The organism is Blautia sp. 210820-DFI.6.14 (genome assembly GCF_020558815.1).
Classification (GTDB): Bacteria; Bacillota; Clostridia; order Lachnospirales; family Lachnospiraceae; genus Blautia_A; species Blautia_A obeum.
Genome location: NZ_JAJCKS010000030.1, coordinates 1 through 41,089, shown reverse-complemented (window position 1 = coordinate 41,089; position 41,089 = coordinate 1). Strand labels below are relative to the sequence as shown.

At 42.1% G+C, this 41,089-nt stretch carries 42 protein-coding genes; 4 read left to right on the top strand and 38 right to left on the bottom strand.

The window, feature by feature from the left end; translation table 11 throughout:
* On the top strand, positions 1-1,022 hold a 1,022-nt coding region (locus tag LI112_RS15615; RefSeq protein WP_227191016.1), incomplete at its 5' end, for a site-specific integrase.
* A 492-nt stretch (positions 1,023-1,514) separates the two neighbouring features.
* Here the strand turns inward: LI112_RS15615 and LI112_RS15610 are convergent.
* From LI112_RS15610 to LI112_RS15580, 7 genes are all read right to left on the bottom strand, one after another.
* Complete coding sequence (locus tag LI112_RS15610; RefSeq protein ID WP_055056179.1) at positions 1,515-1,916, bottom strand: zinc ribbon domain-containing protein; 402 nt, start codon at positions 1,914-1,916, stop codon at positions 1,515-1,517.
* An 11-nt stretch (positions 1,917-1,927) separates the two neighbouring features.
* Positions 1,928-2,356 (bottom strand): hypothetical protein, encoded by a 429-nt coding sequence (locus tag LI112_RS15605; protein WP_005424182.1) that lies wholly within the window; start codon positions 2,354-2,356, stop codon positions 1,928-1,930.
* A gap of 2 nt (positions 2,357-2,358) precedes the next feature.
* Positions 2,359-3,306 (bottom strand): ParM/StbA family protein, encoded by a 948-nt coding sequence (locus LI112_RS15600; RefSeq protein WP_005424183.1) that lies wholly within the window; start codon positions 3,304-3,306, stop codon positions 2,359-2,361.
* A 118-nt stretch (positions 3,307-3,424) separates the two neighbouring features.
* On the bottom strand, positions 3,425-3,988 hold the full coding sequence (locus LI112_RS15595; protein ID WP_005424184.1) for a hypothetical protein: 564 nt from the start codon (positions 3,986-3,988) through the stop codon (positions 3,425-3,427).
* Positions 3,961-4,140, bottom strand: a complete 180-nt coding sequence (locus tag LI112_RS15590; protein ID WP_226844680.1) for a hypothetical protein — start codon at positions 4,138-4,140, stop codon at positions 3,961-3,963. Before LI112_RS15590 ends, LI112_RS15595 begins: the two co-directional genes overlap by 28 nt.
* 375 nt (positions 4,141-4,515) lie before the next feature.
* Positions 4,516-4,878 carry a hypothetical protein gene (locus tag LI112_RS15585; protein ID WP_227191014.1) on the bottom strand — a complete coding sequence of 121 codons (363 nt, stop codon included), beginning with the start codon at positions 4,876-4,878 and terminating at the stop codon, positions 4,516-4,518.
* An 87-nt stretch (positions 4,879-4,965) separates the two neighbouring features.
* Positions 4,966-5,916 carry a DUF1848 domain-containing protein gene (locus LI112_RS15580; protein WP_227191013.1) on the bottom strand — a complete coding sequence of 317 codons (951 nt, stop codon included), beginning with the start codon at positions 5,914-5,916 and terminating at the stop codon, positions 4,966-4,968.
* Between the two features lie 577 nt (positions 5,917-6,493).
* On the opposite strand from LI112_RS15580, the gene LI112_RS15575 reads away from it, so the two are divergent.
* The gene (locus tag LI112_RS15575) at positions 6,494-7,045 is read left to right on the top strand and encodes a hypothetical protein (protein WP_138343985.1); all 552 of its coding nucleotides are present in this window, start codon (positions 6,494-6,496) and stop codon (positions 7,043-7,045) included.
* 94 nt (positions 7,046-7,139) lie between these two features.
* Here LI112_RS15575 and LI112_RS15570 read toward each other — a convergent pair whose 3' ends face one another.
* The 29 genes from LI112_RS15570 to LI112_RS15430 all read right to left on the bottom strand — a co-directional run bounded on the left by LI112_RS15570 (position 7,140) and on the right by LI112_RS15430 (position 36,475).
* On the bottom strand, positions 7,140-8,090 hold the full coding sequence (locus LI112_RS15570) for a tRNA-dihydrouridine synthase (RefSeq protein ID WP_227191012.1): 951 nt from the start codon (positions 8,088-8,090) through the stop codon (positions 7,140-7,142).
* 3 nt (positions 8,091-8,093) lie between these two features.
* On the bottom strand, positions 8,094-8,540 hold the full coding sequence (locus LI112_RS15565; RefSeq protein ID WP_022388731.1) for a DUF6465 family protein: 447 nt from the start codon (positions 8,538-8,540) through the stop codon (positions 8,094-8,096).
* Positions 8,541-8,680: 140 nt separating this feature from the next.
* A complete protein-coding gene (gene miaB, locus LI112_RS15560) occupies positions 8,681-10,111 on the bottom strand; it encodes a tRNA (N6-isopentenyl adenosine(37)-C2)-methylthiotransferase MiaB (RefSeq protein WP_055056171.1) in 1,431 nt (476 codons plus the stop codon).
* Between the two features lie 133 nt (positions 10,112-10,244).
* Positions 10,245-11,150, bottom strand: a complete 906-nt coding sequence (locus tag LI112_RS15555) for a M14 family zinc carboxypeptidase (RefSeq protein ID WP_227191011.1) — start codon at positions 11,148-11,150, stop codon at positions 10,245-10,247.
* Positions 11,151-11,248: 98 nt separating this feature from the next.
* Entirely contained in the window at positions 11,249-12,253 is a 1,005-nt protein-coding gene (locus tag LI112_RS15550) for a hypothetical protein (RefSeq protein WP_227191010.1), read from the bottom strand.
* A 172-nt stretch (positions 12,254-12,425) separates the two neighbouring features.
* Positions 12,426-14,690: a hypothetical protein gene (locus tag LI112_RS15545; RefSeq protein WP_227191008.1), complete on the bottom strand. Its 2,265-nt coding sequence runs from the start codon at positions 14,688-14,690 to the stop codon at positions 12,426-12,428.
* Between the two features lie 364 nt (positions 14,691-15,054).
* Positions 15,055-16,296, bottom strand: a complete 1,242-nt coding sequence (locus tag LI112_RS15540) for a glutamate-5-semialdehyde dehydrogenase (RefSeq protein WP_055065715.1) — start codon at positions 16,294-16,296, stop codon at positions 15,055-15,057.
* A 68-nt stretch (positions 16,297-16,364) separates the two neighbouring features.
* The gene (locus LI112_RS15535; RefSeq protein ID WP_022388736.1) at positions 16,365-16,913 is read right to left on the bottom strand and encodes a 5-formyltetrahydrofolate cyclo-ligase; all 549 of its coding nucleotides are present in this window, start codon (positions 16,911-16,913) and stop codon (positions 16,365-16,367) included.
* On the bottom strand, positions 16,891-17,112 hold the full coding sequence (locus tag LI112_RS15530) for a DUF896 domain-containing protein (RefSeq protein ID WP_227191017.1): 222 nt from the start codon (positions 17,110-17,112) through the stop codon (positions 16,891-16,893). Before LI112_RS15530 ends, LI112_RS15535 begins: the two co-directional genes overlap by 23 nt.
* 15 nt (positions 17,113-17,127) lie before the next feature.
* Positions 17,128-17,982, bottom strand: a complete 855-nt coding sequence (gene proB / locus LI112_RS15525; RefSeq protein WP_227191006.1) for a glutamate 5-kinase — start codon at positions 17,980-17,982, stop codon at positions 17,128-17,130.
* 69 nt (positions 17,983-18,051) lie between these two features.
* On the bottom strand, positions 18,052-19,065 hold the full coding sequence (locus LI112_RS15520) for a DUF3048 domain-containing protein (RefSeq protein WP_227191005.1): 1,014 nt from the start codon (positions 19,063-19,065) through the stop codon (positions 18,052-18,054).
* A gap of 27 nt (positions 19,066-19,092) precedes the next feature.
* Positions 19,093-19,587 carry an rRNA maturation RNase YbeY gene (ybeY, locus tag LI112_RS15515; RefSeq protein WP_055056165.1) on the bottom strand — a complete coding sequence of 165 codons (495 nt, stop codon included), beginning with the start codon at positions 19,585-19,587 and terminating at the stop codon, positions 19,093-19,095.
* Positions 19,571-20,599: a PhoH family protein gene (locus LI112_RS15510; RefSeq protein ID WP_117592267.1), complete on the bottom strand. Its 1,029-nt coding sequence runs from the start codon at positions 20,597-20,599 to the stop codon at positions 19,571-19,573. The genes ybeY and LI112_RS15510 overlap by 17 nt, the downstream gene beginning before the upstream one ends.
* Complete coding sequence (locus LI112_RS15505; protein ID WP_117592264.1) at positions 20,592-21,818, bottom strand: sporulation protein YqfD; 1,227 nt, start codon at positions 21,816-21,818, stop codon at positions 20,592-20,594. Before LI112_RS15505 ends, LI112_RS15510 begins: the two co-directional genes overlap by 8 nt.
* A gap of 9 nt (positions 21,819-21,827) precedes the next feature.
* Positions 21,828-22,103 carry a YabP/YqfC family sporulation protein gene (locus LI112_RS15500; RefSeq protein WP_022388743.1) on the bottom strand — a complete coding sequence of 92 codons (276 nt, stop codon included), beginning with the start codon at positions 22,101-22,103 and terminating at the stop codon, positions 21,828-21,830.
* A gap of 66 nt (positions 22,104-22,169) precedes the next feature.
* The gene (locus tag LI112_RS15495) at positions 22,170-22,718 is read right to left on the bottom strand and encodes a DUF2284 domain-containing protein (protein WP_055056162.1); all 549 of its coding nucleotides are present in this window, start codon (positions 22,716-22,718) and stop codon (positions 22,170-22,172) included.
* A 19-nt stretch (positions 22,719-22,737) separates the two neighbouring features.
* Positions 22,738-23,064, bottom strand: coding sequence for a cupin domain-containing protein (locus LI112_RS15490; RefSeq protein ID WP_055056161.1), 327 nt, complete (start codon positions 23,062-23,064; stop codon positions 22,738-22,740).
* 67 nt (positions 23,065-23,131) lie between these two features.
* On the bottom strand, positions 23,132-23,611 hold the full coding sequence (gene rlmH / locus LI112_RS15485) for a 23S rRNA (pseudouridine(1915)-N(3))-methyltransferase RlmH (protein ID WP_005423370.1): 480 nt from the start codon (positions 23,609-23,611) through the stop codon (positions 23,132-23,134).
* On the bottom strand, positions 23,612-26,470 hold the full coding sequence (locus LI112_RS15480) for a DNA translocase FtsK (protein WP_227191003.1): 2,859 nt from the start codon (positions 26,468-26,470) through the stop codon (positions 23,612-23,614).
* A 79-nt stretch (positions 26,471-26,549) separates the two neighbouring features.
* Positions 26,550-27,425, bottom strand: a complete 876-nt coding sequence (locus LI112_RS15475; protein WP_117997567.1) for an undecaprenyl-diphosphate phosphatase — start codon at positions 27,423-27,425, stop codon at positions 26,550-26,552.
* Between the two features lie 201 nt (positions 27,426-27,626).
* A complete protein-coding gene (gene gltA / locus LI112_RS15470) occupies positions 27,627-29,021 on the bottom strand; it encodes an NADPH-dependent glutamate synthase (RefSeq protein WP_227191001.1) in 1,395 nt (464 codons plus the stop codon).
* Positions 29,021-29,908: a sulfide/dihydroorotate dehydrogenase-like FAD/NAD-binding protein gene (locus LI112_RS15465; protein ID WP_227191000.1), complete on the bottom strand. Its 888-nt coding sequence runs from the start codon at positions 29,906-29,908 to the stop codon at positions 29,021-29,023. The genes gltA and LI112_RS15465 overlap by 1 nt, the downstream gene beginning before the upstream one ends.
* Positions 29,909-30,025: 117 nt before the next feature.
* Positions 30,026-30,742, bottom strand: coding sequence for a ClpP family protease (locus tag LI112_RS15460; RefSeq protein ID WP_227190999.1), 717 nt, complete (start codon positions 30,740-30,742; stop codon positions 30,026-30,028).
* A 72-nt stretch (positions 30,743-30,814) separates the two neighbouring features.
* Positions 30,815-31,558, bottom strand: a complete 744-nt coding sequence (locus LI112_RS15455; protein WP_005423396.1) for a YebC/PmpR family DNA-binding transcriptional regulator — start codon at positions 31,556-31,558, stop codon at positions 30,815-30,817.
* Positions 31,528-32,475 carry a hemolysin family protein gene (locus LI112_RS15450; protein WP_005423398.1) on the bottom strand — a complete coding sequence of 316 codons (948 nt, stop codon included), beginning with the start codon at positions 32,473-32,475 and terminating at the stop codon, positions 31,528-31,530. Before LI112_RS15450 ends, LI112_RS15455 begins: the two co-directional genes overlap by 31 nt.
* Before the next feature lie 91 nt (positions 32,476-32,566).
* On the bottom strand, positions 32,567-32,959 hold the full coding sequence (locus LI112_RS15445; RefSeq protein ID WP_005423406.1) for a type II toxin-antitoxin system PemK/MazF family toxin: 393 nt from the start codon (positions 32,957-32,959) through the stop codon (positions 32,567-32,569).
* Between the two features lie 34 nt (positions 32,960-32,993).
* Positions 32,994-34,160: an alanine racemase gene (alr, locus tag LI112_RS15440; protein WP_055065680.1), complete on the bottom strand. Its 1,167-nt coding sequence runs from the start codon at positions 34,158-34,160 to the stop codon at positions 32,994-32,996.
* Positions 34,161-34,205: 45 nt separating this feature from the next.
* The gene (locus tag LI112_RS15435; RefSeq protein ID WP_151190345.1) at positions 34,206-35,708 is read right to left on the bottom strand and encodes an NAD(P)H-hydrate dehydratase; all 1,503 of its coding nucleotides are present in this window, start codon (positions 35,706-35,708) and stop codon (positions 34,206-34,208) included.
* A gap of 113 nt (positions 35,709-35,821) precedes the next feature.
* The gene (locus LI112_RS15430; protein ID WP_144369345.1) at positions 35,822-36,475 is read right to left on the bottom strand and encodes a redox-sensing transcriptional repressor Rex; all 654 of its coding nucleotides are present in this window, start codon (positions 36,473-36,475) and stop codon (positions 35,822-35,824) included.
* 156 nt (positions 36,476-36,631) lie between these two features.
* On the opposite strand from LI112_RS15430, the gene abc-f reads away from it, so the two are divergent.
* Complete coding sequence (gene abc-f / locus LI112_RS15425) at positions 36,632-38,548, top strand: ribosomal protection-like ABC-F family protein (RefSeq protein ID WP_227190998.1); 1,917 nt, start codon at positions 36,632-36,634, stop codon at positions 38,546-38,548.
* Between the two features lie 72 nt (positions 38,549-38,620).
* Here the strand turns inward: abc-f and LI112_RS15420 are convergent, their stop codons facing one another.
* Both LI112_RS15420 and LI112_RS15415 read right to left on the bottom strand, forming a co-directional pair.
* Positions 38,621-39,829: an NADP-dependent isocitrate dehydrogenase gene (locus tag LI112_RS15420; protein WP_144369347.1), complete on the bottom strand. Its 1,209-nt coding sequence runs from the start codon at positions 39,827-39,829 to the stop codon at positions 38,621-38,623.
* Positions 39,830-39,990: 161 nt separating this feature from the next.
* The gene (locus tag LI112_RS15415) at positions 39,991-40,827 is read right to left on the bottom strand and encodes a S8 family peptidase (protein WP_118367745.1); all 837 of its coding nucleotides are present in this window, start codon (positions 40,825-40,827) and stop codon (positions 39,991-39,993) included.
* A gap of 66 nt (positions 40,828-40,893) precedes the next feature.
* Between LI112_RS15415 and LI112_RS15410 the strand changes: the two genes are divergently transcribed.
* A complete protein-coding gene (locus LI112_RS15410; RefSeq protein WP_227191018.1) occupies positions 40,894-41,055 on the top strand; it encodes a hypothetical protein in 162 nt (53 codons plus the stop codon).
* Positions 41,056-41,089: the final 34 nt, after the last annotated feature.

Sequence of the window (41,089 nt, the reverse complement as noted above, 5' to 3'; positions counted from 1 at the left end):
CCTCACTTCGTGAACTGGAACAGCAGATAAGACGGGATATTGAGGACGGTATCGACAGCACAGGCAAGAAAATGACGCTTTGCCAACTCTACGCTAAACAGAACACACAGAGGGCAAACGTGAAGAAAAGCACACAGAAACAACGGGAACAGCTCATGCGGTTATTGAAAGAGGACAAGTTAGGTGCTAGGAGCATTGATACGATAAAACCCTCTGACGCTAAGGAATGGGCATTACGCATGAAAGACAAAGGCTTTTCCTATAACACCATTAACAACCATAAACGCTCGTTAAAAGCGTCATTCTATATCGCCATACAAGACGATTGTGTAAGGAAAAACCCTTTTGATTTCAAGTTAAGTGAAGTCCTAGAAAATGATACCAAAGAGAAAGTCGCATTGACAGAGGAACAGGAACAAGCCCTACTCTCATTCATCAAGACGGACAATGTGTATCACAAGTATTATGATGATGTGCTGATACTGTTAAAGACAGGACTTCGTATCTCGGAACTGTGCGGACTGACAATCATGGACGTTGATTTTATCCATGAGGTTGTGGTTATCGACCACCAGTTACTAAAGAGCAAGGAACAGGGTTATTATATTGAAACGCCTAAGACAAAGAGCGGAATAAGGCAAGTGCCATTAAGCAGAGAAACAATACAGGCATTTCAACGGGTTATGAAGAAACACCCAAAGGCAGAACCATTTGTGATAGACGGACGGAGCAATTTCCTATTTGTCAATCATAAAGGCAAGCCCAAAGTTGCGATTGATTACAACGCCTTATTTGTCCGTATGATAAAGAAATACAACAAGCACCACAAGGACAATCCCTTGCCACATATCACACCGCATACGCTACGCCATACATTCTGCACAAGGCTGGCAAGCAAGAACATGAACCCGAAAGATTTACAGTATATCATGGGGCATTCAAATATCAGTATCACAATGAACTGGTACGCTCATGCGTCCATAGATACCGCAAAATCAGAGGTTCAGCGTCTAATTGCATAGAAGTATTTACCACGATTTTAACCACGTTTGATAGCGAAAATATAAGAAGATAGACCTAGATATGTGAGGTTTACCACAAAAGCAAAATGCCCGTAGAGCCGATAAAATAAGGCTTTGCGGACATTTAAGAAGATATAAAAAGATAGTCAAAAAGACATATATAATTTTTGTACAAATTTTATATTTTATATCTAATTTTTGATTATCCGCATAGATACTATACTTTCACGTATTTTGAAGTATAGAAAAACTATAGAAAATCATTCATTATACCACGATTTGCATTGTAGAACAAATGTTTTTTTATTTTGCAATTCATCTCCCACCTGTAGAGGAAGGAGAATTCTTGCTATATATTCTGTTAAAGTCAGCTTTATGAATTATACTATTTTTCGCAATCTATTTCTTACTTTTCACTGTATTTTCACAATCACATATGAATTTTTATGCATCTGAATATATTTACAAGCTATTCTCTTATTTTCTCTGTTTTTATTCCTGTAAAAAATCATTTATATCACCATCAAAAGAATCTATCTCATCTGCGGCAATATTATCTGTTTTTTCAAATGCGCGATCAATTTGTTCCGAACTCATTTCTTTTTCCTGCTCCTGTTCAATGTATCCCGTCAGCTGTTCTTCTGACAGTCCCTGCTGAAAAAGATAACCGCATTCCGGACATATCCTGACTTTTTTTGATATCTCAGAATCACACGCAGGGCATTTTTTTCTGCCCTTTTCCTGAATTGCCAGATATACAATATCCAACATAAGGAAAACACTTCCTGCAAACCCTATCCAAATATCTGTTTTAAATCCTGCAGCCCGACATGCATAACCAATCAGCTGCACTCCACATATACCGCTTAAAATTTGCACTTGTTTACTACGCACCCACATACCTCCTATTCCAGATCTTCAAACATCTTGTAATTATTTTTTATCAGAAGAACTTCTGCTTCGTCTGCTTTACAATCACCTTCCAGATTTACAAAATGATCTTCCTGCAAACTCTTTTCCAACAGCTGCTGCTCTGAATGATCTTTCTGTATATATGTCCCGTTATCATTTCCAGCATCACTTGCTTTTGCTACAACTGCTGTTTTTTTATCATTTTCTGGCTTTGCTTCTGGTAACAGCTGTTCAGCATCTATTTCCGGAAACACATACGAAAGCAAACTTTTGCCGGACATTTTCCAATATGCCAAAAATGCCCGTACAATGTATTTTGCTTTATTATGCCCACAGGAATTTAAATACTTTACAACCAGCCTGTGCATTTCATCTGTTTCATCAAACCGAAGATTAAAACGATATTCGTCTTTCTTTCCCATTTTTAATCCTCCCGTTCTTTAGCTTCTATCTGAAACTGCAATTTGTATCCTTTAGCATTTGCCTTAGGATCATTAATAATAAAATACTCCCCTTTGAAGCGTTCCCAGACTACCTTGATAATTTCAGACACCAGAATGGCTCCTCCACCCATGAATACAGTCTGTGTTGTTCGAAAGTCAATGCCAAGCTCACGGAACGTTCCGAGCAATTCCGTTACATATCCAATCGTTACCTCCCGGACTCGTTCTTTAAGTTCCTGCATATATCCTGTGTTTTTTCCAAGAATGATGTTATCAATATCTTCTTCATCAAGTGCAATGCTGTATTTTTGGCGTATAGCAGCCCGAATTCTGCCATACAGACATATCACGCCACTTTCCAGAGAATCAACGTGTTCCTTCTCCAATCTTCCGTATCGGAGGATCATATAATCCACCGTAAACCCACCAATATCAATAACAAGAACTTTCGGAAGTTCGGTCAAATGACGTCTTGCTGCCAGCACACAATATGCAGCATAGGCCTGCACATACACTTTCACCTCATGAATCAAAATCTGATAAGAGGTACCGCCATACTTAAAGCCAACCACTTTGCCATCTCTTTGGAAATACTGCTGAAACTTTTTTCGGTACTTTCCGTAATGTGCCGGTGGTAATCCTACCAGAAGTTCTATCTCGATCAGCTCATTAGGTGCTAAAACCGCCTCTTTTTTCATCGTATCCAATTCTTTTGCAATGGCAATCAATGTAAGAATGTAATAGCGATCATCTTCTGTCTTGTCTTCCATGTAAGATATCCTTCGGTTTGTTGTCCTGTAATATTTTCCACCAAATTCAATCACTTCATCGTTTTCTCCAGGAATCGTATCCAATACATCTATTCCTGAATTAAATTCATAATGTTCTGTTTTAATCATCTTATTACCGGTGTCAACTGATATAACCATATCTGTTCTCCTTTCAAAATTCCGAATTTTTATGCGTCTTTTTGTACGTCTTTTCAGCTTCAATATAATTTTTTCGGAATTTCTGTGTCAACAGAATCGCAGAAAAATTTTTTGTACCTCATATTTCCTGAAACTCTTCGCTAAACTGCTTCATCATTTTTTCACATTCACCTTCACAGCCCCAAAGTATACTTCCAACTGCCTCGAATGCCTGATCTCTCCACCGGAAATAAGTAGTTCTGTGAACCCGTGTAAGCTGAGGACAATGTGGTTCCAGTTTATCAAGGATTTCCTCTACATTTTCTGCTTTGTAAGCCGACATATAACTGTAATAGAGCACCCAATAATATCTCTCGCCCTGCGGATGATATTTTCTCATCAGATCAACGGACTCATCCATCAGTTTTAGAAATTTATTGGAATGATTAATCGACTCCACCCGTTCCTTTTCACTTGCAAGATCCGTATCTACATCCATGCCCGCCTGATATAAACTGTCCAAAAATTTATCTACATCGGTTCCATACTCTAACTGAAAATGTCTTTTGACCTGATTAATCTTAATCTGCATTTTCCAATTTACCGAACGATAAATTTTAAACAATTTCTCCACGTCATGATATGCCGTATTTTCTTTTCCCTTAAATTCCTCTGTTATAATGCCTGATCTTCCTTTTGGCATTTCTTTCCACCTTTCTTTCCATATTTTTCATTATAGAACCTCTCCAGTTCAGCATCTGCCTCACTCGCCTTGACCAGACAGCAATATAACCCCGTAATAACACATGCCAATACTACCAAAATCACTAAAACTATTTTCCAGATAATAAGCATCCTCCTCATCAATTATTTTCCCCTCTGTATAGAAAGAATAAAAAAAAGTACCATTTTCTGTAAAAAATAAAATTTTTTTGCAACTTTTTTAAGATTTTTTTGGAATCACACAAAAAACTGCTGTTATCTATGATTTTCACCTATAGATAGCAGCAGTTTTAAACAATTTGATTCTTTTCCCAATAGTCTCAATGCCAACAATCATATGAATTTTTCTAAACTTTATGCTCTGGAGCCTGACTAATACTTTTGACAGTTTTCCAAGACGTAAGAAGTAAGTGATATGCTTTAAAGTACAATCCGACGCCGTTATCTTTAAAACACACAATATACAATTCTCCATTACATCTGAGAATTTCTACCTCATGAACAAATCTATTTGATTCCACAAGATAGGCCGTATCTCCCGCTTTCATCTTCTCTCGCTCCTACACTTAGTATTTCATTCATTCTTTCTAAAATCAGAAGACCTTTATGATCCACAAACGTTTTATCAGAGGCATTTTCAGGAATTTCTTCCTTTACAAGCATTGTAAGCAATGCCGTACAGAGCTCATAATCAGCTTCCGGAACACGTTTCAATTCTTCCACCAAATCAATCGGTTCTGTGATCAGATAGTCCGTATAATTGCTTTTCCAATCTCCTGTTACAGCTAATAATTCCTCAAACTGGTCCTCATACAGATTTTTCTGATTCAGCAATAATTGAATTTTCTTTAGTTTTTCAGTTTTTCTCAATTCACTACACCGCCCCATTTTATCGAATGTATGTTCTTTTTTAATCTTATCACATTCTCTTTCAATAAGCCAGCCCTAATTTATTTTTCATATAAGAAACTCATTCAGACTAATCTGTCCATTTATCCAACTTTTCTGCACTGCTTTATGAACCTTGTCATTTGGCATATCATCACCTATCAAAAATGCTGATTTCGGATTATGATTTATACGATTAAGGCGCACACTTTTTTCATCATAATTTGCATAACAATACTTGCACATATGCGGACAACTATTATAAGCACCAATATCATTTCCCAAATAACATGCACACTCTTTTCTAAGGGATTGTTTTTTCGGCATGTCAAGTGACATATGAATGGCATTTTCATAAATCTGCTGTGTCATACAGCCATTACAGTCTGCTCCAAATGCAGCAAGTTCCGTTCCCTCCCCACAAGGCCGCAAAATCATTTTGTGCTCTGTGGCAATACGTGTCATACGTTCCCCAAGATATTTTCTCTGCTCTTTGGATACCATTTTCACTTCTGGAAAATTCCTTTTTACTTTCTGGTATAAATCAAGAAAACTTATCACGCAATTTTTTGTATACCCTTGTAAAGCCGCAGATATGCCCTCAAACTGTTCCAAATGATACTTGACAATATATTTGTCATCGATAAAAATCGGATCGTATCTCCAGCCAATATGCTCTTCTCCTACAATTTCTGATATCTGCAGAAATGCTTCAATGATTTTTCTTTTACTTACAATTGTTTTAAATAATCCTGGTTCGATGTCTGCTTCATATGGAGTGATTGTGATATACCAGTATGTCCTGTAAGATTTCAGCAAATCCATATACTTCAACATAGGGACTGGATTTTTTGAACAGAATACAATCAAATCAACGACTTCAGGATCAAGGCTATATTCTGTAACCTGTAAAGGATCATAGGGATTTCTCACTCGAACATACCCTTCACGGATTCTATTTGTAAACCATTCGGAATAAAATGCAGGTATATCGGTTCTCATACTTGCATGTATAATCATCCTGCGCTCTCCTCTCGCGGAAGATAAATATTACAATATTATTACAAAAAATCTTTTATGAAGCAGACATTATTTCCGTCTGAAGCATAAAAGATTTTTTTAATGGTTGTATTAAATTTAACTTCATATTACTTAAAAAATAGATAATTGCAAATTCGTTTTCCAATGCCATGCAAATTTAAAAAAAAATGTTTAGGTTGTTTTCCGACGATAATTTTGACCACAGTCTTGTTTCTACTCAGGCATATTTCTTACCACTGAGTACCACTTATCGTTAAATGCTCATAAGTTCAAAATTCTTATAAAGCCTGTATTTATGCGGTTTTTCAACAATACCGAAATTTCACTAATGCATCATCGGTGACATTGCCATCGTTTTATAATTCTCCTCTACTGTTCACTCTATTATCAGTCATAGTCAATTAATTATAATAGCATGTTTAAAGTTTTGATGCAAGACGACGTATTCCGAGATTTTGAGAAAATTCCTCCTCTGGTAGAATTTTCTTTACAAAAAAGTCGAAACTCATGCTATACTTATAAAAAATGATCACAACACATAAAAGAGGTAATTTCTATGAAATACAGAGACGAAATTCATATCGCACTCATGGCACTTGTCTTTTCCTGTGCCATGTTTGCAGTCTATGCAGTTGTCCCAAAAAATGCTGCTGTTGCTGCCAGGGCAAAGGCTACCGTTAAAGAGGCGCCAGAGACAGCTGCAGAAGCAGAGGCTCTTCGTTCCAGCCAGGATGAAGATGCCGGATTTAACATCTATACAGAAGACAACAACTATGACGATAGTTCCGATTCTTCCGACAGCTCCGATTCTTCTGACAGCTCGGATTCCTCCGATCAGGCTACTTATGATCCTGGAACTGATTATTCCGGTGACACCGGCAACGGTGACGTTGCAGATGAAGGCTCTTCCGATCAGGGCGGTTATGATTCTTCAGATCAGATCGATTATCCATCTGATGACGGATCTGAAGACACCTCAACTGATAACAGTTATGATGATTCCTCGCAGGATAGTGGGGATTCTTCTACCGATACCAGCGGCAGCGATACTTCTGACACCACAGACAGTGCCCCTTTTGATATTGCCACCGGAGACAGCAATTATTAAAAAGTAAAAAGAAAGGCAATGAGTACATGAACAAAATACTCAAAGCCTTTCTTTTTTATAGAATTTCTGTTTTTTATAATCAAAGTGATTCCATTTACTTACTCTGTGTTCCTGTAAATCTGCAATTTGCAAACAGTTCATTTACTGCACTCTCATATACCACACATCTCTCGCTTTTTTTAATCTTTTTGGCATATTTCTTACTGTCCGCAAACATTGGTGCCAGATAAAACCAGATTTCTTTCATTTTGAAAAGAACATTTCTATCCCCGGACACTTCCTCACGGTATGTATGATACAGAAGATCGTGAAATCTACGGATATCCGACTGATCTGCTGCCTTTCCGCCCCTGATTTCACGGGCAAGTGAAGGATCTGCGAGAATACCTCTTCCCATCATAAAGCATTCTACATTCGGAAATTGAGCATGGATTCTTTTAAAATCATCTGCCGAAAAAATATCTCCATTATAACATACAGAGTTCTTACTGATGGCAAGTGCTTCACCAAATGCCTCCAGATTCGGAGTATTTTTGTAAAAATCCTTCTGTACTCTCGGATGAATGATCAATTCTTCCATGGGAAAACGATTGTAAATTTCCATCAGCCGTGGAAATTCCTCTGCATCCTCCATCCCCAGACGAGTCTTCACCGATATCTTCATGTCTGTTTTGCTAAAAATCCTGTCCAGAAACTGTTCCAGTTCATCCGGTCTGGTCAAAAATCCTGCTCCGCAACCCTTTGTCACTACTGTTTTGGATGGACACCCAAGATTCAGATTCACTTCCTGATATCCATACTCTTTCAGTTGATTCGCTGTACGGAGAAAATCATCTGCATTTCGGCTCAGTATCTGAGGAACTGCATACATCCCGGAATTATTTTCCGGAGAAATGTCTTTCTTTTCTCTCCCACTGAAATTCAGGTTTTGTTTTGCTCTGATAAATGGAATAAAATATTTATCAAATCCATCAAAACACTGATACAGTGCTTTTCGATAAATATAACTGGTGATTCCTTCCAGCGGTGCAAGGTATAATTTCATGGATTATAAGTTACCAAGATCTACTTTATATTCGTCAGAACCTTCCTGATTTACTGTATAATATGCAGCTCTTCTTTCTGCATTGATATAAATACAGATATCACCTGTCAGTCCTTTTTCTGCAACATCTTTCTTAACTGCTTTCTCTACATCTTTCAGAGATACATTCGTTTCGAAAATTTCAAGAGATACTTCTTTTACTCTTGCACCAGCAGCTTTACGTACTGCTTTTGTTGCCGTCTTGGTTGCAGTTTTTACAGTTTTCTCTGCCTTCTGAACTGCTTCCGGAGCTTTGTTAACTACTTCTTTCACAACTTCTGCTGTTTTTTCAGCCGGTGCAGACTCCTCTACCTTTTTTGCTGCTGCTTTTACAGTTTCTTTTACTTTTGCTGCTGTCTCTGTGATTGCTTCTGTTGATTTAGCTGTTGTTTTTACACTCTTTTTTCTCATAATATTTTCCTCCTGTAAACAATTACAACTACTGTTTGTTGTGCCGCTTCTTCGTAACAGTACCACAAAACATTACAACCTGTCAAATTTATCCGTTTTTACGGTTTCTCCGTTACCATATCCACAATCCGTCATGTCGATTATTCTTCCACCAGAGACCCCATATAATAGAATCCATGACATTCATCCAGGCTTACCTTTACATATTTTCCAAGAAGATCTGCTGTTCCCGGGAAATGTACAAGAAGATTATATTCCGTTCTTCCTGTAAATATTCCTTTTTCCCTGCTCTCTTCTTCTACCAGAACTTCCTGCACAGAACCTTCAAATCTGGAAGAACGAATACGTCCCTCCCGCTGTACCAGCGCAAGCAGGCGGTTAAAACGTTCCTTTGCAACATCCTGCGGTATCTGTTCCATTTCGGCAGCAGGTGTTCCGCTTCTTCTGGAATATAAAAATGTAAATGCCGTGTCATAGCCACATTTAGATACAACATCCAGAGTTTCTTCAAAATCCTCTTCTGTCTCTCCCGGGAACCCGACAATGATATCTGTTGTCAGAGAAATATCCGGAATCGCTGTACGGATCTTATCGACCAGATTCAGATATTTTTCTTTATCATAGCGTCTATTCATAGCTTTAAGGATACGGCTGCTTCCTGACTGCAATGGCAAATGCAGATGATGACAGATTTTTTTACTCTTTGCCATTGTTTCGATCAGTTCATCCGAAAGATCTTTCGGGTGTGAAGTCATAAAGCGAATACGCTTCAGACCTTCCACATCTTCCAGCATTTCCAGCAGCTGAGCAAATGTTACCGGATGTTCCAGTGTCTTTCCATAAGAGTTTACATTCTGTCCCAGAAGCATAACCTCAGATACTCCATCTGCAACCAGACGTTTTACTTCTTTTACGATTGCCTCCGGCTCACGGCTTCGCTCACGTCCACGCACATATGGGACAATGCAGTAACTGCAGAAATTGTTGCATCCAAACATAATATTGACGCCTGATTTAAATGTATAATTTCTTTCTGTCGGAAGATCTTCCACGATCTGATCGGTTCCTTCCCAGATATCTACGATCTGCTGCTCAGACTGGAGCATCTCATAAAAAAGTTCCGCATATTTAAAAATATTATGTGTTCCAAATACCAGATTGACAAATGGATAGGATTTCTTAATCTTATCTACTACATGCTGTTCCTGCATCATACATCCAAAAAGAATGATCTTCATATCCGGATTGTGATCCTTCAGACTGTGCAGGTGTCCCAGTCTTCCGTATACCTTCAGGTTCGCGTTTTCACGAACAGTGCAAGTATTATAGATCACAACATCTGCTTCTTCATTGTCCTGTCTGTGATACCCGATCTCATCCATAATACCGGCCACTGCCTCTGACTGTTTTTCATTCATCTGACATCCAAATGTTGTCAGGCAGTATGTCAATGGACGTCCAAGAGTATTGGATTTCTGCGCCGTCAGTGCCTGCGCAAGTTCTATGAATGAACGCTGACGCAGCGTTTCTTCTGCACTCGTATTCTGTCCTTTAGAGGATTCGTTTGTCATTTTGTATAACTCCTTTGTTTTATAAACATATTAATCACTACCAATTTCTTTTTTAAGCACTATTCTTTAATATACAGGAATTTTTTGTCCAACGCAAGCGTTATAATGCCGTCCGGGATACATTCTTGAAAAATCAGAGTGAAAAAAGATATTCCAGCGGTAGTGTATGTAATTCCTCATATTCTGCCGGATCAGGAACCATCTCATTTTCTCCGCTTCTGCGTGGTATCTCAATTCTGAACGCTGGCTGCCTGCATATTTCTGCATAAAACTGTTCCGGAGAACCATACCCTCGTTTTCCTGTTGGTTCTACATCGTCCAGATGATATTTTGCTTTATCTGCATTCAGTCCTGCCTGTTTTTGCAAATGTCTTGCAAGACGATAGCTTTTTTGATTTGCAGCAAATGACTGCGATTGTCTGAAATAAACAATTTGTCTCTCAGAGTAGCCAAAGGACAAAAGTCCTCTTCCTGTATTTTCCTGAAAAACTTTTATAAGTGCTTTTGTTTCATTTTCACTCGCCGGCTGACTGTGAATTTGTTTTCTTCTGTAGTACTGTGTCGGGAAATTTTTTCGCAGATTTACCCCTCTGCTGTTACAGATAAATTCTTTACATGGAATCTCCTGCATTCTCAGCATCTGTCGATAAATCGGATTCCGGATCGCATAGAAATCTTTCTCATAAATTTCATATCCATCCGGATTCAAAAGTGGAATAAAACAGATTTTCCAGTCTTCCAGTAATACCCGAAGATCGTACAGATTCTCCAGTTTCCATCGGCATTCCCATGCTTTGACATATTCTTTCAGCATATGCATAAGATATATCGGCATACATCGATCCCGTCCACTTAAACCTGCAATACAGAAAACAGTCTCCGCACCTTTTCCAATCTGCACCATTGGAATCATCCTGTCATCATGGCTTTTGCCAATTACCCGAAACTGCGCGATTTCTGTATACCGCCCTGCTATTTCCCACATTTCATAATAAATATTCTCATATGTACAGAATGTCTTGTCCGTATTGATCATCATCTTTCCCTCTGCATGTATAAATAAAAATCATTTTACGGGTTCCTGTACTATTATATGAAAAGAGACAGGCCAAAATGACCTGTCTCTCAAAATATGTACTATTTATTTTCCAATAGTCTTATATATTTTTCTCTTTCTTCATTTGGGATCTTTAATACCTCCATTGCCTTATCTGCAGCTAAATGCATTGTTTCCATCAGATTCCGAAGAGAATCCAAAAGTGCCTGTTGTATTCCTTGTTGTATCCCTATCTGTCTTCCCTGCTGAATGCCTTTTTGTAGCCCTACACGAATAGCTTTTTCTTCTATTCCCTGACTCAAATTACACATATCCGTTACCTCCTCATCAAATTCTTCTGTCATTTTAATTAGAAATTCATCCTCCAAAATGTGTTTTTTATCATCTGCTGTTCTTTCAGACGAAAGCAATACTTCTAATAATTTTAAAATTCCTGAAGAAGAATGTTCTGCGTCTCCAATACAGATAATTACAGCAGTCATTAAATCATATGACGACTTTTTCTCCTGTATATCACCTACCAGATTTTCTTCTGTAATGGAATATCGATTAATTGTATTTTTTCGATATCCCGGTGGATTTATACATATAAAAACGCTGTAAACTTTTTTCACTTCTTCATAATGAGAATTTGTAAATTCAGTATTATACTGTGCAGATACCATCCTACAACAATAGTACACGCTTCTCGTCACTAGCGGATAACCCGGATAAAAATCATTCTGTGCTTCTACATCAATAATCAGTGTAATCATTTCACCCGATTTCGGCACAATCGCTCGAAAACGAATATCATAGGTTACTGTTCCTTCATTGATGCTTATATCCTCTGTATTTTCTCCTTTTATCATGGGAATTACTGACATCTCATCACGATGCAAAGCTGTCTTTGAAATTTCCGGATTTCCTTCTATGTAATTACCCGCAATTTCTTCAACACTGTAATTCCTGTACTCTGACAGACAGTTTTTCATAATCCATGCAAGAATTTCCTTATTTGCAAGTAATTTCTTGCATACATGATCATAAGCTGCCTTTTCTCCTGCGGTAGAAAGCATTTTTGTCAAATTACTTTCTTTTTTCATCCACCACAGCCTTTCATTTAGCGCTATATGTTCTGACTATAGTATAGCACATTTCGAGCTAAAATGGTGTAAAAAACAATAAATAATCTATAAAATTTTACTGCTGATTATGAAAAGAGACAGGCCAAAATGACCTGTCTCTCAAATCTTTTTGTATTTAACCAGAGTTAAATTACTGTTCTTCTTTTTTACGTTTGCGAACAACGATATATCCGCCTGCCAGTAAGGAGAGTGCTGCCAGTGCAGACATTGTTCCGATCGGTGATTCATCGGCTGTAGATACCGCAGATTTGGATTTGGAACCTGCATCTTTCTCAGATGCTGCAGCAGTTGCTGTCAGTTCTGCATCCGCATCATCACCGGAGCCGCCATTTCCACCATTATCGCCACCATTATCCGGAATTGGTGTTCCAGAAAGTTCTGCAATATATGCATTCCACTCTTTATCACTGATTGAAGCCGCTGTGAAAGTAAGTGCCTTTCCGTTACTTCCCGTAATATATTTAATATCCTGTGGTGTAGCATCTTCCCATTCTTTTCCATTATAAACCTGTTTTTTCAGGAAAATATAAATATTATAGCTTGCACCGTCTTTAATACCTTTACCAGAACCAATTCTCCAGGTTGTATTCTGCTGTTCTGTCGTTGGATTCTTCTTTGTACTCCAGTATACCGGATACCATCTCTCATCTCCCTGAACAGGACTGGTATTATCCATACCTGCACCAGTTACAGTGAATTCATAGAATTTACCTGGGAAGAACTTAAGTTCTCCATCAAGACCAGTAACAGTACTTTCACTGACCTTATATGTTTTTGCCGGTCTCGTAGTAGTGGTTGCAGCAGCTGCCGGACGTTTCTTCTTAAAACTGCTACCGTTTAATTTTACAACACTCATTTTTGCTTTTGCTCCGGAATCCGGTTTTGCACAAATTACCAGCCAGGAATCTTTTTCCGGAACTTTTACCGCTGTCACATCAAAGCTTCCACTTGTGGACATTACATTGGTAGCATCGTTTGCGACATACATGTTCTGGATTGTTTTAGTATCTGTTCCTGCATCTACAAAGAAATAATACCATTTACAAGGTCCATCTGTTGTCATCTGCAATGTTACTGTCGTATGGTCTTTCCATTTTAAAGTACCGCTCTTATATTTCAGTGTCAGCGGTGCCGGAGTTGGTGTCGGTGTAGCAGTTGCTTCTGCTGCCTTTTTCTGTAATGTAGCAGAAAGGCCATTCTCTGCTAATGCCAGTGTATAATCTGTAGTATCATATTTAATCTGACCAACTGCTGTATTAAAATCTGCTGCTGCAAAATTCTCCACACTCTTAACAGCAACCTGCTTGTCTGCCGCCTTCTCCTGTGTAAAGGAGATATCAGAATTTGTCATCGCACCTGAAACAACCAGTGCAGAAGTTCCTGCCAGATAGATATTAGCCGGCTGATTTTCTTTTACAACTACAGTTCCCTGTACTTTAATATCTGAATCACTGTATACAGCACCTTTTGCTCCGTTATTTCCTGTAATTGTGCCGCCTTTTAATACAATATTTCCGCCAACATTTGTGATTGCACCACCGTTCGCTGCTGAGTTATTTTCTTTCAGTGTTACGCCGGCATCCATTCCAAATGCAGCACCTGTACCAACAGAAACGATGGATCCCCCTACAGAAGCACTTTCCTCATCACTGATCTTACCGGAAACCGTAAAGGATGCTCCCTCAGCGCCTTCTTTCACATCAAACTGAAGTTCTGCATTCTCTCCGGTTACTTCAAACATATCATCCGTAAACGCATTGCTTGTTCTTGTGATCGTTACTGCATTCGTCGCTCTGATGCACACTTTCTTATTTGCCTTCACAGTTACCGTATTCTCAAGTTCAATCTGTCCAGATACTTCGATTACTGTAGCATCTCTATTTGTTTCAGCGTTATACTCCGGAGCTGCATTGATTGCATGCTGGATCGTATCGAAATATCTTACTTTATCTTCAGCACCTTCTTCTGCAGCCTTCATTGTGATAGATATTGCTGTCGGCTTTGTTGACTCACCTTCTGCTAAAGTTGTTTCTTCTCCGGCTTCCGGTGCTTCTGTTGTCTCTGCCGCAGGTGTTTCCTGTACAGCCGGTGTCTCTTCTGTAGTCTGCTGTGTCTGCTCTGACGGTGCTGCTTCCTGAGCCGGTGCCTCTGTAGCCGCTGCAGCTTCCTGCGCCGGTGCCTGTTCTGCCGGTGCCTCTGTAGCTGCTGTAGTATCTGCCGGTGTTTCTTCTGCCGGTGCTTCTGTAGCTGCTGCAGTCTCTCCATCAACCGGATTTTCTTCTGATGTCTCCGCTGTAGCTGCCACATCTCCTTCTGCAGCAAATACAGCCGCTGGTGCACTGCTTGCTGCAAGTGCTCCTGCTAAAATAATCGCATATAACTGTTTTCGTCTCAATTTAAATCCTCCCATGGTGAGTATGTAAATCTTACCCTCGGCATGTACTTAAAACTTTTTGCTTTATTGGATCATTACGAAATAATTTCTTATAAAGCCCAAAAGTTTACATGTCTAAACTGTAAATTATTATACACACGCATCCAGTAATTGTCAAATCATAGATACTGTTCACTTTGTTCACAGTATCTATGGTCAAAATGCATTCCAAATCACCTTCGGTGATGGCATTTTGCCCTGTATGTCTCGGGATTTTGTCATATTCATGCCAAAACACCTCGCGGAATATTACCTGTGAATAGTGACTCATGTATCCTGTGTTCTGTGCAAAGCTTATCGACAAATATCGATCTGCCATTCCCTGTTACTGACGGATCTGTCCATTTCCATAGATGATATATTTGGTAGTTGTCAGTGCAAGCAGTCCCATCGGTCCTCTGGCGTGAAGTTTCTGGGTACTGATACCGATCTCTGCCCCATATCCGAATTCAAATCCATCGGTAAATCTGGTAGAAGCATTGACATATACCGCCGCTGCATCCACTTCATCCAGGAATTTCTGGGCATTGGTATAATCATTGGTGATGATTGCCTCAGAATGTCCTGTATTGTACCGGTTGATATGTGCAATAGCCTCGTCTACAGAATACACTACTTTGATTGATAATATGTAATCCAGATATTCCGTTCCCCAGTCTTCCTCTGTGGCTGCAACAGCCCCCGGCATCAGCGTCATGGCTTCTTTATCTGCGCGCATCTGTACATGCTTTTCTTTCAGACGGTTTGCAAGAACCGGCAGCAATACATCTTTGATATTCGCATTTACCAGAAGTGATTCGCAGGCATTGCAAACTCCAACTCTCTGTGTCTTGGCATTCATAATAATATCAACCGCCATATTCAGATCAGCACTCTCATCCACATATATATGGCAGTTTCCTGTGCCGGTCTCGATGACCGGAATCGTACTCTGATTAACAACTGCTTTGATCAGTCCCTTGCCGCCTCGTGGAATCAGCACATCCACGTATTCATTCATTTTCATAAACTCTGCAGCAGTCTCACGGGAAGTATCCTGGATCAGCTGAATTGCGTTCTCTGTTATGTCATTGGCTTTCAGGGTTTCCCGAATACACTTCACGATAGCTTCGTTTGAATGGATTGCATCACTGCCACCCTTCAAGATCACTACATTTCCGGTCTTAAAGCAAAGGCCAAAAGCATCCGCCGTTACATTCGGACGTGCTTCATAAATGATTCCGATCACGCCAAGCGGTACCCGTTTCTGTCCGATGAGCAGTCCATTCGGACGTTTTTTCATCCCGGTTACCTCACCGATCGGATCCTCCAGCGCTACCAGCTGCTGCAGACCTTCTGCCATTCCCTGAATTCTTTCCGGTGTAAGAAGAAGTCTGTCTACCAGTCCTTCCGGCATATTGTTCTTTTTTCCATTCTCCACATCAACAGCATTGGCTTTGATCAGCTCATCTGTACATTCCACAAGATGTTCCGCAACTGCCGCAAGCACCTGGTTCTTTTTGTTTGTGGTTATGGTCCGCAGCATATTTTCAGCTTCTTTTGCATTTTGTCCAAGCTCTAACAGCATTTCATTCATAGCATAACCTCCCCGGGACATTTCCTGTCCCTTTAAATAATAAAAACCTTAAAAAATGCTTATTTATAAATTTCTTTTTCTGTAACAATGATCTCCGGTGAAATGTCTGTAGACTCCACCGGTACCTCTGACATCATCTGAAATTCAAATGCAACTGCAACCCTTGTGATATATGGATGTTTTTCCAGAAAGCGGTCATAAAAACCGCCGCCATAACCAACTCTGTGATTCTGCCTGTCAAACGCGACTCCCGGCATGATCATCAGAGCCTCTTCCCACTGAACGATCTCACCTCTTGCCGGCTCCGGAATACCAAAATATCCCTTTTCAAGCTGTGCAAAATCTGTCAGTTTATAAAATACCATATCCTGTCCAACTACTTTAGGAACCGCAACTTCTTTGCCATCATTCCATGCCGCTTCTATAATATACTTTGTCATAACTTCGTGATTATAATCCGCATAAGCAAGAATTCTCCGGCTGTTGCTGTATTCCGGAAGTGCCGTAACTGTTTCAGCAATTTTTCTGCTCCAGTCATCGATCTGCTGATCGGTGTGTGCTTTTCGCGCTGCAAAAACCTGTTTTCTAATTACCTTTTTTTCTTCCATATTTTTCACCTAGATTTACAATCGAACCATCTTTTTCCTGAATATTAATATTATTTAACTGTGCTCTGAGATTTTTACGCACGGCAGCCAGATATTCCTGTCGAAGTTCTGCCTGTTCTTTCTTTTCTTCTTCTGTAAGACCGACACTCTTCGCTTTATGTGCCAGAGCATTGATTCGGTCTATCTTCACATTATCCATCATAATAATTTCCTCCTAGAGAAGTTTTTCTATATAATCAATCAGGAAAAACTCTTCTTTTTTGTTTCCTGCAAATAAGGTACCATATTTTCTGCCTTCCATGATCTTGTGGATCACATGAAAATCCCGGCCATTCGCGATCACCATATCCGCACCTGCAGCCGTTGCTATCTCGGCAGCAGTCAGTTTTGTAGCCATTCCACCGGTTCCGACCTTGCTCTTTGGTCCTTTTCCCATACTCAGAAGTTTCTCATCCAGTACTTCGACAGTATCAATGAATTCTGCATTCGGATTCGAATTCGGGTCATCGGTAAAAAGTCCGTCGATATCAGAAAGCAGGATCAGAAGATCCGCCCCGATCAGGCCCGCGATAACTGCTGACAATGTGTCATTATCACCAAAGGATTCCAGCATCTCCAGCTCGTAGCTTGAAATGGAGTCATTTTCATTAACAACCGGAATTGCCCCGAGCTCCAGCAACTCTTCAAATGTATTCCGTGCATTTCTGCGGTTCAGGTTATTGACCATCGTATTCTTTGTCATCAGAATCTGCGCCGCCATCTGGTTGTACTCTGAAAAAAGTTTCTGATAGATCATCATCAGACGCGCCTGTCCAACTGCGGAGCATGCCTGTTTTTTCTTAAGTTCTGTCGGCTTCTCATGCATGCCAAATGCAGATGCACCAACTGCCACTGCACCTGAAGTAACCAGGACAACATCTTTGCCCTGGTTATGAAGATCACTCAGTTCTCTTACAAGCACTTCCAGTTTACGAAGATCCAGTTTATTTGTTTCCTTGTGGATCAAAGAGGAAGAACCAACTTTGATCACAACACGTTTTTTGTCTTTCAGTAACTCACGATAATTCATGGTATTTATTCTCCAGTAATTTCTTCTGCGATCTGTTTCAGGTCACCACCTGTAAACAGTCTCTGTTCTCTATTGATAGCTGATATCATCCACTCTGTCATCCTGTACGATCTCCACCCAGGTCGTTCCCGGATTCAGCTGAACTTCCTGATTATCATCTGTAATATAATGAGTCACACCCCATGGGGAATCTTTCTGCCAGGTGACATCGATTACTTTCCCTCTTGTGATATATTTGCCTCGTCCACCGGAATTTCCGTCACGATCGGTAATCGTCTCAATATCCTTATAGCTTGTTCCCTCATACGTAGTCACGTAAGAGTACTGGATCAGGATATTGTCACAGGTCAGTTGCTCTCCGGTAAGATCATCGATCTGTGCCGCACCATACTGGAAACGGCTGTATTTTTTTGTATTTTCATCATAAACAAACCATGGATGATTCACTGTAAAATTATCAAAATGTATCTCCTGTGCGGATGTACCCTGCGGAAGTGTGTTTTCAGTTCCATCAGGTACAAACACATAGTGCCCATCATAATCTTCTTTGTATTCTCTGCGGTATCCCATCTTGTCTATACCCTGCTGAAGCAGGTCATATGTTGTATAAGCATTGTGCGGAGCCTTACGGTCAGTACTCCTGAAATAACAGATTTTTCCCAGTTTCACGCCATTCAGATTGTCGATCAGATGCTGTTCAAAATATGGAAGTGCAAAAGCAGACTGTCCATAATGTGCATAAATTGCATCAAATTCATTCGCATAAAAGATATAATAATCTCTGCAGCTTCTGACGGAACCAATCCGTTCCAGATCTTTATAATCCTCAAAAATTCCCATCAGTCTTGTGATATCGCCCTCTACAGGTGCCTCATACACAACACCGGCATTCGCGATCCCACTCTGTGGGCATCCCTGCTTAATATTATTCAGCATAACCGCTACCGGGCGGACCCGGCCTTCCGATTCGGGAACATCCAGTCCTGTAAGGTAGCTTTTCACCATAGTATCAGCAAATACACCAACAGGTGTCGTTCCTATCATAACCAATGCCATAACTGCTGCCAGAAATTTCTTCTTCATAGATGTTCTCCTTTCAGATGGTGATCATCACCTGGTAATTCCCAGATCCTCCAGTGCCTTTGCCTGCTTGGCCTCCATTACCGCTGCCTCATCCGGTTCCATATGATCATAGCCGAGCAGATGCAGCATACTGTGTGCAAACAGGAAACTGAATTCCCGCTCTGTGCTGTGTCCATATTCTTCTGCCTGCGCATAGACCTTATCTACAGAGATCATAACGTCCCCAAGGATCAGTTCATCTGTATCAAGATCAAAATAGCTGTCATCGCCCTCGATCACTGAATAATCTGCCGGTGTCTTAAACGGTATCATCGGGAAAGAAAGTACATCTGTCGGTGCCCCAATTGAGCGAAATTCCGTATTTACCCGTTTGATTTCTTCGTTGTCAGTAATCACAAGATTTACGCAGACATCATAAGGACAGTTCTCTGTCTCAAGAATATGCTCAGCGACTTCTGATGCCAGTTTTTCATAATCAATATCCAGTTTACGTTCTGCTTCATAATCAATTTGTATGGTCATTCTTTTTCCTCCGGACTGTCCTTGTACCACCGGTACTTCTGGACGGTTTCTGTTTCTTTTCGTAATCTTCATATGCCTGTACGATCTGCTGTACCAGCGGATGACGTACAACGTCTTTGCTGGTAAGCTGGCAAAATCCAATATCATCTATCTTCTTAAGGACCTTTGCCGCCACATCAAGACCAGATACTGCATCTCTCGGAAGGTCTTTCTGAGACGCATCACCGGTAACAACCACTTTGGAGCCAAAACCAATACGGGTCAGAAACATCTTCATCTGTGCCGGTGTTGTATTCTGTGCCTCATCCAGAATAATAAATGCATTATCCAGTGTACGTCCTCGCATATAAGCAAGCGGAGCCACTTCGATCAGCCCTCGTTCCATATTTTTTGCGAAACTGTCAGCTCCCATGATCTGATATAATGCATCATACAATGGGCGCAGATACGGATCTACTTTACTCTGAAGATCACCCGGAAGGAATCCAAGTTTCTCCCCTGCTTCGATCGCCGGTCTGGTCAGAATGATACGGCTGACTTCTTCATTTCGAAATGCGGTAACTGCCATTGCCATAGCAAGGTAAGTCTTACCGGTTCCTGCAGGTCCGATTCCAAATACGATCATTTTCTTTCGGATCTGTTCTACATATTCCTGCTGTCCTAATGTTTTGGGTTTGATTGGTCTTCCCTGTATCGTATTACAGATAAAATCTTTATCTATTTCCGTGAGTACCTGATTTCGTTCCTCCATGGCAAGAGACAGTGCATAACTTACGTTCTGCCGTGTTATAGTATTGCCTCTTCCTGCAAGCGTCACCAGTTCCTCTATCAGTTTTTTTGCCTGAGTTGCACTCTGTTCGGTACCCAGGATCTTCAGCATGCCATCTCTGGATATCAGTGTTACATTTAACGTCCGTTCAATCAGCTTCAGGTGTTCGTCAAACTGACCGAACACATTTCCCTCCAGATCTGCAGGCACCTGCGTATATAGCTCGATAATGCTGTTAGCCATCCTCTGTTGTCCTTTCTGCAGGCTGCTCCGGTATTTCTACAGGAGTCTCCTCTCCGATTTTTTCTATAATTTCCAAAAAACCTTTGCTTACACAGGTCTTGTGGTCAATTTCTATTTTAACATTATTTGCAGATATTTGAACCCCTTTTTGCATTAATTTTTCTTCATACCTCTGCAAAGTATGCCATGCAAGTTTTTTTACTTCTTCCCTTGTATACTCTTTTTTTATCTTTCTGTACTGGTTTTGGGTAATATACCCTATTGAGCACGGCAGCTGAAAACTTTTGGTCAGATACATTTTCTGTTCTTCTGCAATCTGATACCAGCCATTTTTTGTCCTGTCTGCAATTTCCAAATAAAATCTGCCTGCTTTCAGATAGATACCCTTTTTCTTTTTACCGGTCCATTCATATGTCTCATAGATCATTGGAATCTCATGATAATATGCCTTCTGTCTTTTTATATAAATATCTGCATCTGCATGAACCGCTTCATACTTTACAACCTCCTGACTGTCATCCTTTAATTCCAGTATTCCCGATACCAGGATTTCACCTTTTTTACATAAATCCCCAACCTTTTTCCGGGGCAGTCCGCTTCTGGTTATCATTTTTATGATCTCACCATCGCGTTCTGCCATAATATCACAGGCAGATTTGTCCTTTTCTTCTGTAGTCTGTATAAATATCCCTTCTCTGACTGTAAGGAGCAGTCTGGTTCCCTCCAGTTTTGCTGATACCCACGTAATATCCGGATATTTTTTACGGATTTCAGCTGCAATCTCACTGCAGCTGAGCCTTTCTTTTGCCATTCCATGCCTGATTCCTTTTTGTTCCAGAAAATCCAGTATCTCAGGTGTGCTGTTTCTGACATTTCCCTCTACGTCAATTTCCCACAACCGTCCGGACAGGAACAAAAGCAGTCCTGCACATAAAAGTAATCCAAGAAAAAAAGCCTTTCTCTTTTTACTTCGGTAAAAAAAGAAAGGAAGTCCATGCTTTTCCAGAATATGAATTTTTACTTTTGTTTTTCTATGTATTGGAGCGAGTCTGAAAAAATCTCTGATCTGCAGACATCCCGTAAGACTCAGATCTGATTCTTTTCTGAGATCACTGATTCGAATCTCATGCGCTCTGCACAGATTCAGAAAACGTTCTGTCTGTTCCCCATATATCCTCACACGAACGTATCCATTTCGAAACCCGGCATACTTTTTCATAATCTCCTCCTAACCTTCCAGGATAATCTCCGTAATCACACCTTCAATATACATTTCTTCAGGTGTATACATCGGAATCTTCAGTCTTTTTCCCTGTATTCGAAGTTTCCCCTGAAAAGTCAGTAATATTATTTCTTCTTTCTCATACCGCAAAACACTTCGATAGTTGCAGACTACTGCCTGATGTTTTCCTGTAACAGTAAACACCGTTTCTTTCATTGCCAGATCTCTCGGTATTTCCAGCGAGGTAACAAGATTTTCTTTCCATTGTCCCATCTTTTTCATAACAAAAACCTCCCTGGCGCTCATTATAAATGTACGCCGGAGAGGTCTTGTTTATTCTCTGATATTTTATTTAAAAAGCACCATGGAAAACCAGAGTATCGTATTTCCGCCCAGATTATACTCCATCTGCTGTTTCTCTACGATCTCACTTACTACCACGCCATGGCTTTCCAGGCAAGGATGCATTCGGTCCGGATGTCTGCACGGTTTGCCATGTGGATATGCACAGTCCTCACAGATATCACAGGATTCCGTTGAAAGTGTAAACGTCTCAAATCCCTGTTCTTTCAAAAAACGGGCAACTTCCGTTGTCAGTTCTTCGTGTGCAGCTCTTGTTTGCAGCATTTCCTGCATATTCATAAGATCAGAAACTTCTGCCACACTGGAAAAGAAAACAGCCTGTCCAAACTTGCGGATTCTTTCCTCGCATTCTTTCAGAGTACCCACAGCCGGCGGACATGCCCAGGTCGATCCATACCGTTCACATTCCTGCTGACAGACGATCCTTACTCTCTCCTCGACAGACAGATCTCCGGTATTCAGGATACGATATTCAAAGATCGGATACTTCGCAATAAAATCTTCAAATTTATCAATATTCAGTTCTGCCGCCATCAGGGTTCCTCCATTTTAATTAATCCAGAATAATCAGCGCCATGAATACAAGGTCTTCATCGCCGCTGTTTGTAAGTCCATGTCCTTTGCCGTCCGGAGTAAATGTCACATCACCGGCCTGCACCATACGGAGTGTTCCATTATCACTGTAAATACCTTTTCCTGAAAGAATATAATACGTTTCACTCTCATTATGATGTTCATGATATCCCAGAGAACATCCCGGTTCCAGAGTTACCTGCGCATATAATTTGCATTTTCCGTTTAACTGCTTCTCATCAAGGAGACGTTTCACCAATGCATGTCCCTGTCCACCTGCCATATGTTCTACTCGTTCTGTTGTCATATCACTATATCCTCCTTTTTTGGAAATCATTTATTGCAAGCCGGAGTTATTTCCGGTTTGTGTCTTTTTATTTATGATAAGGTTCATGGTTCAGGATCCTGTAGCCACGATAGATCTGCTCCAGAAGAATCATCTGCATCAGCTGATGAGGAAATGTCATTCTGGAAAAGCTCAGTTTATAATCTGCTCTTTTCAGGACTTCATTGCCAAGACCTAACGAGCCTCCGATCACAAATGCGACAGAACTTTTGCCTTCTACACCCAGACGTCCGATTTTTTCGGATAACTCAACGGAATCCAGCATTTTACCATCAATCGCAAGCGCAATTACATAATCCTGTTCCCGGATATGCTTCATCAGACGTTCCGCTTCTGTATTCTTAATCTGCTCGTTCAGTGCATCAGATGCTTTATCCGGTGTCTTTTCATCCGGAACCTGGCAAAATGTCAGTTTGCAGTAACGGCTCAGACGCTTCGCATACTCGGCAATTCCATCATTCAGATATTTTTCTTTAATTTTCCCTACAGTTATGATCTTAATTTCCATTTACAGGTATTCCTCTATATAATTTTCAAATTCTTCTGCAGACATCAGTACCTTACGAGGTTTCGTTCCTTCCTCCGGTCCGACAACCCCTGCATCACATAACTGATCCATGATTCTTGCAGCTCTGTTGAAACCGATTTTGAACATTCTCTGGAGCATACCAATCGATGCCTTTTCTTTTTCAATAATGAATTTACCGGCCTCCACAAAATAAGCATCCCTGTCGTCAGCCGAAGAACCACCGGTGCCACCGGACATGCCTGCCGTATTTACCTGCTGTTCAATCTGGGAATTGTACTGCATTCCCGGATTCTTTTCTGCCAGAAAGTCAACAATACTGCTGACTTCTTCATCGGATACAAAAGCCCCCTGCAGTCTGGCCGGTTTCTGATATCCCTGCGGATAAAACAGCATATCGCCCTTTCCAAGAAGCTTCTCTGCTCCATTCATGTCAAGGATCGTCCTTGAATCAACACCAGAAGATACAGAGAATGCAATTCGTGACGGCATATTTGCCTTGATCAGACCGGTGATAACATTTACAGACGGTCGCTGTGTTGCAATGATCAGATGAATACCTGCAGCACGTGCAAGCTGTGCCAGACGACAGATTGCATCCTCCACTTCTCCAGGAGCAACCATCATAAGGTCTGCAAGCTCATCTACAATAATTACGATCTGCGGCATCTTCTCAGGGCGCTCTTCTCCTTCCGGAATACGCATTCCTTCAACTTTGCGGTTATATTCCTGAAGATTTCGAACACTGTATTCTGCAAACGTATTGTAACGATTCATCATCTCTGTTACTGCCCAGTTCAATGCACCGGCAGCTTTTTTCGGATCCGTGACAACCGGAATGAACAGATGTGGAATACCGTTATAAACACTGAGTTCCACTACCTTCGGGTCAATCATGATCAATTTGACATCTTCCGGAGATGCTTTGTACAGGATACTTACGATCAGGGTATTGATACAGACAGATTTACCGGAACCTGTAGCACCCGCGATCAGAAGATGTGGCATCTTGGCAATATCCGTAACAACCGGTTTTCCTGCAATATCTTTACCAACTGCAAAAGACAGCCTGGACTTTGCACTCTGAAATTCCTGTGACTGAAGGATCTCTCTCAGCATAACAGCATGATTTTCTTTGTTCGGTACTTCAATACCAACAGCCGCTTTGCCCGGAATCGGTGCCTCAATACGAATGTCCGGCGTTGCAAGGTTTAATTTGATATCATCTGCCAGATTGACGATCTTACTTACTTTAACGCCCATTTCCGGCTGCAATTCATATCTGGTGACAGTTGGTCCGCAGCTTACATTCGTCACAGTTACATTCACACCAAAATTATGCAATGTATCCTGCAGCTTCTTCGCAGTCTTGCGAAGATGTTCATCGGAGTCTCCCTGTGATTTGCCATCTCCACGCTTCAGAAGTTTCAGCGGCGGATAATGATACTCACGCTTAACCACTTCATTCTGCTGTGTAATCTCTTTCTGGATATTTTGAATTCCACTTTCAATCTCCTGTTTGGAAGACTTCGGATTTTTGACTGACTGTGAAACAGGTCTTGTCTCCGGCTGCGGCACAGATTCCGGAACATTCTCAGACACCGGCTCCTGCACCTGCTGTACTTCCGCATATGTTTCTACCGGCTCCGGTTCAGAATAGCATTCTGATAATTCCGGTACATCCTGCTCTGCCGTTGGCTGCACATAGCTGTCTGATGGTTCCTGATAAAATTCTTCCGGCTCTGCACGGTGAATCTCAAACATCAGAGTCTGTGGTGAAGCCATCGCCATCGTGTTCTCCACAAGCATATTCTCAGGCATCTCATCCTTCTGGTCCTGCCTCACAGTTTCCCCGTGTTCTGCATTTCCTGCAAAATCTGAAGTCATATCTGAAACTACAGCTACGGAATCTGTATCTGTGGCAGTATCATTTTTTATGCCTTCTGCAGTCTTCTTATGATCTCTGAGCACTGTCTTACGATTCTTTTTCTTCTTTGCTTCCGGTGGAACAAGCAGCGTCCCTTCAAGAAATCCTGTAGATTTCTTCTCTTTAGCTGCAGCCTCTTCTTCATCATTGTTTTCCTGTGCCAGAGCCTCTTCCAGTTCGCGCACACGCTGCGCCTGCCGTTCTTCTCTCCTCTGTCTGCGTTCCTGCACACGAAGCTCTTTGCGAAGATCTCGCTCCGGCTGTCCCTCCATATACATGTCATGTCCATCTCTGGCAAGTGCACAGACTGCATCCCAGATACGGAAAACAAAACCAAAAAATGATTTCTGCGTGATCAATATCAGAGAGATCAGAAGTACAAGAATAATAATCACATATCCCCCCGCAACACCAAATGCGGAAGTCGTAGAAATGCAGATAGCTCCACCAAGCACACCACCACCCGTTCTATATGTAGAACAGGTCGAATAATACTCCGACATTGTAGTACTGGACATATATCCCTCTGTCAACAGCTGAACCAGGCCGCACAGAAAAACAAAAAACACAAGCGCAGCAAGTGCTTTTTTGTATGCAAGAGGATTCTTACTGTTCGATACAAGAAATGCAGCACCAACAAAGATCAATACCGGAAAAACATACGCAAGCAATCCCATAATCCCGAAAGATGCCTTACTGATCGCAGCACCGACCACTCCACCCATGCCAAGATTACTGATGATCAATATGATCGAAGCCGCCAGAATTGTCAGCAAAATGATCTCTGTCTGGAATCCGCTGGTAACTCCCTGCTTTTTCACCTGTTTTCTGGTCTGTTTTTTTCTCGTATTTTTACGTCCGGAAGTGGTTTTTGCGGTTCCTCTTCGGTTACTCTGTTTCTTTGTTGCTGCCATTCAGGCACCCCTCCTAATGATTCTTCATAAAAATCCGCCGGAAAATCAGAAAATCCTCCGGCAGAAAAAATATTCCCAACTATGCAAAATTTGCTACAAGCGCAATAATTCCCACAATAAAACAATAGTATGCAAAAAAGCGGAATTTTCCGTTGTGTACAAGTCTCAGGCATGCCCGGATTGCCAGACTTCCAACAACTGCTGCAATGATCATTCCAAATACATAAGAAAAGCCAAGCCCTACTGTCATATCTGCAGAACCAAACTGCCCAAGTTCCATGATCAGTGCACCGATAATTGCCGGAATCGACAAAATATAAGAATACTTCACTGCAAATGTACGGCTGAATCCGCTCATCAACCCGGCACTGATCGTCATTCCACTTCTGGAAAATCCCGGAAATACCGAAAGGCCCTGACAGATTCCGATCCACATGGCATTGGAAAAGCTTGCATCCTTAGCTGCTTTTGTGCCGCCTACCTGACTCAGATCAATTACCAGAAGAATAATCCCCGTGATCAGAATCCCAACACCCGGAAGAAGTTTTGAAGCTGCAGACATTGCAACAAGTCTGCGTGCTGTATATCCCAGAAACATCGTCGGAATCATGGAAACCATCAGTAGAACTGCAAATTTACGGTAAATATTGCTTATAATCTTTGCATAATGAAGCTCATCCCCGGTACGTCTGTTATGTATATAGAGATTTGCATTTCCGATCACATCCATAAACATTTCAATGGATTCCACTGCCAGTCTGCGAATATCCTTCTGAAAAGTCATAAAGATCGCAGCCAGTGTTCCGACATGAAGCATAACCTCCATGAGTACTCCGGGTCCATGTTCCATACCAAGTATATTCTGAACAAAACAAAGATGTCCAAAACTGCTGACCGGAAGAAATTCTGTAATTCCCTGCACTATAGCCAGTAAAATAATATAAAGAACTATCATATTTTTATCCTTTTCTTTCAACTAATCTGTACCATATTATCCGGTAAATTTCTCATAACCGCCTATAAAGGCATATTAACAGTGGATAGTATAACATATTCCCGAAAAACTTACAAGACAGCAAAAAAGAACTTGTGTTCTTATTCCATTCAAAAAAAGACCTTCCGACACATTTCTGTACCGGAAGGCCCCTGATTCATTTTATTTATTTTTCAGATATTCATCGATACCTTTGGCTCCGGCTTTACCAGCTCCCATAGCAAGGATAACGGTAGCCGCACCTGTAACAGCATCTCCACCGGCGTAAACGCCATCTTTGGAAGTCTTACCTGTTTCTTCTTCAGCAACGATACATCTTCTCTTGTTGATCTCAAGTCCTTTAGTAGTGGAAGAAATCAGCGGGTTCGGAGAAGTACCAAGTGACATGATAACGGTATCAACATCCATATCATATTCAGAACCTGGAATCTCAACAGGACGTCTTCTTCCGGATGCATCCGGCTCGCCCAGTTCCATCTTAACAACCTTCATACCGCTTACATGTCCGTTCTCGTCAACAAGGATTTCCTTCGGATTTGTAAGAAGATCAAAGATGATTCCTTCTTCTTTAGCATGATGAACTTCTTCTGCTCGTGCAGGAAGCTCTGCTTCACTTCTTCTGTATACGATATGTACTTCAGCACCAAGTCTGAGAGCAGTTCTTGCAGCATCCATAGCTACGTTACCACCGCCGACAACAGCAACTTTCTTACCTGCTGCGATCGGTGTATCATAAGAGTCATCGAATGCTTTCATCAGGTTGCTTCTTGTCAGGTACTCGTTTGCAGAGAATACACCGCTTGCGTTTTCACCCGGGATTCCCATAAACATCGGAAGACCTGCACCGGAACCGATAAATACAGCTTCAAATCCTTCATCTTCGGTCAGCTGATCGATTGTTGTGGATTTACCGATAACAACGTTTGTTTCAAATTTAACACCGAGTTCTTTAACTTTCTCGATCTCTTTCTTAACAACTTTCTGTTTTGGAAGACGGAATTCCGGAATACCATAAACAAGAACTCCACCAAGTTCATGAAGAGCTTCAAATACGGTTACATCATATCCGGCCTTTGCAAGATCACCTGCGCAGGTAAGTCCGGACGGACCAGAACCGATAACAGCAACTTTATGTCCGTTCTTAACTTCTGCTCCGACTGGTTTAATATCATGTTCCAGAGCATAGTCAGCAACGAATCTTTCCAGTTTACCGATAGAAACAGCTTCACCCTTCTTACCACGGATACACTGTCCTTCACACTGAGACTCCTGAGGACATACACGTCCGCAGATAGCCGGAAGTGCGGAAGATAATCCGATCACTTTATATGCTTCTTCAATGTTTCCTTCTTTGATCTGCTCGATAAATCCAGGAATATTGATGGACACCGGACATCCTTCTACGCATTTCGGTTTTTTACAGCCCAGACATCTCTGTGCCTCTTCCATTGCTTCTTCCTGATTATATCCAAGACAAACTTCTTCAAAGTTTGTAGCACGTACCTTCGGATCCTGTTCTCTTACCGGTACTTTATTTAACATTTTTGCATCTGCCATTACTTGTCACCTCCGCACTGTCCGCATCCACCGTGGTGGGTATCGCCTTCCTGAAGCTTCAGTAATGCACGTCCTTCTTCAGTCTTGTACATCTGGCTTCTCTTCATAGCCTGATCGAAATCAACGAGATGTCCGTCGAATTCCGGTCCGTCTACGCAGGCAAATTTAATTTCATCGCCAACCTGGAGACGACATGCTCCACACATACCAGTTCCGTCAACCATGATCGGGTTCATGCTGACGATCGTGTGGATACCAAGTTTCTTAGTAAGAAGACAGACAAATTTCATCATGATCATCGGTCCGATCGCAACACAGACATCATAGTGTTTACCTTCATTTGTAACAAGGTCTTCCAGAGTCTTTGTTACCATACCGGAACGTCCATAAGATCCGTCATCTGTTGTAACATAAAGGTTGGAAACAGCTGCAAGTTCTTTTTCAAGAATAACCATATCCTTTGTTTTGGAACCAAGGATTACGTCTGCAGTAATACCATGCTCGTGAAGCCATTTTACCTGCGGATAAACAGGTGCTGTACCAACACCTCCGGCTACGAATACCATTTTCTTTTTCTTAAGTTCTTCGATGTCTTCATGAACAAATTCAGAAGGACATCCCAGAGGTCCTACAAAGTCACGGAAAGAATCTCCAGCTTTTAATTCGGACATCTTAATAGTAGATGCTCCAACTTCCTGGAATACGATTGTAATCGTTCCTTCTTCGCGATCATAGTCACAGATTGTAAGCGGAATTCTCTCGCCCTTCTCATCCATTTTTACGATGATGAATTGTCCTGGCTGACAATGGCTTGCAACACGCGGTGCGTGTACGACCATAAGATGAATCTTAGCTGCCAGTGTTTCAGCTTTTAAAATCTTATACATTGTTTCCCTCCTAGCATATTTTCATTCAATCCTCTAATAATAATACGCTAAAATCTGCTATATGACAAGGAAAACATTTATAAAGATGCATAAAAATGTCTTTTTTTTCACAATTTTTTATATTTTATTATTTTTCGTGTCAATCATCTCATGCAGTTTTGCAAGTGCCTCACGGATTCCTCCAATCTCATCAATCAGCCCTTCTTTTACTGCCTCCTCACCTTCCAGAAGCGTTCCGACATCTTTGACCAGCTGACTGGTATCCAGCATCAGTTCTTCCAGTCGTTCCTGCGAAGCTCTGGAATGTGTCGCAATAAAGCCTGTGATACGGTCCTGAATTTTTTCCATATTACGATAGGTCTGGGCCACTCCGATAAACATCCCACTCGAACGCACCGGATGAATTACCATCGTGGCACTTGGCACAGCAAAAGAATAATCTGCTGACACAGCCATCGGCACACCGATTGAATGACCGCCGCCAAGAACCAGAGATACCGTTGGAATACTCAAAGAAGCAATCATCTCTGCAATAGCAAGTCCTGCCTCCACATCACCGCCAACCGTATTCAAAAGAATCAGAAGTCCTTCCACGTTTTCATCGTCTTCGATCATTGCAAGTTTTGGCAGAACATGTTCATATTTTGTTGTTTTACTCTGCGACGGTGCAGCATCATGGCCTTCTACTTCACCAATGATCGTCAGAAGTTCGATCCGGTGTCTCTTCACATTCTGGTCAAGTGTCAACTCACCCATTTCCCTGATCTGCTCATTTTCTTTTTCTTCTTTATCCAAAGCCTGCTGTTTGTCATTCTCGATTTCTTTTTCAGACATAAAAAATACCTCCATGAAGATTCATGAAGGTATTTTGCGTCAAACTACGCTCTGTTATACATACAGATCATATCATTCGTTCCAGTTTGTCCAAACATCTGTAACATCATCATCCTCATCGAGAAGATCCAGTGTTCTCTGCAGGTTCTTGACATCCTTTTCATCTGTCAAATCCACATATGTCTGCGGAACCATAGCAACCTGAGCTTCTACCATCGGGATACCAGCTTTTTCCAGAGCCTCACGCACGGCACTGAAATCATCCGGAGCTGTCAGGATCTCAAAGCTGTCTTCTTCTTCGTTGAAATCCTCTGCGCCTGCATCAAGTGCTGTCATCATAAGCTCGTCTGCATCCATCTCACCACATTCGTCTTCCAGTTCTTCTTTATCAATGATGATCTGACCTTTCTGATCAAACATAAAGGATACACATCCCTGAGTTCCGATGCTTCCATAACCTTTTGTAAATGCATTTCTTACATTACTTGCTGTACGGTTTTTGTTGTCAGTCAGAGTCTCAACGATGATTGCAACACCATTCGGACCATATCCTTCATATGTAGCACGTTCATAACTGTCAGCAGAATCTGCACCGGCTGCTTTTTTGATACCACGTTCAATTGTATCATTCGGCATGTTGTTTGCTTTTGCTTTTGCGATAACGTCACGAAGTTTGCTGTTGTTGTTCGGGTCCGCACCGCCGGCTTTGACTGCCATAACGATCTCACGGCCGATTACAGTAAATACTTTACCTTTTTTTGCGTCATTTTTTTCCTTTTTGTGCTTTATGTTTGCGAATTTTGAATGTCCTGACATTTTTCACTCTCTCCTTTTGTTTCTTTGTCATTTATTTTTTCGGCTCTTACTCTTCCGATGGTTCTGTTTCCAAGTGAAAGAATCTTAAATCTGTAGCCGTTTGCAACAATTTCTTTGTCCAGATCCTCCCTGGACGGAATATGTCCCAGAAGCTCTGTCAGATAACCGTTCAGCGTTTCCATTTCTACATCACCGAATTCAATATCCAGTTCCTGCTCCACATCATCCAGACTGGCAAGTCCATCAATAATGATACTGTTATCTACCTGTGTCCGAAATGTATCCCTGCTCTCATCGTATTCATCAAAAATATCCCCGACGATTTCCTCAATGAGGTCTTCCATCGTTACGATTCCTGCCGTCTGACCATACTCATCCACGACAACTGCCATATGTACCTGTCTGGCCTGCATGGTACGGAAAAGCTGTCCGATATGTCTGGTCTCAGGAACAAAAGTCGCTTTCCTGATAAGCCCCGGAAGCTCTTTCAGTGGTTTGAACTTCGCCCATGGATTCTGTGTAAAGAATTTCAGTGCATCTTTGTAATGGATCAGTCCCCGGATATCATCCATATCTTCCCCGCAGACCGGATATCGGGAATTTTCCTCTTCCATCATATGATTCACAACATCCTTGAGCAGATCATCCATCGCAAAAGCAGCCACACTGCTTCTGTGAGTCATAACCACACCCACTTCTTTATCTTCAAAAGCAAAAATATTCTGGATCATCTCTGCTTCATCTTTCTGGAGGACACCTTTCTCATGTGCCTCATCCACCATAGAGATGATTTCTTTTTCCGTAACAGAATCTTCCTGTTCCCCTTTAAAGAAATGAAAAACTCTGAAAAAAAGGCCCTGGATCCAGTCTATAACCTTCGCCGGCCCCCTGCGGGGCAATCGACTGCCATCGTCCATTTTGTATCTATTCCTTCCGTAATTTGTTTAAAATCAGCACAATTACTGCTAAAATATAGCACTTTAGCTTCTGTTCGTCAAGGATAACAGCCTAAAAAGTAAGTTCAAGGCTGATTTCAAGGGCATGATTCACTCGATCCAGCATTGTCTGGTCAAGATGGCATACCTTATCCTTCAGCCTTTTTTTATCGATCGTACGCAGCTGTTCCAACAAGATCACCGAGTCCTTCTCAATTCCATAAGAAGAAGCATCGATCTCAATATGCGTCGGCAGCTTTGCCTTATTCATCTTAGAAGTAATCGCAGCACAGATGACCGTGGGACTGTGTCGGTTGCCCACATCATTCTGAATGATCAGAACCGGGCGGACACCACCCTGTTCACTCCCAACTACCGGCCTTAAATCTGCATAAAAAATATCCCCTCTTTTAATTACCACACAATCACACTCCGATTCTTTTTTCTCTGGAATTAGTATTTCCATTTTTCTTCTGTGTATACATGCGTGGTGCTGCAGTTTATTCGAAGAAGGTCAGATCTCCCCATTCTCTGCCGTCTTTTATATAGACTCTCGGGACACGTTTACTGATATCGCAGGCAAATTCATAAGAAAATCTGCCGGACATATCGCCGAAAGTCTCAATGCTGATAAATTCGTCTCCGTCCCTGCCGATCAATGTTACCTCATCTCCATGTTTCACATCCGGAATATGTGTAACATCCACCATGAACTGGTCCATACAGACTCTGCCAAGGATCGGTGCTTTCTGTCCATGTATCAGAACCCATCCTTTATTAGACAGAGTTCTCGGATACCCATCCGCATAGCCAACCGGAATCGTTGCAACACGAAGATCGTTTTCGGAAGCAAATGTTCCGCCATAACTGATCGCCGTTCCTGCCGGAAGATCCTTCACATAAGCCACATGACTCTTCAGCTCCATCGCCGGCTTCAGTTTCACAATGTCCCTCTCCACTTCATCGGACGGATAAATACCATAGATCGTAATTCCCGCACGGACCAGGTTCAGGTTTGCCTCTGGCATACGAATGATTCCCGCACTGTTCGAGCAATGCTTCAGCGGAATCTGTACTCCCGCCTTTTCCAGAAGGTCAGCAAACGTAAGATAACGTTTCAGCTGTTCTACTGCCGGAGCTTTATCCGTCTCATCTGCCCGCGCGAAGTGTGTAAACATACCTTCAATCTCAACATTTGGAAGTGCGGCGATCTTTTTGATCTCCTCAACGCTTTCCGGCTTATCTGCAAATCCAATACGGCTCATTCCGGTATCCAGTGCAATGTGGATATGCACCTGTCTGCCCTGGCGGACTGCCTCATCAGAAAGGATTTTTGCCACATCATACTCACAGACCGTCAGGCGCACATCTTTTCTGATCAGTTCCTGGAAATACTCTTCAAAAACAAGTCCGAGAATCAATACCGGTTTCTCAATCCCGGCATCTTTCAACTGAATCGCTTCCTCTGCTGTCGCGGTCGCAAATCCCCAGATGTACTCATAGTCTTCTATAAGACGCGAAATCGCTTCTGCACCATGTCCATAACCATCGGCCTTGATAACAGCTACGATCCTGGTACCATCTGCAATGTTTTTCTTCATTTCCTCAAAGTTATGAGCAATGGCATCCAGTGATACTACTGCTTTAACTCTCTCAAATTTTTTCATAATACCCTCCTCTTCCTGCCTGATCTGCTCAGATATTTCGGTATTCTATTTATTTTTCAAAACTTCTGAAGCTCCTCGCACAATATCTCCGGCCTTCATACCTGCTGTTCCTTTTTCTTTCGCTGCCAGATCTCCTGCCATACCATGAAGCAGTACTCCCAACGCAGCCTGTCTGCCTGTATCCGGCAGTTCCGTCCTTTTATTCAGGAACATTGCCAGCACACCTGCAAGAATTCCGGTCAGAACATCTCCACTTCCCGCAGTCGCCATTCCAGGATTTCCCGCCAGACTGATCCAGGTATTTCCATCCGGTGCTGCCGTCACGGTACATGCATCTTTCAGCACACAAACCGCACCGGTCTCTGCCGCCAGCTCCCTCGCTGCTGCAATACGGTCTTTTTGAAGTTCACTGACCTTTTTTCCTGTCAGCCGTCCCATCTCACCCATATGTGGTGTCATGACCACGCGGCTCGTAAGATACTGTTTCCATTCCGGATGCTGTGCCAGCAGATTCAGCCCATCTGCATCCAGTATGACTGGTTTAGCAGCTCCTGATGCTGCCTCCAGAAACCACTGTACTTTTTCGGCAGCCTGGTACGTAGTTCCAATTCCCGGGCCGATCACCACAATATCGCACCAGTCAAGATCTTTTGCAAAATCATCGCCACAGTCAAGCATTGCTTCCGGCAGCATTGTCTGCAGTGGAATCCGATTCTCTTCTGCCGTAACGATTTTCACCATTCCGCTGCCCACTGCAAAAGCTCCCGACGCACTGAGGTAAGCCGCCCCACACATGCCCGGACTTCCGGCAACGACCAGAATCTTTCCAAAAGTTCCTTTGTTTCCATCAACAATTTTATCCGGCAGAAAATAAATATCTGTTTTTTCTGTCTGCCATAAATATGGTTTCACCTTATCACTTGTGTAGATGCCAACATCCGCAACGATCACTTTACCGGCAAATTTCCTGCCCGGATACAGGCAAAGGCCTGCTTTCCGAAATGCAAATGTCACTGTCAGATCTGCATGAAAAGCAATTCCAAGTTCTGCTCCTGTATCGCCATTTACTCCGGACGGAATATCAACAGCCACTTTCCAGGCATTCAACTGATTCAGTGCCATGATCACATCTCTGTAACTGCCCTCGACCGGACGACTCAGCCCAACGCCGAAAATGGCATCTACTATAGTAGTATATTCCTCTGTTTCCAGGTTATTCACAACCGGCACCTGACAGGCAGCTGCAATATCCAGCTGACGCTGCATTTCCACAGTCCTGTGGTCCGGATTCCCCACCAGATACAGACTTGTACGATAACCATGCAGTTTCAGAATACGGGCAACAGCCACGCCATCTCCTCCGTTGTTCCCGCTTCCGCAGACACAGAGAATCCGTTCTTCCTGTTTTTTGTCTGCCAGCGTCCGTTCCAGTTCTTCTGCGACTTTCAGAGCTGCCCGTTCCATCAGGACACAGGACGGAATCCCGATTCCCTCAATCATATTTCCATCAAGAGCTTTCATTTCTTTACAGGTCACAATCTGTTTCATTCTTTTTCCTCACCTGCCATAATTAGCATAAAAGGCCATTACGCAGCCTCCTTGCCATAAGGAGCCGGGTAACAGCCTGTCTGTCCGTCCTGCCATCACTTTATAAGTGCTGCTTATTTCTCATCGTCTATATGTTCCTGACGATACTGACTGAGATTATAGGATAATGTCATAAGACTCTCTGAAAGATGAACATTCTCCACGATCACATCATCCGGAGTATCCAGATCGATATGTGCAAAATTCCAGATAGCTTTGATTCCGTTCTCGATCAGAATCTCCGCCATATCACGTGCCTTATTCTTCGGCAATGTCAGAATTGCGATCTCAATATTGTTTTCTTTCATAAAAAAAGGAAGATCACTGATCATCTGAATCTCAATCCCACGAACCGCAATTCCCTCAAGTACCGGATTTACATCAAAAATACCGGCCAGCTTGAATCCTCTCTTCTCAAACTCAACATAATTGGCAAGTGCCTGCCCCAGATTACCAGCTCCTACAATGATCATCGGATGCACGATATCCAGCCCCAGGATCTTACCGATCTCTGTATAAAGATATTTTACATTATAACCGTATCCCTGCTGTCCAAATCCCCCGAAATTATTCAGATCCTGACGTATCTGAGACGCTGTAACACGCATTTTTTTACTAAGATCATTGGAAGAGATTCTCTCTACATTGTCTTCCAGAAGTTCACCAAGGTATCTATAGTAACGTGGCAGTCTCTTAATCACAGCTTTTGAAATCTGTTTTGCTTCCACCGTTGTCCCTCCTTACACTTTCTCGTTAATTATAACGAATTGACATTTTGTTGTCAATCAATGTTGTCAAATATGTACAATTTTCATTGATTTTCCTTTACAAAGGCCATTTTTGCTTTTATAATCATACCGTATATTTACTTCGGAGGAATAACTATGATTTTATCATGTCAGGGTATCTCCAAATCCTTCGGTGAAAAAGTGATTCTGGAAGATGCCTCTTTTCATATAGAAGAACGCGAAAAAGCTGCTCTGATCGGTAATAACGGTGCCGGCAAGACCACACTTCTTCGCATTATAATGGAAGAGATCCATGCAGATGCCGGACAGGTAGTTCTTGCCAAGGACAAACGCATCGGTTACCTCGCCCAGTATCAGGATGTACAGGGACACCTTTCTGTATATGAAGAACTCTTAAGCACCAAACAGTATATCATCGATATGGAAGAACGCCTTCGTGCCATGGAAGTCCAGATGAAAAATGCTTCCGGCGAAGAACTTGACCGCCTGATGAACTCCTACACCCGCCTGACTCATGAATTTGAACTGGAGAATGGCTATGCCTACAAAAGCGAACTTATGGGTGTTCTGAATGGTCTCGGATTTACAGAAGAGGATTTTACCAAACAGGTGGCGACTCTTTCCGGCGGTCAGAAAACACGTGTTGCCCTCGGTAAACTGCTGATTTCCAAACCAGATATCCTTCTGCTCGATGAGCCTACCAACCACCTGGATATGGAAAGCATTGCCTGGCTGGAAACTTATCTTCTCAATTATCCTGGTGCTGTTTTCATTGTATCTCATGACCGCTATTTTCTGGACAAAGTTGTCACAAAAGTCATCGAGATCGATGCCGGACAGGTTCGTATGTACGCCGGTAATTACTCCGCTTATGCAGAGAAAAAAGCACAGCTTCGTGATGCCCAGTACAAGGCATATCTCAACCAGCAGCGCGAGATCAAGCATCAGGAAGCCGTTATCGTCAAGCTGAAATCTTTCAACAGAGAAAAATCCATCAAACGTGCAGAGAGCCGTGAAAAGATGCTGAATAAGATTCAGCGGGTCGACAAACCGATCGAAGTCCAGAGCCAGATGCGTCTTTCTCTTGAGCCACGCGTGGTCAGTGGAAACGATGTCCTTACCGTAGAAGATCTCGCCAAAAGTTTCCCGCAGCAGAAACTTTTTTCCAATATTTCTTTCCAGATCAAACGAGGCGAGCGCGTAGCACTGATCGGAAACAACGGAACCGGCAAAACTACAATGCTCAAGATTCTCAACGGACTTCTGGATGCAGACGCCGGAAGCTTCTCTCTGGGTGCCAAAGTGCAGATTGGTTACTATGATCAGGAGCATCATGTACTTCATGCAGAAAAAACAATTTTTGAGGAAATTTCAGACACATATCCGACACTCACCGAGACACAGATCCGTAATATGCTGGCAGCATTTCTCTTTACCGGAGACGATGTATTCAAAGTGATCTCCTCTCTTTCCGGTGGCGAACGAGGCCGTGTTTCTCTTGCCAAACTGATGCTTTCCGAAGCCAATTTCCTGATCCTTGATGAGCCTACCAACCATCTGGATATCGCATCCAAGGAAATCCTGGAAGAAGCACTGAACAGCTACACCGGAACGGTACTGTACGTTTCTCATGACCGTTATTTCATCAACCAGACTGCAACCCGCATTCTGGATCTGACAAATCAGTCAGTTGTCAACTATATCGGTGATTACGACTACTATCTGGAGAAAAAAGAAGAACTGACTGAGAAATATGCTCCGACTGCACAGGAAGCCACCGAAGAAGTTAATGAAGAAACACCTTCTGAGGGAAAACTCACCTGGCAGCAGCAAAAAGAAGAACAGGCTCGCAAGCGTAAACAGGAAAACGAACTTAAAAAAGTCGAAAAACGCATCGAGGAACTTGAAACACGAGATAAAGAGATCGACGACACTCTCGTTCTTCCGGATGTCTGTACGAATGTAGGACGCTGTGCGGAACTGAGCCGCGAAAAAGACAAGATTCAGGCAGAACTTGAAGAATTATATGAAAAATGGGAGGAACTTGCGTAACTGCAATTTTCTCTCCCAATATTACAGGAGCCACTGTATCGCAGTTGATACAATGGCTCTTTTGTGCGTATATTACAACATTTTCTCCAGAGATTCTCTGATTGCAAGGATGAAATCACGGCTGTTCAGTACAGTCGGATTCTCAATTGTTGTGATCAGTGCAAGGTCTTTGGTCATCTTGCCACTTTCAATCGTGGAAAGGGTAGCGTTTTCCAGTTTATCTGCAAACTCTTCCAGTTTCTGATTGCCATCCAGTTCTCCACGTTTACGAAGAGCTCCTGTCCATGCAAAGATTGTTGCTACAGAGTTTGTAGATGTCTCTTTTCCTTCCAGATGACGATAATAATGTCTCTGTACTGTTCCATGAGCTGCTTCATATTCGTAATATCCTTGAGGAGAAACAAGTACTGATGTCATCATTGCAAGAGAACCGAATGCAGAAGAAACCATATCGCTCATAACATCTCCGTCATAGTTCTTGCATGCCCAGATAAATCCGCCTTCTGCCTTCATAACACGCGCTACGATATCATCGATCAGACTGTAGAAATAAGTAAGTCCTGCTTCTTCGAATCTGTCCTTAAATTCTGTGTCAAATACCGTCTGGAATACTTCTTTGAATTTCGCATCGTATGTCTTGGAGATTGTATCTTTCGCACCAAACCATACATCCTGCTTCGTATCCAGTGCATAGTTGAAACAGCTTCTTGCAAAGCTTTCAATGGATGCAGTCATGTTGTGCATGCCCATCGCAACTCCCGGTGCTTTGAACTCCTGTACAAGGGAGCGTTTCTCTTCGCCGTCTTCAGAAGTATAAACCAGCTCAACCTTACCTGGTTTGTCAATGTACATCTCTGTATTCTTGTAAATATCTCCATATGCATGACGCGCAAGTGTAATCGGTTTCTTCCAGTTGCGTACACATGGCTCAATTCCCTTTACAACGATCGGTGCACGGAATACTGTTCCATCAAGGATTGCACGAATCGTACCATTCGGGCTCTTATACATCTTCTTGAGATCATATTCGTCCATACGTGCATGATTTGGAGTGATCGTCGCACATTTTACTGCAACACCATATTTCTTAGTTGCTTCGGCGGCATCAATCGTAACCTGATCATCTGTTTCATTACGATAAGTCAGTCCAAGATCATAATACTCTGTGTTCAGATCAATAAACGGAAGAAGAAGTTCATCTTTGATCATTTTCCAGAGGATTCTGGTCATCTCATCTCCGTCCATCTCTACCAACGGTGTCGTCATTTGAATTTTTTCCATAATACGTCTCCCTTGTCTGATATCTGATTTTTTGCAACTGTTTATCTCCGAACAATTGCCAATTTCCTACTATTCTATCCGAAAAAAGGACTTCCGTCAATACTTTCGGCCTTTACTATGATAAAATCATGCATTTTTGTTTATACAATAATGTGGTTTTCTTATAGAGCCATAAATTTCCGGCAGTTGAACTTTCCCCATCCCTGCTGGTTTCTCGGCAGCCCCATATCATCGCAGCTGTCTCTCAACATCATTTTTATCTCTACATTGGAAAGCAGTGGGTCTTTTTCCAGTGCCAGTGCAATTGCACCGGATACCAGCGGAGTTGACATGGACGTTCCGCTTTTCATGCTGTACAGGTTTCCAGCTCCCGGAGTACACGCCATAATCTGCCGTCCTGGTGCCACCAGATCCGGTTTACACACGCATTCAAATGTTGGTCCGCGCCCGGATACTGCCCGCTTTCCCGAGAGCATATCACTGGATCCCACCGTAATGATCTTTTTGCTGCATCCAGGTGCCGTCACGCTCCCCGGCTTCGGTCCCTGATTTCCTGCCGCTGCGACCACCACCAGGCCTTCATCCCATAATTTCTCCACACCCTGCACCAGTACATCCTGCTCGTTTCGCGTACGATAAGTCGTTCCCACAGAAATATTAACAATTCGAAGCTTGTATCGTTCCCTGTTCTGTAAAATCCAGCGAAAAGCCTGCAGGACATCTTCTTTATTTCCATTTCCAAACCGATCAAGTACTTTCAGCGCTGCTATCCTGCTGCCTGGTGCCATCCCTTTATATTTTCCCATGGAGGCCCTGCCACTCCCGGCCAGAATTCCGGCTACACAGGTTCCATGTCCATTGTCATCATATGGAGATTTTTTATGCGCTATAAAATCCGCAAAAGCACAAATTCTGCTGTCAAAATCTATATGCGGATAGATTCCCGTGTCAAGAATTGCCACTCCGATTCCCTTTCCTGTATAAAATGACTCGTTCATGCATATACTCCAGATAAAGGTTTCTATATTAATATATTCCAGTTTCAGTGAAAGGGGGTGCGGAATTTGATCATTGTAGCACTTATTGTGTTTTTCTGCCTGCAGGCATTTGTGCTCTTCTGCTGCCTCGCCGCCGGAAATGACCCCGGATCACAGGAAATATCCGACCAGGAACAGATGGAATATATCCAGATGTGGATGAAAGATAAAAAGGGGCTGTCGCTTTAACGATTAATAAATCGTGAAGCGGCAGCTTCATTTT

Coding starts and splice junctions, on each gene's coding strand:
- gltA (WP_227191001.1), bottom strand. CDS start 29,021: ATGGCAGATGCAAAAATGTTAAATAAAGTACCGGTAAGAGAACAGGAT.
- LI112_RS15540 (WP_055065715.1), bottom strand. CDS start 16,296: ATGCTGTTAGAGCTTGGACAAAATGCAAAAGAAGCTGAAAATATGCTG.
- proB (WP_227191006.1), bottom strand. CDS start 17,982: ATGAATTATCGTGAGTTACTGAAAGACAAAAAACGTGTTGTGATCAAA.
- miaB (WP_055056171.1), bottom strand. CDS start 10,111: ATGACAAACGAATCCTCTAAAGGACAGAATACGAGTGCAGAAGAAACG.
- LI112_RS15420 (WP_144369347.1), bottom strand. CDS start 39,829: ATGGAAAAAATTCAAATGACGACACCGTTGGTAGAGATGGACGGAGAT.
- LI112_RS15550 (WP_227191010.1), bottom strand. CDS start 12,253: ATGAAAAAAGAAAGTAATTTGACAAAAATGCTTTCTACCGCAGGAGAA.
- LI112_RS15605 (WP_005424182.1), bottom strand. CDS start 2,356: ATGGGAAAGAAAGACGAATATCGTTTTAATCTTCGGTTTGATGAAACA.
- LI112_RS15530 (WP_227191017.1), bottom strand. CDS start 17,112: ATGGATAATGTGAAGATAGACCGAATCAATGCTCTGGCACATAAAGCG.
- LI112_RS15535 (WP_022388736.1), bottom strand. CDS start 16,913: ATGGAAGAAAAAAAGGTAATTAGAAAACAGGTTTTTGCAGCGCGAAAA.
- LI112_RS15480 (WP_227191003.1), bottom strand. CDS start 26,470: ATGGCAGCAACAAAGAAACAGAGTAACCGAAGAGGAACCGCAAAAACC.
- LI112_RS15505 (WP_117592264.1), bottom strand. CDS start 21,818: ATGAAAAAGTATGCCGGGTTTCGAAATGGATACGTTCGTGTGAGGATA.
- LI112_RS15565 (WP_022388731.1), bottom strand. CDS start 8,540: ATGAGAAAAAAGAGTGTAAAAACAACAGCTAAATCAACAGAAGCAATC.
- LI112_RS15415 (WP_118367745.1), bottom strand. CDS start 40,827: ATGAACGAGTCATTTTATACAGGAAAGGGAATCGGAGTGGCAATTCTT.
- abc-f (WP_227190998.1), top strand. CDS start 36,632: ATGATTTTATCATGTCAGGGTATCTCCAAATCCTTCGGTGAAAAAGTG.
- LI112_RS15455 (WP_005423396.1), bottom strand. CDS start 31,558: ATGTCAGGACATTCAAAATTCGCAAACATAAAGCACAAAAAGGAAAAA.
- LI112_RS15435 (WP_151190345.1), bottom strand. CDS start 35,708: ATGAAACAGATTGTGACCTGTAAAGAAATGAAAGCTCTTGATGGAAAT.
- LI112_RS15465 (WP_227191000.1), bottom strand. CDS start 29,908: ATGTATAAGATTTTAAAAGCTGAAACACTGGCAGCTAAGATTCATCTT.
- LI112_RS15475 (WP_117997567.1), bottom strand. CDS start 27,425: ATGATAGTTCTTTATATTATTTTACTGGCTATAGTGCAGGGAATTACA.
- LI112_RS15450 (WP_005423398.1), bottom strand. CDS start 32,475: ATGGACGATGGCAGTCGATTGCCCCGCAGGGGGCCGGCGAAGGTTATA.
- LI112_RS15590 (WP_226844680.1), bottom strand. CDS start 4,140: ATGCTTATTATCTGGAAAATAGTTTTAGTGATTTTGGTAGTATTGGCA.
- rlmH (WP_005423370.1), bottom strand. CDS start 23,611: ATGGAAATTAAGATCATAACTGTAGGGAAAATTAAAGAAAAATATCTG.
- LI112_RS15500 (WP_022388743.1), bottom strand. CDS start 22,103: ATGAAAAAGATGGGACAATGGAAAGAAAATCTTGTTACCTCGCTGGAA.
- LI112_RS15445 (WP_005423406.1), bottom strand. CDS start 32,959: ATGGAAATACTAATTCCAGAGAAAAAAGAATCGGAGTGTGATTGTGTG.
- ybeY (WP_055056165.1), bottom strand. CDS start 19,587: ATGACCATACAAATTGATTATGAAGCAGAACGTAAACTGGATATTGAT.
- alr (WP_055065680.1), bottom strand. CDS start 34,160: ATGAAAAAATTTGAGAGAGTTAAAGCAGTAGTATCACTGGATGCCATT.
- LI112_RS15600 (WP_005424183.1), bottom strand. CDS start 3,306: ATGGTTATATCAGTTGACACCGGTAATAAGATGATTAAAACAGAACAT.
- LI112_RS15460 (WP_227190999.1), bottom strand. CDS start 30,742: ATGTCTGAAAAAGAAATCGAGAATGACAAACAGCAGGCTTTGGATAAA.
- LI112_RS15490 (WP_055056161.1), bottom strand. CDS start 23,064: ATGACAACAGAACGAGTAGAACATATGGCAGGTGGACAGGGACATGCA.
- LI112_RS15520 (WP_227191005.1), bottom strand. CDS start 19,065: ATGAAGAAGAAATTTCTGGCAGCAGTTATGGCATTGGTTATGATAGGA.
- LI112_RS15510 (WP_117592267.1), bottom strand. CDS start 20,599: ATGGCTAACAGCATTATCGAGCTATATACGCAGGTGCCTGCAGATCTG.
- LI112_RS15555 (WP_227191011.1), bottom strand. CDS start 11,150: ATGATGATCAATACGGACAAGACATTCTGTACATATGAGAATATTTAT.
- LI112_RS15570 (WP_227191012.1), bottom strand. CDS start 8,090: ATGAAATTATACCTTGCACCGCTGGAAGGAATCACCAGTTATATTTAT.
- LI112_RS15580 (WP_227191013.1), bottom strand. CDS start 5,916: ATGATTATACATGCAAGTATGAGAACCGATATACCTGCATTTTATTCC.
- LI112_RS15595 (WP_005424184.1), bottom strand. CDS start 3,988: ATGCCAAAAGGAAGATCAGGCATTATAACAGAGGAATTTAAGGGAAAA.
- LI112_RS15495 (WP_055056162.1), bottom strand. CDS start 22,718: ATGGCGGCAGAACTGAATATTGATAAATTTGAAGATTTTATTGCGAAG.
- LI112_RS15575 (WP_138343985.1), top strand. CDS start 6,494: ATGAAATACAGAGACGAAATTCATATCGCACTCATGGCACTTGTCTTT.